The organism is Halomonas sp. MMSF_3323 (assembly GCF_030733595.1).
Lineage (GTDB): Bacteria > Pseudomonadota > Gammaproteobacteria > Pseudomonadales > Halomonadaceae > Halomonas > Halomonas litopenaei.
This window is the reverse complement of record NZ_JASHIT010000001.1, coordinates 1-57,671: the sequence shown is the minus strand read 5'-3', so window position 1 is coordinate 57,671 and position 57,671 is coordinate 1. Positions and strand designations below refer to the sequence as shown.

At 64.8% G+C, this 57,671-nt stretch carries 46 protein-coding genes; 15 read left to right on the top strand and 31 right to left on the bottom strand.

Annotated elements, in window-relative coordinates; all coding sequences use genetic code 11:
- Positions 1 to 233: 233 nt before the first annotated feature.
- A complete protein-coding gene (locus tag RBB39_RS00230; protein ID WP_045994068.1) occupies positions 234 to 1,133 on the top strand; it encodes an AraC family transcriptional regulator in 900 nt (299 codons plus the stop codon).
- A gap of 27 nt (positions 1,134 to 1,160) precedes the next feature.
- On the opposite strand, the gene RBB39_RS00225 is transcribed toward RBB39_RS00230, so the two are convergent.
- On the bottom strand, positions 1,161 to 1,757 hold the full coding sequence (locus RBB39_RS00225; protein ID WP_045994069.1) for a LysE family translocator: 597 nt from the start codon (positions 1,755 to 1,757) through the stop codon (positions 1,161 to 1,163).
- 279 nt (positions 1,758 to 2,036) lie between these two features.
- Here RBB39_RS00225 and RBB39_RS00220 point away from each other — a divergent pair, with 279 nt between their 5' ends.
- The 3 genes from RBB39_RS00220 to RBB39_RS00210 all read left to right on the top strand — a co-directional run bounded on the left by RBB39_RS00220 (position 2,037) and on the right by RBB39_RS00210 (position 5,649).
- Positions 2,037 to 2,663, top strand: coding sequence for a hypothetical protein (locus tag RBB39_RS00220; RefSeq protein WP_045994070.1), 627 nt, complete (start codon positions 2,037 to 2,039; stop codon positions 2,661 to 2,663).
- Between the two features lie 416 nt (positions 2,664 to 3,079).
- The gene (betT, locus tag RBB39_RS00215; RefSeq protein ID WP_045994071.1) at positions 3,080 to 5,125 is read left to right on the top strand and encodes a choline BCCT transporter BetT; all 2,046 of its coding nucleotides are present in this window, start codon (positions 3,080 to 3,082) and stop codon (positions 5,123 to 5,125) included.
- Positions 5,126 to 5,301: 176 nt separating this feature from the next.
- Complete coding sequence (locus RBB39_RS00210; protein ID WP_045994072.1) at positions 5,302 to 5,649, top strand: DOPA 4,5-dioxygenase family protein; 348 nt, start codon at positions 5,302 to 5,304, stop codon at positions 5,647 to 5,649.
- Between the two features lie 3 nt (positions 5,650 to 5,652).
- Here RBB39_RS00210 and phnX read toward each other — a convergent pair whose 3' ends face one another.
- The 3 genes from phnX to RBB39_RS00195 form a co-directional block, all read right to left on the bottom strand.
- A complete protein-coding gene (phnX, locus tag RBB39_RS00205) occupies positions 5,653 to 6,486 on the bottom strand; it encodes a phosphonoacetaldehyde hydrolase (protein ID WP_045994073.1) in 834 nt (277 codons plus the stop codon).
- Between the two features lie 148 nt (positions 6,487 to 6,634).
- Positions 6,635 to 7,663, bottom strand: coding sequence for an alcohol dehydrogenase AdhP (adhP, locus tag RBB39_RS00200; RefSeq protein WP_045994074.1), 1,029 nt, complete (start codon positions 7,661 to 7,663; stop codon positions 6,635 to 6,637).
- A gap of 189 nt (positions 7,664 to 7,852) precedes the next feature.
- Complete coding sequence (locus tag RBB39_RS00195) at positions 7,853 to 9,373, bottom strand: aldehyde dehydrogenase family protein (protein ID WP_045994075.1); 1,521 nt, start codon at positions 9,371 to 9,373, stop codon at positions 7,853 to 7,855.
- A gap of 147 nt (positions 9,374 to 9,520) precedes the next feature.
- Between RBB39_RS00195 and RBB39_RS00190 the strand changes: the two genes are divergently transcribed.
- Complete coding sequence (locus RBB39_RS00190) at positions 9,521 to 10,219, top strand: response regulator transcription factor (RefSeq protein ID WP_045994076.1); 699 nt, start codon at positions 9,521 to 9,523, stop codon at positions 10,217 to 10,219.
- Between the two features lie 35 nt (positions 10,220 to 10,254).
- On the opposite strand, the gene RBB39_RS00185 is transcribed toward RBB39_RS00190, so the two are convergent.
- The 6 genes from RBB39_RS00185 to ptsP all read right to left on the bottom strand — a co-directional run bounded on the left by RBB39_RS00185 (position 10,255) and on the right by ptsP (position 19,582).
- A complete protein-coding gene (locus RBB39_RS00185; protein ID WP_239452588.1) occupies positions 10,255 to 11,667 on the bottom strand; it encodes a hybrid sensor histidine kinase/response regulator in 1,413 nt (470 codons plus the stop codon).
- Positions 11,651 to 12,856 (bottom strand): nitric oxide-sensing protein NosP, encoded by a 1,206-nt coding sequence (nosP, locus tag RBB39_RS00180; RefSeq protein ID WP_083970549.1) that lies wholly within the window; start codon positions 12,854 to 12,856, stop codon positions 11,651 to 11,653. The genes RBB39_RS00185 and nosP overlap by 17 nt, the downstream gene beginning before the upstream one ends.
- A 97-nt stretch (positions 12,857 to 12,953) precedes the next feature.
- Positions 12,954 to 13,526 (bottom strand): antibiotic biosynthesis monooxygenase, encoded by a 573-nt coding sequence (locus tag RBB39_RS00175; RefSeq protein ID WP_204248979.1) that lies wholly within the window; start codon positions 13,524 to 13,526, stop codon positions 12,954 to 12,956.
- 409 nt (positions 13,527 to 13,935) lie between these two features.
- Entirely contained in the window at positions 13,936 to 15,699 is a 1,764-nt protein-coding gene (locus RBB39_RS00170) for a PTS fructose-like transporter subunit IIB (RefSeq protein WP_045994077.1), read from the bottom strand.
- A complete protein-coding gene (locus RBB39_RS00165) occupies positions 15,696 to 16,697 on the bottom strand; it encodes a 1-phosphofructokinase family hexose kinase (protein ID WP_045994078.1) in 1,002 nt (333 codons plus the stop codon). Before RBB39_RS00165 ends, RBB39_RS00170 begins: the two co-directional genes overlap by 4 nt.
- A complete protein-coding gene (gene ptsP / locus RBB39_RS00160) occupies positions 16,694 to 19,582 on the bottom strand; it encodes a phosphoenolpyruvate--protein phosphotransferase (RefSeq protein ID WP_108448259.1) in 2,889 nt (962 codons plus the stop codon). Before ptsP ends, RBB39_RS00165 begins: the two co-directional genes overlap by 4 nt.
- A gap of 331 nt (positions 19,583 to 19,913) precedes the next feature.
- Here ptsP and cra point away from each other — a divergent pair, with 331 nt between their 5' ends.
- Positions 19,914 to 20,912, top strand: a complete 999-nt coding sequence (cra, locus tag RBB39_RS00155) for a catabolite repressor/activator (protein WP_108448258.1) — start codon at positions 19,914 to 19,916, stop codon at positions 20,910 to 20,912.
- Between the two features lie 66 nt (positions 20,913 to 20,978).
- On the opposite strand, the gene RBB39_RS00150 is transcribed toward cra, so the two are convergent.
- From RBB39_RS00150 to RBB39_RS00125, 6 genes are all read right to left on the bottom strand, one after another.
- Positions 20,979 to 23,153, bottom strand: a complete 2,175-nt coding sequence (locus RBB39_RS00150; RefSeq protein ID WP_108448257.1) for an ATP-binding protein — start codon at positions 23,151 to 23,153, stop codon at positions 20,979 to 20,981.
- 166 nt (positions 23,154 to 23,319) lie between these two features.
- Positions 23,320 to 23,733 carry a molybdopterin-dependent oxidoreductase gene (locus RBB39_RS00145; RefSeq protein WP_240184182.1) on the bottom strand — a complete coding sequence of 138 codons (414 nt, stop codon included), beginning with the start codon at positions 23,731 to 23,733 and terminating at the stop codon, positions 23,320 to 23,322.
- 242 nt (positions 23,734 to 23,975) lie between these two features.
- Entirely contained in the window at positions 23,976 to 24,794 is an 819-nt protein-coding gene (locus RBB39_RS00140) for a DUF2189 domain-containing protein (protein ID WP_045994083.1), read from the bottom strand.
- A gap of 221 nt (positions 24,795 to 25,015) precedes the next feature.
- The gene (locus RBB39_RS00135; RefSeq protein ID WP_045994084.1) at positions 25,016 to 25,444 is read right to left on the bottom strand and encodes a universal stress protein; all 429 of its coding nucleotides are present in this window, start codon (positions 25,442 to 25,444) and stop codon (positions 25,016 to 25,018) included.
- Between the two features lie 11 nt (positions 25,445 to 25,455).
- Positions 25,456 to 28,050 carry a TRAP transporter permease gene (locus tag RBB39_RS00130; RefSeq protein WP_287164204.1) on the bottom strand — a complete coding sequence of 865 codons (2,595 nt, stop codon included), beginning with the start codon at positions 28,048 to 28,050 and terminating at the stop codon, positions 25,456 to 25,458.
- Positions 28,051 to 28,263: 213 nt separating this feature from the next.
- On the bottom strand, positions 28,264 to 29,247 hold the full coding sequence (locus tag RBB39_RS00125) for a TAXI family TRAP transporter solute-binding subunit (RefSeq protein ID WP_045994086.1): 984 nt from the start codon (positions 29,245 to 29,247) through the stop codon (positions 28,264 to 28,266).
- Positions 29,248 to 29,666: 419 nt separating this feature from the next.
- Here RBB39_RS00125 and RBB39_RS00120 point away from each other — a divergent pair, with 419 nt between their 5' ends.
- Positions 29,667 to 30,533 carry a carbon-nitrogen hydrolase family protein gene (locus RBB39_RS00120; protein WP_052704464.1) on the top strand — a complete coding sequence of 289 codons (867 nt, stop codon included), beginning with the start codon at positions 29,667 to 29,669 and terminating at the stop codon, positions 30,531 to 30,533.
- 11 nt (positions 30,534 to 30,544) lie between these two features.
- Positions 30,545 to 31,072: a macro domain-containing protein gene (locus RBB39_RS00115; RefSeq protein ID WP_204248980.1), complete on the top strand. Its 528-nt coding sequence runs from the start codon at positions 30,545 to 30,547 to the stop codon at positions 31,070 to 31,072.
- 76 nt (positions 31,073 to 31,148) lie between these two features.
- Here RBB39_RS00115 and RBB39_RS00110 read toward each other — a convergent pair whose 3' ends face one another.
- From RBB39_RS00110 to RBB39_RS00100, 3 genes are all read right to left on the bottom strand, one after another.
- A complete protein-coding gene (locus RBB39_RS00110; RefSeq protein ID WP_045994088.1) occupies positions 31,149 to 32,444 on the bottom strand; it encodes a TRAP transporter large permease in 1,296 nt (431 codons plus the stop codon).
- Positions 32,434 to 32,910, bottom strand: coding sequence for a TRAP transporter small permease (locus tag RBB39_RS00105; RefSeq protein ID WP_045994089.1), 477 nt, complete (start codon positions 32,908 to 32,910; stop codon positions 32,434 to 32,436). Before RBB39_RS00105 ends, RBB39_RS00110 begins: the two co-directional genes overlap by 11 nt.
- Before the next feature lie 89 nt (positions 32,911 to 32,999).
- Positions 33,000 to 34,031: a DctP family TRAP transporter solute-binding subunit gene (locus RBB39_RS00100; RefSeq protein WP_371931844.1), complete on the bottom strand. Its 1,032-nt coding sequence runs from the start codon at positions 34,029 to 34,031 to the stop codon at positions 33,000 to 33,002.
- Between the two features lie 416 nt (positions 34,032 to 34,447).
- Between RBB39_RS00100 and RBB39_RS00095 the strand changes: the two genes are divergently transcribed.
- Positions 34,448 to 35,344, top strand: coding sequence for a DMT family transporter (locus RBB39_RS00095; RefSeq protein WP_306168556.1), 897 nt, complete (start codon positions 34,448 to 34,450; stop codon positions 35,342 to 35,344).
- Here RBB39_RS00095 and RBB39_RS00090 read toward each other — a convergent pair.
- From RBB39_RS00090 to gcl, 9 genes are all read right to left on the bottom strand, one after another.
- On the bottom strand, positions 35,341 to 35,850 hold the full coding sequence (locus RBB39_RS00090) for a DUF192 domain-containing protein (RefSeq protein WP_045994092.1): 510 nt from the start codon (positions 35,848 to 35,850) through the stop codon (positions 35,341 to 35,343). The genes RBB39_RS00095 and RBB39_RS00090 overlap by 4 nt on opposite strands.
- Before the next feature lie 9 nt (positions 35,851 to 35,859).
- Positions 35,860 to 37,008 (bottom strand): ABC transporter ATP-binding protein, encoded by a 1,149-nt coding sequence (locus RBB39_RS00085; RefSeq protein ID WP_306168555.1) that lies wholly within the window; start codon positions 37,006 to 37,008, stop codon positions 35,860 to 35,862.
- 2 nt (positions 37,009 to 37,010) lie between these two features.
- Positions 37,011 to 37,679, bottom strand: a complete 669-nt coding sequence (gene modB / locus RBB39_RS00080) for a molybdate ABC transporter permease subunit (RefSeq protein WP_045994094.1) — start codon at positions 37,677 to 37,679, stop codon at positions 37,011 to 37,013.
- A gap of 7 nt (positions 37,680 to 37,686) precedes the next feature.
- Positions 37,687 to 38,502 (bottom strand): molybdate ABC transporter substrate-binding protein, encoded by an 816-nt coding sequence (modA, locus tag RBB39_RS00075; RefSeq protein ID WP_306168554.1) that lies wholly within the window; start codon positions 38,500 to 38,502, stop codon positions 37,687 to 37,689.
- A gap of 46 nt (positions 38,503 to 38,548) precedes the next feature.
- Positions 38,549 to 39,271: a GntR family transcriptional regulator gene (locus tag RBB39_RS00070; RefSeq protein WP_306168553.1), complete on the bottom strand. Its 723-nt coding sequence runs from the start codon at positions 39,269 to 39,271 to the stop codon at positions 38,549 to 38,551.
- 162 nt (positions 39,272 to 39,433) lie between these two features.
- Complete coding sequence (pyk, locus tag RBB39_RS00065) at positions 39,434 to 40,909, bottom strand: pyruvate kinase (protein ID WP_045994096.1); 1,476 nt, start codon at positions 40,907 to 40,909, stop codon at positions 39,434 to 39,436.
- A gap of 581 nt (positions 40,910 to 41,490) precedes the next feature.
- Complete coding sequence (locus RBB39_RS00060; protein WP_306168552.1) at positions 41,491 to 42,375, bottom strand: 2-hydroxy-3-oxopropionate reductase; 885 nt, start codon at positions 42,373 to 42,375, stop codon at positions 41,491 to 41,493.
- Between the two features lie 46 nt (positions 42,376 to 42,421).
- Positions 42,422 to 43,201 (bottom strand): hydroxypyruvate isomerase, encoded by a 780-nt coding sequence (gene hyi / locus RBB39_RS00055; protein WP_306168551.1) that lies wholly within the window; start codon positions 43,199 to 43,201, stop codon positions 42,422 to 42,424.
- Between the two features lie 83 nt (positions 43,202 to 43,284).
- Complete coding sequence (gene gcl / locus RBB39_RS00050) at positions 43,285 to 45,060, bottom strand: glyoxylate carboligase (protein WP_306168550.1); 1,776 nt, start codon at positions 45,058 to 45,060, stop codon at positions 43,285 to 43,287.
- A 566-nt stretch (positions 45,061 to 45,626) separates the two neighbouring features.
- Between gcl and RBB39_RS00045 the strand changes: the two genes are divergently transcribed.
- Positions 45,627 to 47,681, top strand: a complete 2,055-nt coding sequence (locus RBB39_RS00045; RefSeq protein WP_306168549.1) for an EAL domain-containing protein — start codon at positions 45,627 to 45,629, stop codon at positions 47,679 to 47,681.
- Positions 47,682 to 47,747: 66 nt separating this feature from the next.
- Here the strand turns inward: RBB39_RS00045 and RBB39_RS00040 are convergent, their stop codons facing one another.
- From RBB39_RS00040 to puuE, 3 genes are all read right to left on the bottom strand, one after another.
- A complete protein-coding gene (locus tag RBB39_RS00040) occupies positions 47,748 to 48,590 on the bottom strand; it encodes a bifunctional allantoicase/(S)-ureidoglycine aminohydrolase (protein ID WP_213229131.1) in 843 nt (280 codons plus the stop codon).
- A gap of 78 nt (positions 48,591 to 48,668) precedes the next feature.
- On the bottom strand, positions 48,669 to 49,160 hold the full coding sequence (locus RBB39_RS00035; RefSeq protein ID WP_253553124.1) for an ureidoglycolate lyase: 492 nt from the start codon (positions 49,158 to 49,160) through the stop codon (positions 48,669 to 48,671).
- A gap of 77 nt (positions 49,161 to 49,237) precedes the next feature.
- On the bottom strand, positions 49,238 to 50,179 hold the full coding sequence (puuE, locus tag RBB39_RS00030) for an allantoinase PuuE (RefSeq protein ID WP_045995184.1): 942 nt from the start codon (positions 50,177 to 50,179) through the stop codon (positions 49,238 to 49,240).
- A gap of 915 nt (positions 50,180 to 51,094) precedes the next feature.
- Between puuE and RBB39_RS00025 the strand changes: the two genes are divergently transcribed.
- The 5 genes from RBB39_RS00025 (at position 51,095) to RBB39_RS00005 (ending at position 57,594) form a co-directional block, all read left to right on the top strand.
- The gene (locus RBB39_RS00025) at positions 51,095 to 51,853 is read left to right on the top strand and encodes an aspartate/glutamate racemase family protein (protein ID WP_108132434.1); all 759 of its coding nucleotides are present in this window, start codon (positions 51,095 to 51,097) and stop codon (positions 51,851 to 51,853) included.
- A 71-nt stretch (positions 51,854 to 51,924) separates the two neighbouring features.
- Positions 51,925 to 53,286, top strand: a complete 1,362-nt coding sequence (locus RBB39_RS00020) for an NCS1 family transporter (RefSeq protein ID WP_108132433.1) — start codon at positions 51,925 to 51,927, stop codon at positions 53,284 to 53,286.
- Between the two features lie 66 nt (positions 53,287 to 53,352).
- Positions 53,353 to 54,126, top strand: a complete 774-nt coding sequence (locus tag RBB39_RS00015) for an aspartate/glutamate racemase family protein (RefSeq protein ID WP_221621150.1) — start codon at positions 53,353 to 53,355, stop codon at positions 54,124 to 54,126.
- Positions 54,127 to 54,192: 66 nt separating this feature from the next.
- The gene (locus tag RBB39_RS00010; protein WP_045995181.1) at positions 54,193 to 55,644 is read left to right on the top strand and encodes an NCS1 family nucleobase:cation symporter-1; all 1,452 of its coding nucleotides are present in this window, start codon (positions 54,193 to 54,195) and stop codon (positions 55,642 to 55,644) included.
- A gap of 351 nt (positions 55,645 to 55,995) precedes the next feature.
- A complete protein-coding gene (locus RBB39_RS00005) occupies positions 55,996 to 57,594 on the top strand; it encodes an inorganic phosphate transporter (RefSeq protein WP_045995036.1) in 1,599 nt (532 codons plus the stop codon).
- The last annotated feature ends 77 nt before the right edge of the window (positions 57,595 to 57,671 follow it).

Genomic DNA, 57,671 nt, shown 5'->3' with positions numbered 1-57,671 from the left:
CGTTCGTCGAATTGACAGCGCGCCTTGAAAAAAGATGACAGACCTTAACAATGCCCCCCGCGGGCCTCGTTGACGGCTATCAGGCTTTGGCCTCGCCAAGGGTTGTGACGCCAAAAATGCCTGACAAACTCCCCTCTCCCTTGATCCAGCGCAGGCGTCTCTTGCCTGGCATCCCAGGATCGACGAGAGTGAAGACCTCGACGCAGCCACGGCGTCTTGCCAGGAAGACCGTCATGCCCCCCAGGATCGCTGCCACCTTTTCCCGCTACCTGCGCGACCCGCGGATGCCCCAGGTCGAGGCGCGCCGAGTCAGGGGCGGGCACCGGCTCAGCCACGCACCCCACAGCCACGACACCCACTCGCTGGGCGCGATCGTCCAGGGCCACTCGAGCTTCCTCAACCGCCACCGTACCCTAGAGGTGCGCCAGGGAGACGTGGTGCTGATCAACCCCGGCGACGTCCACGCCTGCAACGCCTTGAGCGAGCGAGACTGGGGCTACGACATGCTCTACCTGGACAGCGCCTGGCTGACCGAGCGCTGCGGCCTCGACGGCGATGACGGTGCGGTGTTCTCGGCACTGACGACGCAAGACGCCGCCCTTCACCAAGTCATTCGCGTCGCCACCGACGCCCTTGCCGATGGGGATGCCAGCCTGCTTGAGCGCGAGACCGTGCTTGAGCGGCTCGCCGAGCGCCTGACAGGCCTGCTCGACCTGCCGGCGCAAGGCGAGGCAGAACACGGCGCGCCTCCCGAGCGACTGGTGCGCGCCTGGGAGCGTCTTCACGACGACTGGCAGCAAGAGCTGCGCCTGGACGACCTCTGCGCCGCCGCCGAGTGCCGCGCCACCAGCCTGATTTCGGGCTTTCGACGTCACTATGCCACCACGCCCCATGCGGCGCTGATCGACCTGCGCGTGCGTCACGCCAGGCAACGACTGCGACGGGGCGATCCCATCGCTGCGGTCGCCAACGACTGCGGCTTCGCCGACCAGGCGCACCTGCAACGCACCTTCAAGAAGCTGCTGGCCACCACTCCGGGGCACTATATCCAGAGTCATATGCAGGATCAGATGCAGGGTCAGATGCCAGGCCCGTTGAAGGGTCAGATTCAGCACCTTAAGCAGCGCGCCTGACCGTCGGACCGGTGCCCGCAAGCTGCCTCACAGCAGCATCAGCGCGCCACTAAAAATCAGCAAGGCCGCCAGCAGGCGCTGGAGGACCCGCCGTCTTGCCTCGCACGACAGCCAGCCCCGGGCGTGTCCACCAAGCCACGCCCAGCCGATGGCGCTCGCCAGACAGACGCTGCCCCAGACCAGGGTGAAAAGCGCGATATCGACGCTTTCCCGTCCCGCCGTGAACAGTCCCAGCCCTGCCAACGAGGCGATCCAGGCCTTGGGGTTGAGCCACTGCATCAGCGCGCCGGTGGCGGGCCCCGGCGGTTCGCGCCGCTGGTCCGTGCCCCAGTCGCCTGCGTCCGTCAACAGGCGCCAGGCCAGCCAGGCCACAAAGCTCAGGCCCGCCAGCCGCACCAGCCACTGAAGCCCGGGCAGCGCCAGCCAGACACTCCCGAGCCCCGCGGCGAGCAGGCCCAGCAGCAGGGTAAAACCGCCGCTGGCACCCACCACCAGGGGCATCGCTCGGCGCCAGCCGTGACCCACGCCGGTGGACAGGATCAGCAGGTTGACCGGGCCCGGCGATATCGAGGCCACCAGCGAGAAGGCAAAGATCGCCAGCAGTTCTTCCAGAGAAAACGTCATCACACATGCCTCACAGGATGGCGTTTCAGGCTGACGCGATGACGCCCTTCGGTATTGAAGAAAATTTCACCGGCGCCGACTCCTCGGCCTCGGCTCCACTGCCCCGCCGAAAATTCGAACCCTGCGTTGCACAAACTCGTCTGCGCTTGCCGCTTCTCTGCACATTGGCTGCATCAGCCTTGCACGAGCCAGGGTCAAGATGGATCACGTCAACAAGGGCATCGCCCGCCATAACGCCACGTCCTGTGACGAGGCATCAACGCTGAAGGAAGTCGACCCATGAAAATGACATTTGCCCGCAAGGCCCTGCTGTCCGCCGCTGTCTCTGCCGCCCTGCTGCCGGTCGCCATGACCGCGACGGCCTCGCCCGACCGCCCCGAAGGCCCGCGCCACGAAGGGGGCGAGATGCGCGCCGAGCTGTTTGACCGCGCCGGCATCGACGCCGAGACCCGCGAAGCCCTGAAGCAGGCCGCCATGGAGCACCGTCAGGAGATCAAGGAACTCAACGACGATTTCCGCGAGCAGCGCATGGAAATCCTCGGTGAAGACGGTGTCGCCGCCCTCGAACGTGCCCGCCACGAGCTGCGCGAGGAGCGCATCAACGCCCTGGTCGACAAGTGGGAGCTGTCCGACGACGAGCGCGAAGCGTTCAACGCCGCTCGCGAATCTTTCAAGGAAGGCGCCGAAGCGCTGAAGGCCCAGGAGTTCGAGAACCCCGAAGCCCGTCATGACGCCTGGCGCGAACTGATGTCCTCCACCCGTGACCAGCTGGCCGAGATCCTCGACGAGCGCCAGCTGCGTGAACTGAAGCACACCATGATGCCGGGCCACGGCGACCACCCGCGCGGTGGTCCGGGTGAGCACCGCGCTCATGGTCCCGACAAGCATCACGCCCCCGAGGCCTGATATTGACGCCCTCGGTTCGGCCATAGGCGCCGACCCGGGAGACCAGAAAGCCCCGTACCAACGCGCCATGTCCGAGCCTCGGGCATGGCGTTTTCGTGCGCCCCCTGCCCGCCGTTTCTCCCCCTCGGGTTGAAAGATGCTCCCCATCTCTGTATTTTATTGAACGTTCAATCAATAAAATAACCGCGCGCCCCTGGCCGCGGTGGGTCGCCCAGACCCTTCGCAAGAGCCGCCAACAGGTACCGAGCCACGACTCGGCCACTCCGCCATCATCATTTTGTTAATTGGTCGGTCAATTAACAAAATGGCGTAACGCTCACGGAAGCAGCATCAGGATGCCAGGATGGCATCGTGGAGAACGGCGATAGCCTCGCCGGGCAGGCTCTGTCTCACTTCATCCTCGAGGGAGCACGTGCATGTCACATCACGAGAGCGCCTCCCGCGATCGCCTCAACCCCGTCGTCTTTCACGGCGCGGTAGCCGGCATCGTGGTCTTTCTGTTCTTCACCATGACCTTCACCGAACGGGCCGGTGCCCTGTTCGACAGCGGTCTTGCCTGGGTCAACGACACCTTCGGCTGGTACTACATGCTGGCCGCCGTGGCCTATCTGGTGTTCGTGCTGGTCATCAGCCTGTCCCGGGTCGGCAACATTCGCCTCGGCCCGGACCACTCGCGCCCGGAGTTCTCGCTGCTGTCATGGGCCTCGATGCTGTTCGCCGCAGGCATCGGCATCGACCTTCTGTTCTTCTGCGTGGCCGAGCCGCTGTCGCACTATCTGACGCCCCCGGACATGGCCCCGGAAAGCGCCGCCGCCCTTAGGCAGGCGGTGCCCCAGACCTTCCTCCACTGGGGCCTGACCGGCTGGGGCATGTACGTGCTGATGGGCATGGCCCTGGCCTACTTCAGCTATCGCCATCGCCTGCCGCTGGCCATCCGCAGCGCCCTCTATCCGCTGTTGGGCAAGCGCATCTACGGCCCCATCGGCAATGCCGTCGATATCACCGCGGTGATCTCCACCGTGTTCGGCATCGCCACCAGCCTCGGTATCGGCGTCATCCAGCTCAACTACGGCCTGAGCTTCATGTTCGGCGTACCCGAAAGCCTGTCGACCCAGGTGGTGTTGATCGTGCTGGTGGTGATCCTGGCGACCATCTCGGTGGTCACCGGCGTCGAGAAGGGCATTCGCCGGCTGTCCGAGTTCAATATGCTGCTGGCCGCCGCCCTGCTGCTGTTCGTGCTGTTCCAGGGTGACACCCTGGCGCTGCTCAACGCCCTGGTGCTCAACGTCGGCGACTACTTCAGTGGCTTCGTCGGCAAGAGCTTCGACACCTACGCCTTCGCCGGCAGCGACGCCCAGCAGTGGAAAGGCTGGTGGACCATCTTCTTCTGGGGCTGGTGGATCGCCTGGACACCCTTCGTCGGGCTGTTTCTGGCGCGCATCTCGCGCGGGCGCACCATTCGTCAGTTCGCCCTTGGCGCCCTGCTGATTCCGCTGGGCTTCATGATGGCGTGGATGTCGATCTTCGGTAACGCCGGTATCGACATGGTCGCCAATGACGGCCTGGCGGTGCTCGGCGAGCAGGCGCTGGCCACTCCCCAGACCACCATCTACACCTTCCTCGAGCAGTACCCCTACATCGGCGTCACCGCCTCGGTGGTCACCCTGCTCGGAGTGGTATTCTTCGTCACCTCGGCGGACTCCGGCGCCCTGGTGCTGGCCAACTTCACCTCGATTCTGCGTGACGTCAACCACGACGCGCCGATCCGCCTGCGCATCTTCTGGGCGGCGGTGATCGGCCTGATTACCATCGCCCTGCTGATGGCCGGCGGCCTCGACGCCCTGCAAAGCGCGGTGGTGATCACCGCCCTGCCGTTCTCGCTGGTGATGTTCGCCATCATGGTGGGACTGGCCCGGGCCCTGCGCACCGAGAAGGAAAAGGCCGACGCGCGCAAGCTGGTCGCGGCCAGCGGCGAAGGCGGCAACTGGAAGGAACGCCTGGATCGGGCGCTGGACACCTCCAACCGCGCCGGTGCCGAGTCGACCATGGAGCACGCCCTGCGTCCGGGCCTGAAACAGTTCGTCGAGGAGCTCGAGCGTCGCGGCCAGTCGGCCACCCTGAGCGAAGAGCAGATCGAGGGCGAACCGCTGCCGCGGCTGACCCTGCAGGTAGACTTCGAGGAGATGCAGAGCTTCGTCTACCAGGTCCGCCCCCATCGCATGCGCACGCCGAGCTTCCTGCCGGCGGACGATGACTACTACCTGCGCCTGGACGTGCATCTGGCCGAAGGCGGCGTGGGTCAGAACCTCAATGGCTACACCCGGGGTCAGGTCATCGATGACGTGCTCGGCGAGTACGAACGCCACCTGCAGTTCCTGGCGATCGCCCGCCAGGGCACGCCGACGCCGGCCATGCCGGGCTTTATCGGCGAGCCACCCCAGGGCACGACCCAGGAACCCTGAGCGTGACCCGGCAAGGTCGTCACCGACGACGCCGGAGCAAGTGACAGCGGCGGCCCCAGGGCCGCCGCTTTGGTATGTAACGCTGGTGGGCAGGCGGGCGTGACACCGCGATTGCCATGCATCGCCAGGGACGCGATCCTTGTCGACGTCATCAGCAGAGCGCCCAGGAGAGTCCCATGCCCGACGTCGAGCAGATTCGCTACTACCACGCCCACCTCTACTACGACGATGCCGAAGGGCTTGCCCAGGCCAGGACCCTGGCCGAGCAATGCCAGTCGCGCTTTGCCGTTCAGGTGGGGCGTTTTCATCAACAACCGGTGGGGCCGCATCCGCGCTGGAGCTGCCAGCTATCCTTCGCGGCCGAGGCCTTCGGCGAAATCGTGCCCTGGCTCGCCATCCATCGGGGCGAGCTGGACATCTTCGTGCATCTGGGCACCGACGACGACCTCTTCGACCATACCCAGGGCGTCATCTGGCTGGGACGCAGCCACGCACTCGACCTGTCCGTTTTTTCCCCGAGCTGACCTTCACGAGGCCTGGGGTCGCTCGCCCCGGGCGAGCCGAGCCGCGATCTGATCCAGCACACCGTCAAGCTCGGCGACGCTTGCGATCAGGTAGTGGGGGCGACAGGCGCTCAGTCGCTCGGCTACGTGGCGCCGGCGCCGCTCGAGCGCGTCCGGCGGGGTCGCTTGGTAACCCTCGAGATCCAGCCCCATGGCGTTGCCGGTATCGGTCACCGCCACCGTCCACATGCCGGCGGCGCGCCCCTCCTCGATGCCGGGAGCGGTATCATCGACCTTGACGCAAGCCGCCACATCGCCGATACCGAGCGCCACCACATTGGCCAGCGCCTGAGCCGGCCCGGGTCGCCCGCGCACCACCTCGTCACCGGCGACGGCGTGGTCCACCTCGAGCTCCGCCTGGCGCGCCGCACGGCGCACCGGCGCCAGCACCTCGGCGGGATAGCCGGAGCAGGAACCGATCTTGAGTCCTCTGCCCCGCAGCCCCGCGAGACATTCCCGGGCGCCAGGAATCGGCGCGGAATGCTCGGCCACCTTGGCCACCTGCAACGGCATGAACCGCCGATAGAGCACGTCGACGTCCTCGTCGCTCGGCGAGTGGCCACAGGCCTGGCGAAAACGCTCGGCGATGTCGGGCAGATCGCACAGGGCGCGGATATGATCCCACTTGCTCATGCCCATGGGGCCACGGGCTTCGTCGAGGCTGACGGCCACACCGATCTCGGCGAACACCTCGACAAACACCTGGGTCGGGGCGAAGGAGCCAAAGTCGACCAGGGTCCCGGCCCAGTCGAAGATGACGGCCTCCAGGGCCAGGGGGGCGTGACGTTCGGTACTCATGCGGTCGGCTCCTTGCGGGTTCGAGATGCCATGGATGGTGCCGCGACACCAGCGTAGGCAAGGATGACAAGGACATCACATGCATATGACAGGGCGGCGACACCTGGTGTCGCCGCCCTGCTGTATCGACCGCTGCTGCTCAGTCAACCTAGCCCTGCATATCGAGCACGACTCGGCCCTCGATCTTGCCATCGATCATGCGGCCGAAGATGTCGTTGATATTGGCCAGACGGTCGGTGGACACGGTGGCCTTGACCTTACCTTCACCAGCAAAGTCCAGCGCCTCCTGAAGGTCCTGACGGGTACCGACGATGGAGCCACGCACGGTGATGCCGTTGAGCACGGTATCGAAGATCGGCAACGGGAAGTCTCCCGGCGGCAGGCCGTTCAAGGCGATGGTGCCACCACGCCGGACCATGCCCTGGGCCTGCTCGAAGGCCTTCGGCGAGACCGCCGTGACCAGGGCCCCGTGGGCGCCGCCGATGTCCCGCTTGATCGCCGCCACCGGGTCCTCCTTCAAGGCGTTGACGGTGACCGTGGCGCCGAGCCGTCGTGCCAGCTCCAGCTTGTCGTCGGCCACGTCCACCGCCGCCACGTTCAGGCCCATGGCCACGGCGTACTGCACCGCCATATGGCCAAGACCACCGATGCCAGAGATCACCACCCACTGCCCCGGGCGGGTATCGGTCATCTTCAGGCCCTTGTAGACGGTGACACCGGCGCAAAGTACCGGGGCGATCTCGACGAAGCCGACGTTGCTCGGCAGATGGCCGACGAAGCCGGCGTCGGCGATGGCGTACTCGGCGAAGCCGCCGTTGACCGAGTAGCCGGTGTTCTGCTGGGACTCGCACAGGGTCTCCCAGCCACCCAGGCAGTGCTCGCAGTGGCCGCAGGCGCTGTACAGCCAGGGAATCCCCACCCGATCGCCTTCCTTGACGTGGTTTACACCCTCGCCCACCGCGGCGACCTCGCCGACGCCTTCGTGTCCGGGAATAAATGGCGGGTTGGGCTTGACCGGCCAGTCGCCGTGGGCGGCGTGCAGGTCGGTATGGCAGACCCCGGAGGCGGCGATCTTGACCAGTACCTCGCCCCTGGCGGGGCGCGGTACCTCGACCTCCTCGATGGTCAAGGGCTGACCGAACTGACGAACGACGGCGGCTTCCATGGTGCTTTGCATTGTTGTGCTCCTTGCCCTGATCCGGGCAAAAAGGGTCTCTATCCGCCCGCTATCAAGGAAGGACGGTACAGAGGAGAAAGGTGTCCGGGGACACCCGGTGAAGGGGCGTGGCGCTGAGAGCCAAACGGCGTCAGGCCACTGGGGTGAAGCTTCCCGGGCCCGGTGGTACCGGGCCCGGATCGACTCCCTTTAGAAAAAACCGAGGGGGTTGGTGTCGTAGCTCACCAGCAGGTTCTTGGTCTGCTGGTAGTGCTCGAGCGCCATCTTGTGGGTCTCGCGACCGACGCCGGATTTCTTGTAGCCGCCGAAGGCGGCGTGGGCGGGATACTGGTGGTAGCAGTTGGTCCATACGCGACCGGCCTGGATGCCACGCCCCATGCGGAAGGCCACGTTGATGTCACGACTCCAGACGCCGGCGCCAAGACCGAATTCGGTGTCGTTGGCAATCGCCAGGGCTTCTTCCTCATCCTTGAAGGTGGTCACCGCCACCACCGGGCCGAAGATCTCTTCCTGGAAGACGCGCATCTTGTTGTTGCCCTTGAGCAGCGTCGGCTCGATGTAGTAGCCGGTGTCCAGATCGGCATTGAGCTTGGCCTGGTTGCCACCGGTCAGGAACTCGGCGCCTTCCTCCCGGGCCACGTCCATGTAGGACATGATCTTGTCGAACTGCTCCTTGGAGGCCTGGGCGCCGACCTGAACCTCGGTGTCCAGCGGGTTGCCACGCTTGATGGTGGTGACCCGCTCCATCACCTTGGCCATGAACGGCTCGTAGATGCTCTCCTGGATCAGCGCCCGCGACGGGCAGGTGCACACCTCACCCTGGTTGAAGAAGGCCAGCACCAGCCCCTCGGCGGCCTTGTCGATGAACTCCGGCTCGGCGTTCATGATGTCGGCGAAGTAGATGTTGGGCGACTTGCCGCCAAGCTCCACGGTAGAAGGAATGATGTTGTCGGCAGCGCACTTGAGGATGTGCGAGCCCACCGGGGTGGAACCGGTAAAGGCGATCTTGGCGATGCGCTTGCTGGTGGCCAGGGCCTCCCCCGCCTCAGCGCCGAAGCCGTTGACCACGTTGACCACGCCGGGAGGCAGCAGGTCACCGATCACCTCCATCAGCTTGAGGATCGAGGCCGGGGTCTGCTCGGCGGGCTTGAGCACCACGCAGTTGCCGGCGGCCAGCGCAGGCGCGAGCTTCCAGGTGGCCATCAGCAGCGGAAAGTTCCAGGGGATGATCTGGCCGACCACGCCCAGCGGCTCGTGGAAGTGATAGGCCACGGTGTTGGCGTCGATATCGGCGGCGGTGCCTTCCTGGGCACGAATGCAGCCGGCGAAGTAGCGGAAGTGGTCCACCGCCAGCGGAATATCGGCGTTCAGGGTCTCGCGCACCGCCTTGCCGTTGTCCCAGCACTCGGCCACCGCCAACGCCTCCAGGTTGGCCTCGATGCGCTCGGCAATCTTCAACAGGATGTTGCTGCGCTCGCCGGCGGAGGTGCGCCCCCAGGCCGGCGCTGCCCCATGGGCGGCGTCCAGCGCCTTGTCGATATCCTCGGCACCGGAGCGGGGGATCTGGCAGAACACCTGGCCGTTGACCGGGCTTACGTTGTCGAAGTACTGACCCTTGACCGGGGCGACGAACTCGCCGCCGATATAGTTGCCGTAGCGCTCGTCGAAGCTGACCACGGCGTCGGGTTGTCCGGGGTTGGCGTAGATCATGGCGTGTCTCCTTGGAAAGGATGTTGTAGTTGTCTGCCACTCCAGTCTTGGTCAGGAACCTGGCTTGCGACATACTGCCCTGGCAGGAGAGCGCCTCCTCCTTCGGTAGGAGACCGACCAAGGACACAGACAACCGGGACGCCAGACATGCACAGCCTGATGGTGGCTGACGATCACCCGCTCTTTCGCGACGCCATTGCCGCGGTCATTCAATCGGGCCTGCCCGGCACCGAGCTGCGCGAGGCGGACTGTTTCGCCGCGCTGGCAAGCGCCCTCGACGCCGACGACGACGTCGACCTGGTGCTGCTGGACTTGAATCTGCCTGACGCCTCGGCCCTGGACGGGCTGCGCGAATTGCGCCGGGCATTTCCGGCGGTGCCGGTGGCGGTGCTGTCGGCCGAAAGCGAGCGCGCCACGGTGCTCGGCGCCCTGGATCTGGGCGCCATCGGGTACCTGCCGAAGTCCACGCCACGCCCGGACCTGCTGGCGGCGATCAAGCAGATCCTGGACGGCCAGATCTATCTGCCCGCCGAGATCATGCGCCGCCCGGCCGAGGCCTCGAGTGCCCCGCCTGCGACGCAGGGGGCGACACAGGGGGTGACGGGTCCAGCCGATGCAGGCGCGCTCGAGCAGTTGACGGTCAAGCAGCTCGAGGTGCTGTCCCTGCTGATTCGCGGCGCCTCCAACAAGGTCATCGCCCGCGAGCTCGATATCGCCGAGACCACGGTCAAGACCCACGTCTCGGCGATCCTCAAGAAGCTTGGCGTCGGCAGCCGTGTTCAGGCGATCCTGGCAGCCGACGAGTCCACCCTGCTGGCCTGCCTGGCCAGGCGACGGGCGCGCTAGAAGGCAGAACGTCTCGCTGACCAAGGCAAGACGGCTCAACCGGCGTCGAGCAGGTGTATCAGTGCCTGACGCAGGCGCAGGGGCTTCAGCGGCTTCAGTAGACAGGGGAAGCCAAGCTCACGACAACGCCGCTTGATCTCGGCGTCGTGGTTGGCAGTGATCAGTATCGGGGCCAGGTCTACATGAGAGCCGGCCAGGCGCTGCGCCAGCGCCAGGCCATCTTCTTCGTCGCTGGACAGGTGGTAGTCGATCATCACCACCGTTGGCGACGGCCTATCCATGCCCTGTGTCTCGTGGCGCTCGGCCAGGCTCTGTTCCAGTTCAACCACTCGCGACGCGAGGCGCGCCCGACATCCCCAGCCACCCAGCAGCGCGCTCATGCCCTCGAGGATGGCGGGATCGTTGTCCAGCACCCATACCTCGGTACTCTGCAGCTGCCGCGTGCCGGCCTGCTGCAGGGTCGAGGCCGACGGGGCCACCGCACGCGCCGGGCGAGCGCAGGGCACGCTTACCGAGAACTGGGCGCCCTGGCCGGATCGGCTATTGAGGGTAATGGGATGATCGAGCAGCCGGGCGATGCGATCGACGATGGCAAGCCCCAGTCCCAGCCCGCGCTCCTGCCCCGGGGCTGCGGCGTTGCCCCGGCGAAACTCCAGAAAGATCTCGTCGCGCCGAGCCTCGTCGATGCCCGGGCCGGTATCCCCCACCAGGATCTCGAGCCAGTACTGCTGGCCTACCCGACGTCTGCGACAGCCGAGCAGCACCCGCCCCGACTCGGTGTAGCGCACGGCGTTGGACATCAGGTTGCGAATCACTCGGGCCAGCAGCGCCAGGTCGGACTCGACCCAGGCGGAACTCGGCACATAGCGAAACGCCAGCCCGCGGGCGCCGGCCATCTGACGAAATTCCTCGGCGAGCGCATCCAGCAACTGCGAGACGGCGAAGGGGGCCACGTCCGGGGTCAACACCCCGGCATCCAGTCGCGAGATGTCGACCAGGGTCCCCAGCAGCAATTCCACGTCGCTGAGCGAGCGATCGATACGCTGCACCAGGCGACCGGATTCTTCAGGCAACTTTCGCTCTTCCAGGGCGCTGGCAAACAGCCGCGCGGCGTTGAGCGGCTGCAGCAGGTCGTGGCTGACCGCCGCCAGGAAGCGGGTCTTGGAGGCATTGGCGGCCTCGGCGTCGCGCCGGGCCTCCTCCAGACGGGCATTGGTTTCGGCCAGTTCATCCAGGGTACGGTGCAGGGTCTCGGTGCGCTCGCGCACCTGCTCGGCGAGCAGCACCGCGTGCTCGAAGGCACCATAGGGTGCCCCGCCCGCCCCGGCGGACTCGACCCGCTCGATCAGCGCCTGGCAGATCCGGCGTAACCGATGGTTTTCCTCCAGCAGTTCCTGTTCCAGTGCACTGCTGGCGCGATCCTGCCTTGGCTCACCGACCAGATCCAATCGCCACCCCCGTGAAAGTCTGGTTGATATGCATGCCGTGGTGCTGCTCACCGTAGGTGTTGAAGCCCACCACCGAGGCCCTGGAAAGTCGCTCAGAGGCGTCGCCGATCTGCGCGAGCGCCTCGAACTCCAGACGCCTGAGAAAGCAGTCACAGCCGATGATCAACTGCGGTTTCCCCAGCCGGCGCTGAAGGCCCCCCAGGGTATCGTCGAGGGCCTCGAGAATCGGCGTGCCGGCCATGGCGGTCAGCACGATGCCGGTCTCCACCGCGCAGTAGAAGCTGAGGCTACCGTCGGCGTTGGCACGCTGGATCGAGCGGACGTAGTAGGCATCGCCCAGCTTGACCGCCAACGGGTGGCGGGCAAACACGCCCTCATCGAGTTCGCTTGGCAAGACACCGACCAGCCGGGCGTACTCGTCCACCGCGGGCAGGGCATTGAGCTCCAGCACACGCCGGCCCGCAGGATCGGCGCGGGTGACCACCAGCTTGTCACGGCGTGCCGCCAGGTGATGGGTCGAGAACACCTCGAAGGGATGGTGGGTGGTGATCAGCACCACCACCGCCGCCGCGCTGTGAAAGCGCCCACCGGCAAACACATGGGTATGCGCCAGTCGGTTGTCGTCCCCAGCCGAGCCACCGAAGCTCGGGATACCACCCAGGGCGGCGTCCAGAGTGGTCAGCACCTGCTCTTCGCTGGCCGACAGCCCATCGAGCAGGGTCAGCGCGAAGGCCTCGCCATCCAGATGCCCCCTAGCGGTGGCAAGAAGCGACTCCACCCGACGCTGGGCGTCGATCAGGGAGACGCTCTCGAGGTCCTCGAGCAGGGTGGTGGCCACGCCAAAATGACGGCGATCGAACCCGATGGCGACGATGGTCCCGCGCTCGTACCCCAGCGGGGTGATCTCACCCGCCGTGGTGCAACCCGCCAGCGGCAGCCCACCGAAGGTCGACTCCAGGGCCTGGGCCAGGGGGTCCAGCGCGTATTCGGCGCTGACGAAGAACAGCACGAAACCCAGGTCGGGATGATAGAGCTCGTGATGCAGCTCACACGCCGCCTGTTCAGCCTTGGGGTGGCGGCTGGCCGCCACCTTGAGTCCCAGCGACGCAAGCTCTTGTTGTTCTGGTGTAGGGCGCTCCCGCGCGGTGATGTCGCCTTCCACGCGGGGCGCCGTGCTCGCACTGCCCATGGGCTGTCCTCAAGATCCGCGGCAACGCCGCATGACCTGAGTGTAGGCGCGAGCAGTGGCCAGACTCAATGCGAGCCGGGAGGGCCGCCTGTCAGCCTCAGCTGCGGCGCAGACGCAGGCTCAGGCGAGCGCCACGTCCGGGCGGCGCCTGAAGCCAGGGCGCCAGCAGGCGGGTAGACAGGGGGATGAAAAGGAACACCATCACCGGGGTCAGCATCAGGGTGCTGGCGAGTACCCGAGGAACCAGCGGCAAGGTCGCCAGGGTATCGCCCAGCAGCCACTGGAACATCAGCGACACCGGGAAGAACGCCAGCCAGATGGCGATCGCCTGCTTCCAGCGCGGCGGCACCCTGGGGCCGGGGCTGGTGAACCAGCTGTCGAGTCCCAGGGCACGCCGCTCCTGGGGGGCCTCGAACAGGCCGGCACCACGCTCGAGCCAGGCACGGCGCGAGGCGGAATGCTCCCAGCGTGCGAGGGTATCGGTGTCCTGAAAGCGAAAGATGATCTGATACTCGTCGTCGCCGGGGGGCGGCGCCAGGATGCCGGAGCCGAGATAGCCGGGAAAGTCCGCCGCCAGCTCGCGGCCTTCATCGAGCCACAGGGTGAAGTCGCGGTAGCGTCCACGCGCCACGCGGCGGGCCACCATGAGAGTCACGGGTTCGCTTGACATGGGATCTCCTCATCAATCGGACGTACCGCCTCGTGCCTGCTCGCGCCGACTTTCGCCGGCCTTCACAAGAAAACGGTCGTCCTTGTCAGGCCCCGGGTGGGGGCCGCCTGGGCCCGGTAAGGCCCTGTCCCGGCTGAGGTGGGGTCGCCACCTGCTCCGGGTCCTGCCTAGCATGAGGCAAGAAGCGCGCCATTATGCCATGCGCTCGGAATTTTTCCGTCTTTTTACTGAGAATCCAGCAAAATACCAGTCGATCATTTCGTTAAAGGGTCAGGAACAAAAAAAATGGCCCGACCTGTCAGGCCGGGCCATTGAGCAATACCCTTCATCGTGCACCAGTGAGAGGCGCCCAGGACGCCATCTGCACCTTGCTGGCCGTCAACCGCCGGTGAGTGCCGAGCCCCCCTTATCAGGCCCCCTCGCCCACCGGCATGGAGGCCGTCTCGCCGCGCTTGATGGCGGCGTAACCGAGCCCGGTCACCAGCGAGCCCGCGACGATCGCCAGCAGGTACCACAACACTGGAGTAATCGCATTTGGAATCAACAGCACGAATACGCCGCCGTGGGGGGCCATCAGCTTGGCGCCCACCAGCATCGAGATGGCTCCGGTGATGGCGCCGCCCAGCATGCTGATGGGAATCACCCGCAGCGGGTCCTTGGCGGCGAAGGGAATCGCGCCCTCGCTGATGAAGCACAGCCCCAGCACGAAGGAGGCCTTGCCGGCCTCGCGCTCGGGGTCGGCAAACTTGCGCCCGGCGACGAAGGTGGCGATGCCCATGCCGATCGCCGGCACCATGCCGGCGGCCATGATCGCCGCCATGGGGGCGTAGGTCTCGGAGGCGAGCAGGCCCACCCCAAAAGTGTAGGCCGCCTTGTTGACCGGCCCCCCCAGGTCGAAGCACATCATCGCGCCGAGCAGAATCCCCAGCAACACCGCATTGGTGGAGCCCATGCTCTCGAGGAAGGCGGTCAGTGCCTCGAGCACCCCGGCCACCGGCTCACCGACCACATAGATCATCACCAGACCGGTGACCAGACTCGCGACCAGCGGGATGATCAGGATCGGCTTGAGTGACTCGACGCTGGAAGGCAGCTTGACGTAGCGGGTCACCGCCTTGGCCACGTAGCCGGCCAGAAAGCCCGCCAGGATACCGCCGATGAAGCCGGCACCGATGTTCGACGCCAGCATGCCGCCGATCATGCCCGGGGCGATGCCGGGCCGATCGGCGATGGAATAGGCGATGTAGCCAGCCAGCACCGGCACCATCAGGGCGAAGGCGGTGCCCCCACCGATCTCCATCAAGGCGGCAGGCAGGGTGCCCTCCTCCTTGAAGGCCTCGATGCCGAAGACGAAGGACAGCGCGATCAAGAGGCCCCCGGCTACCACCATGGGCAGCATGAAGGACACCCCGGTCAGCAGGTGCTTGTAGACGCCCTTCTCCTTGAAGCTCTTGGCAGACTCGGCCCTGGCGCCACCATCCGCGCTTTCCACCTGGGCCTCGATCAGCGCCGCCTCGATGGTCTGGCGCGACTTCTTCAGGGCGTTGCCGGTGGACGTGCGGTAGATCCGCTTGCCGGCAAATCGGGTGGGATCGACCTCGATATCGCAGGCCAGGATGACCAGGTCCGCCTGGGCGATCTCGTCGTCGGTCAACTGATCCTGAGCGCCCACCGAGCCCTGGGTCTCGACGCGTACCTGATGGCCGAGCCCACGCCCTGCCTCGGCCAGTGCCTCGGCGGCCATGAAGGTGTGGGCGACCCCGGTGGGACAGGCGGTCACCGCGACGATGCGCGCCTCGTCGCTGACGTCTGCAGCCACGGGGCCATTCCCTGAAGCGCTGGCCGCCTCATCATTGAGGGGGGTAAACACCTGGGCGTCACGGGCCGCCCGCTCGAGAAAGTCCGACGGGTCGCTCAGGGCATCTTCCAGGCTGCCACGATACAGGCGCTTGCCGCTGAAGCGGTGGGCCCCGGCGATGGGTTCGCCCACCGCGATCACCAGCTCGGCCGCGGCCAGGGTCTGGTGGGACAGGGTCTCGACCGGCGCCAGGCTCGAGTGCACCTCGGTGGAGAGCTGCCAGTCCTTGGCCTCGGCGGCAGGGGTCAGGCGCTGGGCGGCCAGGTAGCTCGTGACGCTGCCGCCGGGGCAGGTCGTCAACAGGATCACGTTCATGCAAGTACTCCCCGGGCTTCGACGTCATTGAGGCGCCGCACCCTGGTGTCGGAAAGAAGGTCGGTGAAATCGGAGGCGTCGGCCCGGCCCACGCCGGTGTGGCGCACCGCCTCGGCGGACAGCGCCGTGGCAAACCTCAGCGCCTGTTCCACAGGCGCCTCGCACAGCACGCCGTGCAGCATGGCGGCAAACAGGGTATCGCCGGCACATACGGTATTGGCCACCCTGACCGCAGGAGGCAGCGACTGCCACAGGCCATGCGGACCCAGCCAGGTCACACCGTCGGCACCGGCGGAAATCAGCACGTCGCCGACGCCGGCGGCGTAAAGCTCAAGGGCTGCACGCTGAACGTCGACGTCTGTTGCAATGTCACGATCCGCCCAGTCGGCCAGCTCCTCCAGGTTGGGCTTCACCGCGTCGGCCCCCGCCTTGACCGCTGCCTTGAGCGCCTCGCCGCTGGTGTCCACCCACACGGGTACGCCGGTGGCCTTGATCCGAGTGATCAGTTCGGCCAGCGCCGAAGCGCCGACTCCCGGTGGCTGGCTGCCGCCGATCATTACCGCGGCGGGGCGCAGCGCAGGCGTCGTCAGGCGCGCCTCGATGGTGGCGATCAGGCGCTGCCAGGCGTCGGCATCGACGCTGAGTCCCGGCGCATTGATATCGCTGACGCGACCGTCGGCCTCGCTCAGCTTGGTGTTGATGCGGGTGGCGCCGGGCAATCGCACAAAGGCGTCCTCGACCCCCATCTCGGCGAAGGCATCGATGAAGGGCGAGTCGTTGTCACTGCCCAGAAAGCCGGTGACACAGACCGGGTGGCCCAGGGCGGCGAGCACCCGCGCCATGTTGACGCCCTTGCCGGCGGCGGTCAGCTCGACTGACTCGGCGCGGTGCAGCGCACCTGGCGTCAGCCGGTCCACAGCGACAGACAGGTCCAGCGCCGGGTTGGCCGAAATGGTCAGCACCGGTGGCTTGACGGCATTGCCGGATATCTCGCTCATTGGTTCGCCTCCAGCTCTCTGCGCACGTCCCGGGCGGTGGGAGCGGCCAATGCCAGGGCGGCGAGTTCCCGGGCCCGGGTGGTGGAGACCGACGCCAGGCGTGCCTTGACCATGGGTACCTGGCGGGCGCTCACCGACAGCTCGTCGATGCCGAGGCCAACCAGCACCGGAATCGCCTGGCGGTCGCTGGCCAGCTCACCGCACACGCCGACCCACTTGCCATGGGCATGAGCCGCCTGGACGGTCATCTGGATCAGCCGCAGCACGGCCGGGTGCAGGCCGTCGGACTCCCCGGAAAGCTCAGGATGACCACGGTCGATGGCCAGGGTGTACTGGGTCAGGTCGTTGGTGCCGATGGAGAAGAAGTCGACCTCGGGCGCCAGGCTCGGCGCCAGCAGCGCGCAGGACGGCACCTCGATCATCACGCCCAGCTGCAGGCGGTCGCCGTCTCGGCTGACGCCGAGTTCGCGCAGCACCTCATCGAAGATCGCACGGGCGGCGCGGAACTCATCCAGGTCCTTGACCATGGGCAGCATGATGCGCAGCGGCCGGCCGTCGGCGGCCTTCACCAGGGCGCTGAACTGATCGCGCAGCACCTGGGGACGCCTGAGGGCCAGACGAATGCCACGCAGGCCGAGGAAGGGGTTGTCCTCCTGGGGCAGTGGCCAGTAAGCCAGCGGCTTGTCGCCACCCACGTCCAGGGTCCGCGCCACCAGCGGGCGGCCGTCCAGAGCGTCCAGGGCTTCGCGATATTCGCGCTCCTGGGTCTCCACGTCCGGCAGCGAGGCGTGGGCCATGAACAAAAACTCGGTACGCAGCAGCCCCACCCCCTCGGCGCCGCGCGATACGGCGTCGCGGGCGTGGGCGGTATTGCCCAGGTTGGCGACCACCTCCACGCGGGTACCATCCTCGGTCCGGGCGTCCTCGAAGCGAGCGTCCCAGGCACGTGCCTTGAGCGCCTCCAGCGCTTCCATGCGCGCCTCGAAGCGCTCGCGACGCGCTTGCGAGGGTGCCGGCACGACCCAGCCTTCATCGCCGTCGAGCAGCATCTCAGTGCCATTTTCGAGCGCCAGCACGCCGGCACCGGCACCGACTACCGCCGGTATCCCTAGTGCCCGGGCGAGTATCGCGCTGTGGGCGGTGGCGCCGCCCCGGGCGGTGAGGATGCCGCGAACCCGCTCGGTGTCCAGGCGGGCGACATCGGACGGACCGATATCGTCGGTCACCAGCAGGTAAGGCACGGCCGGCGGCTCGGGCAGCTCGACGTCGCACAGGATACCCAGCACACGACGGCCGACGTCACGCAGATCCGCGGCTCGTTCGGCCAGCAGGCGATCGGCCAGCTGTTCCTGGGCGCGGGCGGCGACGTCGATGGCCTGCCACCAGGCGGCCTCGGCGGAAAGCCCCTCGTCGATGCCCTCGCGCGCGGCCTGGGCCAGTTCCGGGTCTTCGAGCATTTCCTCATGCATCGACAGAATGGCGGCGACCTCGCCTCCGGCGGTCCGGGCGATCAGGGCCTTGAGCTGCTCGCCGCCCTGGGCGATGGCCCGCTCGAGGCGCTGTCGCTCTAACGCGGAGTCCGCCGCCTCGCGGGGATAGTCGAAGTCCGGGGTCTTGATCACGAAAAGCGGCGCCACCGCGAGTCCCGGCGATGCGGCCACCGCTTCCAGCGGCTGGTCGGCGGGCGGCATGCTTGCCGCCACCGGCTCCGCGACCGCCTGCTCGGCTTCGCCTTGCGACACAGCCGAAGACGCCAGTGGCGTCACCTGCTCCCCCAGACCATCGTTGATCGCCTCGACCAGCGATGTCAGCGCCTGTTCGGCACCCTCGCCTCGCGCCGACAGGATCAGCTCCTGTCCTCGTCTGGCACCAAGACCGATCACCTTGGTCAGCGACGCCGCCGACACCGGGCGTCCGCTGCCCTCGGCCAGGCGCACCTGCACGGCGACCCCGCTTTCGCGTGCCTTCTGGACCAGCACCTTGGCCGGACGCGCGTGAAGCCCATGGGCGTTGAGCAGGCGTACGCGACGACTCTGGGCCGAGCCACCTTCGCCAGCCAGCAGCGCCAGCCAGTCGTCGGCGTCCCGCTCGCGCAGATGGGCGGCGTCGGACTCATCCAGTGACGCCACCAGCGACACGATGGCGTCGGCCAGCGGGCGTCCAGCCTCGCCATGGGAGGCCAGGCACAACACCGCCTCGACGTCGCTGCCCTGATGCTGGACGGGCTTGGCCGGCGTCACCGCAGCGAGTGCCGGCGTGGACACGCCGGCTTCGCTGGACGCAAGCCACAGCCCCCGTCCCAGGTGCGTCGGCATGGAGGTGACCATCTCGGCAAGATAGGCGGTATCGACCAATGCCAGCTGGCGCAGCCGCTGAGCCCCGGCCAGCGCCAGATCGAGCAGGTCGTCGGCGCGATGGCCCAGCACCAGGGTGTCCTGGTCCAGTCGCGGGCGAACCACCGGCCGAGCCAGCAGCTCGGTGATCTCCTCGGCGCTGCTCGCCTGGGCCAGGCGTTCGGAGACACCGTCCCGGTCGAGCACGTGGGTCAGGCTTCTGAGGATATCCAGGTGCTCATCACTCTGGGCGGCGATGGTCACCAATACATGAACGAGGTTGCCGTCGTGCCAGCGCACGCCCTCGGGGAACTGCAGCACCCGCACCCCGGTGCGACGCACCGCGCCTCGACTCTCGGGGGTGCCGTGGGGGATGGCGATGCCATTGCCAAGCCAGGTGGAAGACTGGGACTCCCGATCGACCAGGCCCTGGCGGTAGCCGTCATCGACCAGGCTGGCCGCCTTCAGGGCGTCAAAGGCGGCGTCGAGGGCGTGGCGCCAGCTCTCGGCACGACAATCCAGCAGGATGTCGTCGGCGTTCAGCGTCAGCATGAAGGGCTCTCCTGGGTGAGGTGCAGCGTTTCCTCACCGGTATCGGTTGAACGGTGTCGGCGAGGAGGTCCAGCGCCCCGGCACTGCCGGGATGCAACAGATACAGCGCACGCCGGATGCTGGGATCACCTGGCTTCGGCAAATGCAAATTGCTCGAAAGCTGAATCGTGTCACCTCACCATGCCACAATGCTGGTACGATTCAGCGCACATGGCAAGTCGCAAAAGCTACGACTTTGGCAGGGGGACACTGCTGCCATGCCAGGTAGACTAGAGGGAATTGACACCTTGTCGCCGTGACCACGCCCGACGCCTTCAATGGAGACACCCGCATGACCTTGGCCGAAATTGCCCGCCTGGCCGGCGTTTCCCGCACCACCGCCAGCTACATCGTCAATGGCAAGGCCAGGGAGCGCCGTATTCGTCAGGACACCGTGGACCGAGTGATGGCGGTGGTGGCGGAGCATGGCTACCGTGTCGATGCCCAGGCGGCGGCCCTGCGGCGCGGCAGCAGCCGCATCCTGGGGCTGATCGTGCCGGACCTGGAAAACTCCAGCTACGCCCGCCTGGCCAAGCACCTGGAACGCGGAGCGCGGGCCCAGGGCTACCAGCTGCTGATCGTCGGCTCCGACGACCAGCCCGACAGCGAGCGGGACCTGGCCCTGTCACTGCGCGCCCAACGCTGCGAGGCGCTGATCGTGGCAAGCTGTCTGGCGCAGCCGGCGTCCTTCTATACCGAATTGATGAATGAGGGTCTGCCGATCATCGCCATCGACCGGGGCCTGCCCGAAGCGAGCTTCGCCAGCGTCGTCAGCAACGACCGCGAGGCCGCCGAACAGCTCACACGCTCGCTGATGACGCCGGCAGTCAAGAGCGTGCTATGGCTCGATGCGGTGCCGCACCTTTCGATCACCGAAGAGCGCCGCGCCGGCTTCCGCGCAGGCGTAAGGGGACGCGAGCTCGAGTGCACCCTGGAAAGCGGCGACCACTATGCCCGCGAGGAAGGCGCCAGGCTGCTGGCTGACTACATCGACAAGAAGGGACTGCCCGACGCCCTGGTAACCGCGTCCTACATTCTGCTGGAAGGCGCCCTGGACGAATTGATTGCACGCGGCGGCCTGCCCCCGCGTCTGGCCATGGCGAGTTTCGGCGACAACCGCCTGCTGGACTTCCTGCCGCTGGCGGTCAACTCCGCCGTCCAGGATCATCGGGGCATCGCCGAGCAGGCCCTGGCGCTGGCGATGGATGCGGTGCGGGGTGAGTACCGGGCCCAACGGGTGGTGGTGCCACGACATCCGCGCTGGCGGCGTCCCCGTCCCCAAGGCAACTGAAACGGCACTTTCCCACGACCACTGAACAGTAGAGCTCAGCAACACAGCGGGACGCCGAAGCCGACCTCAGGTCTGGGAGGCGCGCCTCTCGCTGCGGGCAAAGGCCGCCAGGGTGCGTTCAAGCAGCTCAGGCAGCGCATCGATGACGCCTCTGGCATCCTCGATGCAGCCATCCAGGGCACAACGCTCCAGCGCTCGCGCCGCCTCGGCCAGAGCCATGGCGCCGACGCCGGCGGCCTCGCCCCTGAGCTGATGGGCCAGTTGGGCCAGCGGCTCCTCCTCGCCTCGCCGGTAGGCGCTCTGGATCTCCGGCAAGCGTTCGCGCGCCTGTCGCCCGAACAGGTCCACCAGAGCATCCCGGCGCTCGCCCCCAAGCCCTTCGTCCAGGGCATCGAGCGTATCGGCATTGATCAGTGAGGTGATACCCCTCGGAGTCGTCGAGGTCTCGGACTCTCCCAGCAGGTGGCGCTTGAGCACCATCAGCAGCGTGCCCATCAACAGCGGCTTGGTCAGATAGTCGTTCATGCCGGCGGCCATGCAGTCCGACTCATCGTGACTGGCGCCACCAGCGGTCATCGCCACCACGGGAACCTCACTACGCCAGTCGGAAAAGCTGCGAAGGCGTCGGGTGACCTCGCGACCATCGAGGTCAGGCATCTGGACATCCATCAATATCAGGTCAAAACGGCGCTGTGAGCAGAGAGCCAGCGCTTCCTTGCCGCAGGAAGCCAGGGTAGCCGAACAGCCGAGGCGTTCCAGCATCGCGATCGCCACTTCCTGGTTGACCAGATTGTCTTCCACCACCAGCAGATCCGCCTCGGCGAGCTGTTTGGGATGCGCGCGCGCCCTGGCCACCGTCAGCGGTTGACGGCGGGGTTCGTCACAGGGCACCAGCGGCAATCGGAACCAGAAGCGACTGCCCTTGCCTCGACGGCTGTCGACCCCTATCTCGCCCCCCATGGCCACTACCAGGCGCTTGGAAATCGCGAGGCCCAGACCGGTGCCGCCATAGCGCCGGGCGACGGAGGCATCGCCCTGGCGGAAGGGCTCGAACAACTGAGGCAGCAGGGACGCCTCGACACCCTGACCGGTATCCACCACGTCGAACTGCACCCAGCCCTCGTCCACAGGCGCTACCGACAGCCTCACCATGCCGCGGTCGGTAAACTTGATGGCGTTGGCCAGCAGGTTGAGCAGCACCTGCCGAAGCCGGCCTGGGTCCCCCTGGAGTCGTGCCGGCAGCGTCTCGTCCACGTGGCCAAGCAAGCGCAACCGCTTGTCGAGTGCGCGCGGACGAAACAGCTCCAGCGCATCTTCGATCAAGGCATCGAGTGCCACCGGCTGAACATCCAGCTCCATGCGTCCTGCCTCGATCTTGGAGAAGTCGAGGATGTCATCGATCATGCCCATCAGTTGGCGGGCGCTGTCATGAATGGTGTGCGAGTAGCGGCTGGCGGGCTCCGACAGTTCGAGATCACGCAACAGTTCGCTCATGCCGATGACGCCGTTGAGCGGCGTGCGGATCTCGTGGCTCACCGTGGCCAGAAAGTCGGACTTGGCCTGACTGGCGGACTGGGCGCGCCGGGCACTGATTTCCAGTTCGCCGCTCAGCGTCTCCAGTGCCTTGCGCGAGGCCTCGTTGTCACGGGCTTCCTTGAAAAGTACGGCAAGCATGACCCCTCCGGCCAGGCTCATACCGAGGATCATCACCAGCAGCAACAGGTACAGTCGCTGCAGACGAACACGCTCTGCGGTATTGATCTCGGCCAGATGGCCGTTGACGGCCATGATCAACCTTTCGGTCTCGGTGGATAGCGCGGCAAGATGCTGGTCAAGAACGGCCTCTGCCTCGCTATCGAGGGACGCCAGGGCACTGACCTCGGCATCCAGGTCCTGCATCAGGCTGATGATGATCGACAGTTGGCGACGCGCGGCCGGAGCCTCCTCGACCAGATCGTGAATGTCGCTGTGGCGAAACAGGTTCAGTCGACTGAACAACAGGTCGAACTCGAGCCTGAAGCCGGCCAGTTGTTCGGGTCCATGCTCCCCGAACAACAGGTGATTGCGCAGCAACACCACGTCTCGGTCCAGCTTGTAGGAATGCCAGGTGATGTCCTCCACCACCTGGTGGGAAAGATTGTCATGGCGCCAGGCGACCAGACCGATCACCACCATGGCAGCAGCAAAGAAGGTCAGTGCCGCCACGGCGCTGAATACCAGTCTCAGAGGATAGCGTCGCATACGGAACGGATGCGCCGAGCACCCTCCTCCTTGGGTCGGGAATCTGCTGGCAGAATGTTCGGGTCGACACCAGCCGATACACCGGGATCACTCACTATGGTATTGGGGCGCTGCACTCCCTGCCTTGCCTCCTGATGGCCTTCGACCGATCTCCCGGTGACATTGATCACGGGACCTCGATGGCATCTACCTGCCACACCGAGCGAAACTGGACCGACTCGTTTCGCAGTTCTGGATGATCATCGAAAGGGTACAACACGAACAGCGGGCCGAAGTTTCGCACCGACATCGCTTCGCCGTCCTGCTTCATGGCCAGGATGACGTCATAGCGATAGGCATCGGAGACCGGGATATCGGCCACGAAGCCGTTCAAGGCGTGCACGCGAATGCTGTCGGCGGTGACACCGGCGGATTCCAGCACGCTGCGGAGCAGCGGCCCCTCGAAACGGCTGGCCTGGCTATGCCACGGGGTATCGGTCACCAGCGCACGACTCTCCAGATCGTCGAGCATGGCACGATCCAGCAGAAGCTGTGCATCCACATTGGTGTTCTGGATATTGCCCGATACTTTAAGCAGCACAGGCCCCACCGGAGCTGGCAAAGGCTGGGAATGGGCCTGGCCGATTCCCCCTGCTACCAACAGCCCCAGGAGGACACCCACCTGGCAAAGGAAAGCTGGCACCCGCATGACGTCTCCTGACTCTTTCTGCAGGAGTAGATTACGTGATCGAGCGCCAAAGGTCAGTCTGCGGGCCCCTCGAGCTTTGCTGGTTCAGGAAAACGCCCCCTGTCGGGGCGTCTTCGCGGACCAGGTTGCCGCCCTCAGGCGCCGGGGTCGTCCAGCCGTTCGCACACCACCAGGTCTTCGTAGGCGTGCCAGCTCGCGTGCCCCAGTACCGGCAGAATCAAGGCAAGCCCGATATAGAAGGTGGCCATCCCCACCAGTACGCAGCCGGTGAGAATCGCTGCCCACAGCAGCATCGGTCGGAAATTGCGTGCCACCGAACGAATACTGGCCTCGATGCCCTCCATGAACGTCAGGTCCTGATCCATCAGGGTTGGAATCGCGACCACGCTAATGGAAAAGGCGCCAAACGCCAGCACACAGCCAAAGGCCAGCCCCACCACCAGCATGCCGAGGCCTTCCGGCGTGGTCAGAAGTGACGCATAGACCGTGGACGGATCCGGCGACTGGAGACCGAAGAACAGGGCAAACAGCAAGGTGGCCAGGCGAATCCAGGCGAGAAAGAAGATCATCATCATCACGCCCATCATGGCCAGTTGCCCGGTGTGGCCGCGCCAGGCGCCAAAGGCATCCCCCAGGGTCGGGGAGCGGCCTTCTTCCAGCGCCCTGCTGATCCCGTAGGAGCCCACCGCCACCAACGGCCCGATGAACATGAAGCCGGCCACCAGCGGCAACAGCCAATGCCACAGTCCCAGCGTCAGCGCCCCTGCCGTGACGGCGATGCTGAGCCCGACCCAGAACATGCCATAGGAAAGGCTGACCGCAGTGGCGGCCCGAAAGTCCTCGAATCCCGAAGATAACCACACCCTGGGCCGCCCCATACCGACGTTCTTGATGGAGATCTTTACCCTGGCCCCGCTCGACTCCTTGTCGTGTCGTGATGCTGCTGCACTCATCATCTACTCCCCCCTGTACCCACGGATGACGGTTGCCACCGCCCACCTGTCACGGGAGTCAAGGGGCAAGATGCGAGGTTCCTTCACGCCATCGCCGGCGCCCATCGACTCTAATTTGACTGTAGTTGATGGGCCCTGGATTCGCCTTCAACCTACGCAAGCTTACGAAAACGCCCCCTCATGTGAGGGGGCGTCGATGGCGCTAGCGCTTGTCGTCTGGGTCAACGCACGATCATCACCGAACACTTGCTGTGATGGACGACGTGCTCGGCGTTGGGGCCGATCACGTAGTCGGCGAACTTGCGCTTGGTATGCGAGGCCATGACGATCAGGTCGGCATCGATCTTCTTGCCGACCTTGATGATGGCTTCCCAGGGGGAGCCATCGGCGATGATCGCCTGAGCCGTCAGGTCCTCCGGCACGTGCTCGACGATGAAGTCATGCTGCGCCTTCTGTACCGCTTCATGGGCCTTCTTGGCGAAGTCCTTGGGGAAGTAGGACCCCACCAGCGGCATGCGGTAGTCCGGCAACACCGTCACCAGGTGCAGGCTGGCACCAAAGTTGCGGCACAGCGAGAGCGCCACCGGCAGTGCCCTCTCCCACGACGATGGCTCATTGAGATCGACCGGTAACAGGATCTTCTGGTACATGACGGACCTCCTCAGGCCGTGGCCTCAGTGGTTTCAGGGGGCCGGCGACGGCGTTGTGCCAACACGATCAGGGCGAACAGCAGAAGCGCCGGAATCCACATCAGCTCTTTCGGCCAGCGATCCACCGGTGCCTGAATCTCGACGATCTCCTGATCGAAGTCGAAGCCGAGATCCGCAGCCTGACTGCCATAGGTCACCATGTCGACGATGGCGCGACCGTCCTCGACGATCAGCTCCAGACCGAGATTGAGCAGGCGATCCTCACCGGTCTCGCCCTCTGCCACCGGCAGCGTCATGTAGGTCGTCAGCGGATCGCCGAAGGCGTCCTCGCCCTTGACCTGCAGACGCAGGGTGCTGTCCTCGTCCACGTTGCCGTAGGCCTCGACGAACTCGGACGGCGGCACACTGCGATAAGGATCATGGATGATGTCCATCCAGAAGCCCGGGCGGAACAGGGTGAAGGCCACCAGCAGCAGCAGGATGCTCTCGTACCAGCGATTGCGGGTGATCATGTAGCCCTGGGTCGCCGCGGCGAAGATCAGCATGGCGATGGTCGCCACCACGAAGATCAATACGCCCTGCAAGGGCGCCACATCGATCAGCAGCAGGTCGGTGTTGAAGATGAACAGGAACGGCAACGCGGCGGTACGCAGGCTGTAGTAGAACGCCTGGAAGCCGGTGCGGATCGGATCCCCTCCAGAAACCGCCGCGGCGGCAAAGGAGGCAAGGCCCACCGGCGGCGTGACGTCGGCCATGATGCCAAAGTAGAACACGAACAGGTGCACCGCGATCAGCGGTACCAGCAGACCATTCTGCTCACCCAGTTGCACGATCACCGGAGCCAGCAGCGCCGACACCACGATGTAGTTGGCGGTGGTCGGCAGCCCCATGCCCAGGATCAGGCTGAGAATGGCGGTGAAGAACAGAATCAGCATCAGGTTGCCCATGGACAGGATCTCGACCACGTCCGCGAGCACCAGGCCGACACCGGTCTGGGAGACCGCACCCACGATGATGCCGGCGGTGGCGGTGGCGATACCGATACCGATCATGTTGCGCGCGCCGGTCACCAGCCCCGTCCACAGGTCCAGACAGCCTTCGCGCAGATCCTTGCCAAGATCACCCCGCCCACGGAAGGCGTGCATGATCGGGCGCTGGGTCAGCATGATGAAGATCATGAACACCGTCGCCCAGAAGGCGGACAGTCCCGGTGACAGGCGCTCCACCATCAGACACCAGATCAGCACGATCACCGGCAGGATGTACTGCAGGCCTACCAGCACCGTGGGTCGGGTCTGGGGCAGCTTGTAGATAGGCTCGTTGGGATCATCGAGCTCGAGCTCGGGATAGTTTGCACCCAGCTTCAACAGCGCCACGTAGACCACCGAGAGCGCCACGGCCACCACCCAGGGAGTCGCATCACCCAGTACCGGCTTGAGCCAGCCCAGGCCGTAGTAGACACCCAGCGCCACCACCATCATCAGCAGCAGACCACCGAGGAAGCCGATCACCTTGCGTACCAGCGGCTTGGGCGGGTTGGAGCTTTCCAGCCCCTCCATGTTGGCCTTGAGCGCCTCGAGGTGAACGATGTAGATCAACGCGATATAGGAAATCAGCGCCGGCAGGAAGGCGTGCTTGATCACCTCCACGTAGGAAATGCCGACGTACTCCACCATCAGGAAGGCGGCGGCGCCCATCACCGGCGGCATGATCTGGCCATTGACCGAGGAGGACACCTCCACCGCACCGGCCTTCTCCGAGGAGAAGCCGACACGCTTCATCATCGGAATGGTGAAGGTACCGGTAGTCACGGTATTGGCGATGGACGAGCCGGAGATCAGGCCGGTCATGCCGGAGGCCACCACGGCGGCCTTGGCGGGCCCGCCCTTGTAGTGGCCCAGCAACGAGAAGGCGACCTTGATGAAGTAGTTGCCGGCACCTGCCTTGTCGAGCAGCGCGCCGAACAGCACAAACAGGAAGACGAAACTGGTCGAAACGCCCAAGGCGATACCAAACACACCCTGGGTGGTCAGCCACTGGTGATTGACCAGGCCGTAAAGGCTAACGCCACGGTGAGCGAGGATACCCGGCATCCAGGGCCCCGCCAGCGAATAGAAGATAAAGATCGAGGCGATGATCATCAGCGGCGGCCCGAGCGCCCGCCGTGTTGCCTCGAGCAGCAGAATCAGGCCGGTCACACCGACGATGACGTCCTGCAGGATGGGTGCGCCAGGACGGTCAGCCAGCTGTTCGTAGAACACGAACATGTAAGCCCCGGCGGAAGCGGCCAGAATCGCCAGCACCCAATCCTGAAGAGGAATGCGGTCCCGCGGCGAGCGCTTGGTCGCGGGGTAGGCCATGAAGGCCAGAAACAATGCAAAGGCCAGGTGAATAGAGCGCGCTTCGGTGGCGTTGAAGACGCCGACGCCGGCCATGAACGGCAACGGCGAAGCAATCCATAGCTGGAACAGCGACCATGCCGCCGCAACGCCTACCAGCAGCTTGCCGGGCGCACCCAAGGGGTTGCGCGAACCGGAGTCGCTGGAGGCGACCATGTCCTCGAGATCCACTTCGGACTGCGTGGATCTCTTGTTGTCCTCAGTCATAAGCGTGCCCTGCCTGGAAGAGGAATCGTCATGATGGAGGGCTTCGCCTCCATCCCCGAATGCCCGCTTTCGCGGGCCAGTCGTGCTGGCGCTGTCTGGTCTCTACCGAACGTCCGGTGTCGATCCATCGACGGGCCACAACGCACTGCGCGGCCGCCCAACGGCCGACCGCGCAGAGATTAGCTGGCTATTCCCCCGAGAGGGGAAGAACCCTTACTCGATCCAGCCCTGCTCGCGATAGTAACGAGCGGCACCTTCATGCAGCGGTGCGGACAGACCGTTGGATACCATGTCCTGCGGATCCAGGTTTTCGAAGGCCGGGTGCAGACGCTTGAAGCGATCGAAGTTGTCGAACACTGCCTTGACGGTCTGGTAGACCAGCTCGTCGTCGGCCTCGGCGCTGGTCACGAAGGTCGCGGCGACACCGAAGGTCTCGACGTCATCCGGGTTGCCCTTGTACAGACCGCCTGGAATGGTGGACATGGAGTAGTACGGATACTCCTCGACCAGGCCCTTGATGGCGTCGTCGTTGAGCGGCACCAGCTTGGCGTCGACGGTGGTGGTGGCTTCCTGGATGGAACCATTGGGGTGGCCGACGACGTAGGCCATGGCGTCGATGTTGTTGTCCGACAGGGCAGATGCCATCTCGGCTGCGTCGAGCTGCGAGGCCAGCGAGAAGGTGTCTTCGGTCCAGCCCTTGGCGTCCATCACCACTTCCATGGTGTTGCGCTGGCCGGAACCCGGGTTACCGATGTTGACGCGCTTGCCGGCCAGGTCATCGAGGCTCTCGATGTCGGCGTCGGCACGGGCCAGGATGGTCAGCGGCTCGCCATGCACCTTGAACACGGCACGCAGGTCTTCGTAGGCTTCGCCCTCGAAGTTGCCGGTACCGTTATAGGCCTGATACTGCACATCAGACTGGGCGACACCCATGGTCAGCTCGCCACTGCGAATACCATTGACGTTGGCCACGGAGCCACCGGTGGACGGCGCGTTACAGCGGATGCCGGTCTCTTCGCTGTTGCGATTCACAAAGCGGCAGACAGACTGGCCAACGACGTAATACACGCCGGTCTGACCCCCGGTGCCGATGGTGATGAACTGTTCTTCGTCCTGGGCCATGGCCGGGGACGTGAACATGGCGGCTCCGAGAATGGCGCTGGACAGTGCAGCGGCGGAGAAAGCATGGCGCTTCATGGTCACACCTCTTTTGGTATTGTCGACGTTGACGGCATGGACTCGTGCCTTGCCCCTCCTGGGCCGGCAAAAGATCCACCAGTCATTCCTTTTGCGATAAATTCACCTGGAGAGACCAGGCCGAATCATTGTAAAACGAGAGTTTAGCTACCGCTAACGTTTAGTGGGCGTTAATTTTTTCTGCACGCCCCTCAGGGCGTGGAGAAATATCCCTTCCCTCCCCGTCGGCCTGCAACGATGGCCAGGTACACAACGAGGACTTAAGGCGCTCGACCACTGACACTCGCGGAGCGGAAATCGAGCGTCGACGGTCTACCGTGAGCATAGCCCTTGGCACCGCTGACGCAATCGACTGCCGCCCATGTCGTCGCGCTGTCGATTCGGGTTACCCTGCCTCTTTCGCCAACTGCGAGGAATCCATGCGCCTGCTGGCTTGCCAGACCACAATCCCGGCGACCCGCAATCGGCTCGACCAGCGCGACCACCTGGACGCCCTGGCCGGGCGCCTGCGCACTGCCGCGTCGCAGCAACGCCCACAGCTGATCGTGCTGCCGGAGCTGTCGTCCCAGGAGTACGGCGAGCAGGCCTTCGAGGCGATGGATGAACTCGATGACGACCTGCAAGGGCCTGTGACAGCACACTATTGCGCGCTGGCCCGGGAACTCAGGTGCCCGATCGCCTTCGGCGTGGCGCGCAGATCACGCCGGGCCGACGGCTCCCTCTGGCGCCATATCAGCCAGGTGGTCGTCGACGCCGAGGGGCAACTGGCGGGAGCCTACGACAAGCTGCACTGCGCCCAGTTCGGCGCCAGCGCCGAGGCGGCCCACTTCAGCCCGGGCGAGCGCCTGGTGACGCTGGATATCGCCGGCTGGCGCGTCGGCTTCATGATCTGCTACGACCTCAGGTTCGGTGAGCTGGCCGCCCGCTACCGCCGGTTGGGCGTCGACCTCATGATCCACCCGGTGGCCTTCACTCGGGACTTCTCCTTCACCAGCTGGCACAGCTTCGTCATCACCCGGGCGATGGAAAACCAATGCTACTGGCTAAGCCTCAACCGGGCCGGTAACGGCTGGGGGCACTCGCTGTTGTGTCCGCCACTGGTCACCCCCGAGGCGTCGCCAGAGGTTCTGGGCGAAGAGGAAGCGTTGGTCAGCTGGCAGCTCGAGCGCGACACCCTGGAGCGTGCCAGGAAGCGGCTTCCACTGGCGGGCGACCGCCGTCAGGACATCGACCGGCTGGCCACAGGGCCGCTACCGTCACCGACGGTTACCACCGCAAGCCAATGACAGGAGTCTCCATGGACTATCCCTTGATCGAATGCATTACCGGTGACATCGCCCGCCAGGCCGACGTCGAGGCGGTGGTCAACGCAGCCAACGCCCAGCTGGAAAGCGGCGGCGGTGTGGCCGGCGCCCTTCACCGTGCCGCCGGCCCGGAGCTGGCCCAGGCCGGGCGGCCGCTGGCACCGATTCGCCCCGGCCAGGCGGTCATCACCGAAGGCTTTGCGCTGCCCAACGCCTGGGTGATCCACTGCCTCGGCCCGGTCTACGGCGTCGACGAACCGAGCGCCGAACTGCTCGCCGGCTGCTACCGAGAGGCGCTGGGCCTGGCCCAGCAGCAAGGCATCCGTCGAGTGGCGTTCCCGGCACTGTCCACCGGCGTATTCGGCTACCCGCTGAACGAGGCGGCGGAAATTGCCGTGTCCACGGTCCTGACCACCCTGCCCGCCTGCCCCGATATCGAACTGGTACGCTTCGTGCTGTTCGACGAGGCCAGCCGAGACGTCCATCAACGCTGGCTCGAGACGCTGACCGACAACGACTGAAGACCATGAACACAACAAGGCGCGAGCCATGCTCGCGCCTTGTGCCCCCACTGCCCAGGGTACTGCCCCAGGCGGCCTAGACGTTGTAACCCAGCACCCGAGGCAGCCACAGCGCGATCTCCGGGAAGATCACCACCAATGCCAGCGCCGAGGCCATCGCCGCCACGAACACCATGGCCCAGCCCAGGGTCTGCTCCAGCCTGACCTTGGCGACCTCGGTGGTCACCATCAGGTTGACCGCCACCGGCGGAGTAAACTGGCCGATGGCGATGTTCATGGCCAGCAGGATGCCGAACCACACCGGATTCCAGCCGAAGTGCTGCATCACCGGGATCAGGATCGGCATCATGATCAGGTAGATCGAGATGGCGTCCAGCAGCATGCCCGCGGCCAGCACCGCCAGCATGATCAACAGCAGCAGCAAGGTGCCGTTGTCGGATAGCCCGATGACCCACTCTGCCAGGTGACGGAAGGTGCCGAGCATGGTCCCGGACCAGGCGAAGATGCCCGCCAGGGCGATGATCAGCATGACCACCCCGGACACCACCGCCGCCTCGCCCATCAGCCCCCACAGGTCCTTGAGCGACAGCTCACGGGTCAGCACCAGGCCGACCAGGATGCCGTAGGCCACGGCGACCACCGCCGCCTCGGTGGGCGTGAACAGGCCACTGCGCAGACCGCCGAGTATGATCACCGGCGCGAACAGCGCCGGCAGCGCCTCGCGGAAGCTCTTGCCGATGGGTGGGCGCTCCATCTCGGCAGGGTCTTCCCAACCATAGCGCCGGGACAGCCACAACGCCGGAATCAGCAGCGAAGCGCCGGCCAGCACCCCGGGAAAGAGTCCGGCGGCGAACAGCGCCCGCAGATCCACTCCCGGCACCACGATGGAGTACAGGATCAAGGCCACCGAAGGCGGGATCAGGATGGCGGTAGACGCCGAGGAAGCGATCAGGGTCGCCGAGAAGGGCCGCGGATAGCCCGCGCGGGTCATGCTCGGCAGCATCACCATCGCCACCGCGGCGGCGTCGGCGGGGCCGGAGCCGCTCATGCCCCCCATGATCATGCACACCACCACCGCGACCACCGCGAGGCCACCATGGCGAGGCCCGATCAGCGCCTGGGCGAAGCGCACCAGGCGTGCCGCGACCCCCGCCCGCTCGAAGATCAGCCCGGTCAGGATAAATAGCGGAATGGCGATCAGCGGATACTTGGCCACGCTGTTGTAGGTATTGGTGCCAAGGGTCGCCAGCATCGCCGGCGACAGCCCGGTGACGATGCCCACGGCGCCGGACAGGCCCAGCGAAAAGGCCACCGGCACGCCGGCGATCAGCAGCACCAGAAAGGCGATCAGCATCCATACATCAGGCGTCATCGTGAGCACCTCCGCGCAGTCGCTCCAGGCTCGCCTGGCACTGGCGGAGGAACATCAGCCCCGACAATAGCGGCAGCCAGATCAGGTACCACCACTGGGGCAGCCCAAGTCCGGGCGACAACGACTGCCACTGGTACTCCTGCCAGGTCATGAGCGCACCGAACCAGGTGATCAGGCCCAGCACCAGCAGCCCGCACAAGCCCTGGAAGATCACCAGCAGGCGATAGCCAAGCGGCGGCAGCGCCCGCTCCAGCAGGCCGATACGGATATGGCGATGGCTTCGCAGAGCCACCGAGGCACCGGCGAAGGTCAACATGACCAGCAGAAAGACAGAAAACTCTTCGGTGAACGCAAAGGAACCACCGGTGATGTAGCGCACCACCACATTGACCAGGCTGATCGCACCGATGATCAGGATCGCCAGGGTGGCCAGGGTGCGCTCGATTCGTGCATCAGGACGTTTCATCGAGAAAGGGCGTCGGTCGGGAGTCAATCAACGCCGACCCTCGATCATGAGGGTCGGCACAAGGTTTACCGCCGCGTCAGAGCGGTTGCTCAGCGCGCGTCGATGGCGCTTCGGGCGGCCTCGACCAGGTCCTCGCCGATGCGCGGCACCCACTTCTCGTAAACGCCTTCGGTCGCCGCGACGAACGCCTCGTGCTGCTCCTCGCTCAAGTCGGTGACGGTCACACCACGCTCCTGAATGGCCGCCAGGCGCTCGCTCTCCTGCTCGCGGGTCATGGCGATCTCCCAGGCGCCGGCTTCGACCGCGGTCTCACGCAGCAACGCCTTCTCGTCATCGGACAGGGTGCTCCAGACCTGCTGGTTGGCGGCGAAGATCAGCGGATCGTTCATGTAGTTCCACAGCGTGACGTGCTCCTGGCCGACCTGGTCGATACGCGCCACGTCGAACACCGACAGCGGGTTCTCCTGGCCATCCACCGCGCCGGTGGTCAGCGCCGGCTTGGCGTCGGCCCAGCTCATCTGGGTCGGGTTGGCGCCCAGTGCACTGAAGGTGTCCTGGAACAGCGGCGACCCCACCACCCGGATCTTCAGGCCTTCCAGGTCCGCCGGCTCGTCGATCACGCCCTGGGAATTGGACAGCTGGCGGAAGCCGTTCTCGCCCCAGGCCAGCGGCACCACGCCCCGCGACTCGATCGCCTGGAACACCAGCTCGCCGGCCTCACCTTCGGTGATCGCGTCCACCGCGCTCTCGTCCGGCATCAGGAAGGGCAAGGAGAACAGATTGAGTTCCGGCACCTGGGGCGACCAGTTGATGGTCGAGCCCACCGCCAGGTCGATCAGCCCCGAGCGCATCGCCGAGAACTCCCGGGTCTGGTCACCGCTGACCAGCTGGGAATTGGGAAAGACCCTGAGCGTCAGCTCGCCGTCGGAACGCTCCTCGACCAGGTCAGCCCACTTCTGAGCGGCCTGGCCCCAGGGGAAGGCATCGGAAAGCACCGTGGAGACCTTGAGTTCCCGCGCTTCGACGTCCGCCGAGGCGGCCAGCGAGCCAAGGGCGATGGCCGCACCGACCAGGGTGAGAGAGAAACGAGACGGCGAGCGCGAGCCGAACAGAGATGTCATGACGTGTCCTTGCATTGATGCCCCCTTGGCCAGGCCAAGGCTGACCGGTACCTGACACAAGCGCTGCATCAGAAGCCGGATCTAGCCTGGCGAAGGCTGGGGGTCGAGTGTGGTGATTAAGGGAGAAACGTATTGATCTTGTCGACTTTTCAATATGCCTGCAAACGGTAATCCGCGACAAGTGCCGCGCGATGCGCGAAAGGCCCGTTGGCCTTAGGACAAGCGCGCTCAGATGTCCTCGCCATGTCGTTCGTGCGAGGGCTGCACGGCTGGAGCTTGTGAGAGCGTGGACATCGAGCGTCTGCGAAAGGGGGAACCGAGCATGACGTGGTGAACAAGGCAGTCGAATGAAGGCGCCCCTCGGACCGGCCCAGGGGCTCTGCTATGCTGCTCGTTTTACCCATCAAGGACGACCGGTGCCCCTACGCGACCTCCTTCTCGGCCTCCTGGTCATCGCCATCTGGGCGTTGAACATCATCGTCATCAAGCTTGGCGTGTCAGACATGCCGCCCTTGCTCCTGACCACCCTGCGCCTGGCATTGGTGGCCGCGCTGCTGGTGCCCTTTCATCCGGTGGCGCGCCATCAGCTGCCCTTCCTGGCACTGCTGTCGGTGACCTTCGGGGTGATGAACTTCGCCCTGCTGATCATCGGGCTCGGCCAGGCCGAGGCGGGTACCGGTGCCTTGCTGGTGCAGATGGGTACGCCCTTCGCCACCCTGCTGGCGGTGATCTTTCTCAGGGAGCGGCTCGGCGCAAAACGCCTGGTGGGACTGTTGCTGTCGTTCGGCGGCATCGGCGTGCTGGCCGGCGGGCCGACCCTGCCGGCGCCGCTGCCTACCGCACTGCTGCTGGCCAGCGCACTGGGCTGGGCGGTATCCCAGCTATTGATCAAGCTAGGACCCAAGGTCTCGCCGATGGCGATGGCCGGCTGGATCGCGCTGTTCGCCACTCCCCAACTGGCGCTGGCCTCCTGGTGGTTCGAGGACAACCACTGGCAGGCGCTGCAGGATGCTGGCCTTGCGGGATGGGGGGCGGTGCTCTACACCGCCCTGATGTCCTCGATCCTGGCCTACGGCATCTGGTTTGGCTTGATCCGGCGCCACGACGTCAACCGGGTGGTACCGCTGACGCTGCTGGTGCCGGTGCTGGCGGTGATCCTCGGCATCGTGCTGCTGGGTGACAGCGTCAACGCCTACAAGCTGGGCGGTGGTGGCATGGTGGTCGCAGGGGTGGCGCTGATCGTCATCCGCTTCGGGCCTCGTCGTGCTCCCGCCACCCCGCCGGTACCCACCGCCGCCAGCAAGGACCCCTAGCCGCTGCAGCTCTCGCTGCTGCCCGGCCAGCTGACACAGTCGCCGGGACCGACGCCCAGCGCCTCGAATGTCCCGGCCTTGACCTCCAGGGCAGCGTGGTAGCGCGACGCCGGACGGGTCGTCGGACATTCCTGGGCCTCGCCCTGGCAGGGCTCCATGCGACGAATCTCCTGGATGCGTCCGTCGGCACCGATAAAGGCGATATCCAGCGCCAGCAGGGTCTGATACATCCAGAAGCCGTTATGCACCCCCTGGGGACTGGCGTAGAGAAACAGCATGCCGGCGTCATCGGCCAGTCGCTCGCGCCCCATCAACCCACGGTTGCGCTCCGCCGCCTCGTCGGCCACCTCGACCGTCAGACGACTCGGCCCCTGGGATCCGTGGACCACCAGGGTCACCTCTTCCCTGTCGGCGGCGGCAAAGGCCGACGTCGCCAGAAAGGGCGTGGAGAACGCCACCGGCGCGAGCGCCAGGGAGCTGAGGAATCGACGGCGAGTCAGGGTCATGGAGGCCTCTCAGTCAGGATGGTCATCGGCAGACAAGGCAGGCAGCTTATCCGCTTGCATCAGGTGGATGCCAGCGGCCAGCAACGAGACATTGACCCAGGCACCCTGCGCGAGCCCATTGCGCCTGGCGGCGTGGGTCGAGATATCAAAGCGCAGGGGCTGGCTTTCGTGGGGCACCCTCAGGGTCACGGAACTCTGTCCGCCCAGCACCAGCAGCTCATCCACCCGCGCGGTGACCAGATTTTCCCGCACCCCGCGGGAGGGCCGGTCGCGGCGCTGCAGCACGATATCGGATTCCGGCAGGTACCAGGTCACCCTGGCTCCCTCGCCGAGCCCCTCGAGGCCTGCGGCCACCTCAAGACACCACTCGCCCCAGCCAAGGCGCAGTCCCTGGGCGGTATCGACCACTCGCCCGCTGAAGATGTTCGGCCGGTCCAGCAGGCGCGCCACCTCGGGACTGTCGGGGCGTCGGAACAGCTCGCTCGGGGTGCCCTGCTGCAGGGTCCGGCCGCCATGCAGCACGCACAGGCGATCGGCCAGGGCGCTGGCCTCGTTGAGGTCGTGGGTGACCAGCACGATGGGGATATTGAGGCGTTCGCGCAACTGCACCAGCTCACGCTGAAGACGCCGGCGCGTCACCTGGTCCACCGCCGAGAAGGGTTCGTCGAGCAGCAGTACCTGTGGCTCCCTGGCCAGCGCCCTGGCCAAGGCCACCCGCTGACGCTGGCCGCCGGACAGCTCTCGCGGCAGGCGCCGCTCCAGCCCTTCGAGGTTGACTCGCTCGAGCCAGTGCGCGGCTCGCAGGCGACGTTCACGCCGCGGCAGGTGGCCCAGGGCGGTGGCGATATTGTCGGCGGCGTCGAGATGAGGAAACAGCGCATAGTCCTGAAACACCAGCCCCACCCTGCGCCGCTGCGGCGACCACACGACCCCCTGTTCGGCGTCAAACCACCGCTCGCCGCCACAGCGCACCGTCCCCGAGGCAGGAGCATAAAGCCCCGCGATGGCGCGCAGCAGGGTCGACTTGCCGCTGCCCGAAGGACCGACCAGCGCCAGCAACTCCCCGGGACGGCAGGCGAACCGTGCCTCGAGCGGAATCGGCCCGGGCTGGGCCAGGTCGACGTCGAGTCCCGCATGGACATCCTGCTGATGGTGCATGCTCAACGCCCCCGCCAGCGGCGGCGTGCCGCCAGCCCGTAGACCACCGCAATGGTCACGAAGGAGACCACCAGCAGCAGCGCCGACATCACCCCGGCGGCCCCCTCGTCGAAGGCCTGGACGTGGTCGTAGATGGAAATCGCCAGGGTGCGAGTCTCGCCATCGATGGCCCCTCCCACCATCAGGATGACGCCGAACTCCCCCAGGGTGTGGGCAAAGGTCAACGCCAGCGCCGAGATGACGCCAGGCATCACCAGCGGCAATTCGATGGTCATGAAAGTGCGCCAGGTCGATAGCCCACTGCACCAGGCGGCCTCACGCAGGTGGTCAGGCAAGGCCTCGAAGGCACGCTGGATCGGCTGTACCGCGAAGGGAATGTTGACCACCAGCGAGGCCAGCAGGATGCCGCTGAAGGAGAAATTCAGGCTGGTGCCGGTCAGCGCCTGCCAGGCGCCGCCCAGCGGGGCGTCGGCACTGAAGGCGAGCATCAGGTAGAAGCCCATGACGGTGGGCGGCATCACCAGCGGCAGTGCCACCAGGGATTCCGCCAGCGGCCGCCAGCGTGACCGGCTGTGGGCCAGGCGCCGCCCCAGCCAGATACCCGGTGCCAGCAACAAGAGACTGGTCAGCAAGGCCAGCTTGAGCGAGACGACCAGCGCCAGAGCGTCCATAAAGCGGCTACTCGCCGGTCACGGGCGCAGTAAAGCCATAATCCCGCAGGATCTCCTGCGCCTCGGGCGTCTGCAAGAAGTCAAAGAAGGCCTCGGCGCCGGCGCCCGCCCCTTCAAGCAGCACCATGCGCTGTACCAGGGGTCGATGCCAGTCTGCGGGGATCAGCCGCCAGCCAGCGCGCTCGGCCAGGCGTGGCGCCTTGACCAGGGAATAGGCGACCAGGCCACCGGAGGCCTCGGCGGACAGCGCGAACTGGGCGGCCTGAGCGACGTTTTCGCCCAGCAGTTGCAGGGGTTCACTTGCCTGCCACAGCCCTTGGCGCTCGAGCACCTCGCGGGCGGCCATGCCATAAGGGGCGTGGCGCGGGTTGGCCAGAGCGATACGCCGCACAGGGCCGCCCTGCTCAAGCCCTACGACCGCCTCGCGCACCGCCTCAAGCGGTGCGTCCTGCGGCGGCAGCGGTCGGTCGTCACGCTGCAGCCAGACCAGCCGGCCCTGGGCATAGTCGACGCCCTCGCCCTGGGTCAGCCCGGCCTGCTCGAGGTCCCGGGCGCGGCGCTCGTCCGCCGACAGAAACAACGCGAAGGGCGCCCCCTGTTCGATCTGGCGCTGAAGATTGCCCGAGGCGCCGAAGGTGACGCTGAGGTCGATGTCGCCATCCTTGCTGGCGTCGCTGTCGCTCGTCTTGAAGCGCTCGATCAAGGAGGGCATCGCGAACTGCAGCGAAGACGCCGCCGCGACGTGAACCCGGTCGGCCACGGCGGACATCGGTGCAAGCCCGAGAGACAGGCCAAGGAGGAGGATCGACAAGGGAAAACGCATGATCAACACGGCTCGCGGCGGCAATCAGGAAGAAAGGAGTCTCGCCTCAACCCTCGCCGCCCAGGATCGACTTGAGGTCGATACGGCTGTCCCGTGGTCCCAGGTCGAGAAGGCCCATCAGGCTGTCGAGGTGATGCTCGATGTCGTTGCGACTGGCTGCGGTGTCGCCACTGCGCAGGTGCTCGAGCAGACGGTGGTGATCGCCCTCGAGATAGCAGCTACCGAGCCCCTGGCGCTTGTACAGCGCGATGACGATCGAGGTGCGCAGGATCAGGTCAGTGAGCATGGTGCCCAGCACCCGGTTGGGAGAATGCTCCGCCAGCAGGTGGTGGATCGCCAGGGAATGTTCGATGCGCGAAGGCTCATCATTGGCGAGAAAGGCCTGACGCTCACGGTCGGCACGATCCTCGATCTGCAGCAGTACCGTCGATGGCAGCGTGCCGGCGGTCAGCGCCGCCAGCTCACCTTCCACCAGACGCCGGGCGGCAAAGGTCTGGCGGGTTTCGTCCACGTCCGGTGAGCGCACCCGCGCCACCTGATTGGGACGCTGGTCGACCACGTACTCGGAGGCCAGACGCGTCAGCGCCTTGCGCACCACCGAACGACTCACGCCGAACACCTCGCCCAGCGTCACCTCGGGCAGTCGAGTGCCCGGCGGCAGCCGCTGGGCCAACACGGCTCGGCGAACCTGGCGTACGATATCCCCATCGCTGATGCGTCCCCCGGCCTTGATCTCGGCCAGCACCTCCTGCTGCCAGGCGTTGCTCATTGCTGCCTACCCATCATCTTGGAAAGCTTGACCTTCTCACGTTTTCTGCCATTGCACCACATTCGGCGCATCATATGTATACACCAGTGGTGGCACCCCACAACGACCGCGCCCGATCCATTGGATCGGGCGCGGAACCTGTGCATCGGGCTGAGTGACGGTTCAGCCAGCGACGTGACCGTCGTTGACGTCCAGGATCTTCAGGGTATTGGTGCCACCGTGGGCGTTCATGTGGTCGCCGCGGGTCAGGATGACGTGGTCCCCCGGCACGGCCACGCCGTGGTTGACCAGACGCTCCAGGGCGCGGTCGTTGAGCTCGGAGGCGGACATTTCGCTGGTGTCGAAGGGCAGCGAGATGACCCCGCGATACAGCGCCATGCGCCGCTGGGCGATGGGGTTGTGGGCCAGCCCGACGATCGGCAGGCCCGAGCGGATGCGCGAGGCGATCAGCGGGGTGTAACCGGTGGAGGTCATGCAGGCGATGGCGGCCACTCCCTCCAGGTGATTGGCGGCGTACATCGCCGACAGCGCGATGGTCTCGTCGATGCGCTCGAAGCCTTCGTGGATGCGGTGTCCGGACTCCTGGGCGATGCGCTCGCGCTCGGCGCCCAGACAGACGCGATCCATGGCTTCGATGGTCTCCACCGGGTAGTCGCCGGCGGCGGTCTCGGCCGACAGCATCACCGCGTCGGTGGCGTCCAGCACCGCGTTGGCCACATCGAACACCTCGGCCCGGGTGGGCAGCGGCGACTCGATCATCGACTCCATCATCTGGGTGGCGGTGATCACCGCACGGTTGTGGCTGCGGGCATGCTTGATGATGCGCTTCTGGGTACCGATCAGCTTCTCGTCACCGATCTCGACGCCCAAGTCACCACGCGCCACCATTACCGCCTCACTGGCCTCGATGATGCCATCCAGGGTCTCATCGGAGGCCACCGCCTCGGCGCGCTCGAGCTTGGCGACCAGGCCGATCTCGGCACCGGCCTCGCCCAGCAGGCGACGCGCCTCCAGCATGTCCTCGGCGGTACGCGGAAAGGACACGGCCAGATAGTCGACGCCGATATCGATGGCGGTCTTGAGGTCTTCCTTGTCCTTGTCGGTCAGTGCCGGCGCCGACAGGCCACCGCCCTGCTTGTTGATGCCCTTGTTGTTGGACAGCTTGCCGCCGACCACCACACGGGTATGGATCTGGCTGCCGTCGACGCGGTCCACGTCCAGCACCACGCGGCCATCGTCCAGCAACAGACGGTCGCCACCGGCCACGTCGTCGGCCAGTTCCTTGTAGTCGCAGCCGACCCGAGTGGCGTCGCCGGCCTGGGAATCCATCGACACATCGATGACGAAGTCAGCGCCTTCTTCCAGATTGACCGCCCCCTCGGCGAAGCGGGCGATGCGGATCTTGGGTCCCTGAAGATCCCCCAGCGCGGCCACACTGCGACCGAGTCGATCGGCGATGGTCCGGACCTCGTTCAGGCGGCGGCGATGGTCGTCGGCGCTGCCATGGGAAAAATTGAGGCGAACCACGTCGACGCCGGCACGCAGCATCTCCTCCAGGACCCCTTCACGATCACTGGCGGGCCCGAGGGTGGCAACGATCTTGGTACGACGTACAGGGGTATGCGGGAGTTGGCTCATGCTGTCCTCGACTGGTTCGAAAATGACGCAAGCAGGATAGGTGGAAGCCACTTCGATGGCATCCAGATCCGAATCCTGTAATTTTACTACAAAATGATCGCTATAGCGACCACCACTAAAGGCCAAGATGCTGGTGCCACCACCTCTACAATGCGCCAATGTTAGGCGTAACCTGATGATAGACAAGGATCATCACGGAATTCGAGCACGCCAATTCCAGCGCAGGAAAATTTGATCGCGGCCTGTAATTAAACTACAAAACTTTCGTGATAGCGGGGCTCGCCAGCAGTGATACCTGTTCAAGGCTGCCTTGCTCAAGAGGCTATCGCAATCCCTCTTTCCGTCGATACGAGAGAGATGCCCGGGAAGAAGGACAACGAGGGCTCTGGTCAGCATCGTCTGGCATCAAGCGTCGCCTGACAGCAAAAAGAGCTCACCGATGGGAAAAATGGGGGGGCCCATCGGCGAGCAAGGATCGCCTGCGCGATCCCGACGAGTGACGACCTCACACCCGCCGTTCAGGGAGCAGTCATCTCCCTGCCCGGCCCCCGGACCTTGCCGGCCCGAGGGCTCGAACCCGTCTACTGACCGATTTCGTGATCGGCCAGGGCCTCGAGGGCACGCACGATACCGGCGTGATCCCAGTCGCTGCCACCCAGGGCGGCACAGGACTGAAACAGTTGCTGAGCGTTGGCGGTACCCGGCAGCGCCAGATTGAGGCCTCGCGCTCCTTCCAGTGCCAGATTGAGATCCTTCTGATGCAGGCGAATACGAAAGCCAGGATCGAAGTTCCGCTGGATCATCCGCTCGCCGTGCACGTCGAGGATCTTCGACTGGGCCAGACCACCCAGCAGCGACTCACGCACCTTGGCCACGTCGGCACCGGCCTTGGAGGCGAACAGCAATCCCTCGGATACCGCCTCGATGGTCAACGCCACCACGATCTGGTTGGCCACCTTGCAGGTCTGCCCGGCCCCGTGACCGCCGATATGCGTGATGGTCTTGCCCATCACCTCCAACAGCGGCAAGGCACGCTTGAAGCCTTCCTCGGTGGCGCCCACCATGATCGTCAGGGCGGCATTGATGGCGCCCCCCTCGCCGCCGGATACCGGCGCGTCGACATACTCGCCCCCGGCCTCGTGAATACGACGGGCAAATTCCTGGGTCGCCAGGGGGGCGATCGAGCTCATGTCGATCACCAGGGTGCCGGGCTTGAGCCCTTCGATCACGCCGTCTTCGCCGAACAGGACGTCTTCGACATCCGGGGTGTCGGGGACCATGGTGATGATCACCTCGCTGGCCTCGGCCACGGCCCTGGGGCTTGCGACCTCACTGAGTCCCTTTTCCGCCAGGGTCGCGTCGAGCTTGCCGCGCTTGACGCTGACCAGCTCATGCCCGGCATCCAGCAGATGTCCTGCCATGGGACGCCCCATGATGCCCAGTCCGATAAAACCGATCTTGCTCATTGTGATTCTCCTTGCCTGATCTTTCAGGGGGTTACGAATATCGGGATCACGCCCTGGCCTGGTCGAACCAGCCCAGGCCTTCCTGGGTGGTCGTGGCCGGCTTGTACTCGCAGCCGATCCAGCCCTGATAGCCGATCCGGTCGAGGTGGGCGAACAGGAAGGGATAGTGGATTTCGCCACTGCCCGGCTCGTGACGGCCGGGGTTGTCCGCCAGCTGCACGTGGGCGATGCGTGCGAGATGACGCTCCATCGTCGGCGCCAGATCCCCTTCCATGATCTGCATGTGATAGATGTCGTACTGCAGCTTCAGATTGTCGCTGCCCACCTCATCGAATAGCGCCAGCGCCTGTTCGGTGCGATGGAGAAAGAAGCCCGGGATGTCACGGGTATTGATCGGCTCGGCCAGCAGCACGATACCGGCGTCGGCCAGGCGTTCGGCGGCGTAGCGCAGGTTGTCGACCAAGGTACGGCGAGCCTCGTCCTGACTGACGCCCTGGGGCACGATGCCGGCCAGACAGTTGACCTGACCACAGCCCAGGGTGGTGGCGTAAGCGATCGCGGTGTCGACGCCGGCACGAAACTCTTCGACGCGATCCGGGTGGCAGGCGATACCGCGCTCTCCGGCGGCCCAGTCGCCGGCCGGCAGGTTGTGCAGCACCTGGGTCAGGCCATGGGCGTCGAGCCGCGCCTTGATATCCTCGGCGGGGTGGTCATAGGGAAAGAGGTACTCGACACCCTGGAAGCCGGCCTTGGCGGCGGCCTCGAAGCGATCGAGAAAGTCCACTTCGGTGAACAGCATGCTCAGGTTGGCGGCAAACTTGGCCATGAAAATCTCCTGTTGCGCGTAGGACACTTCGTCGATCGACGACCGCCAGACCACGGCGGCCGTCGCTCTCAGTTAGAGCTGAATCAGGTCAAGGCAGCGATGGAACTCGGTGCGTCCTCGAGGTTCTCGGCCAGGGCCTCGAACTCGTTGATACCGGTCAGGTCGGTGCCCATGGCGATATTGGTGACCCGCTCGAGGATGACCTCGACCACCACCGGCACCCGGTGCTGGCGGGCCATCTCGCGGGCCTGCTCCAGCGCCGGCGCAATGTCATCGGGCCGGCTGACCCTGAGCGCCTTGCAGCCCAGGCCCTCCACCACCGACACATGGTCGACGCCGTAGCCGTCGATCTCCTCGCAGTTGATGTTCTCGAAGGCGAGCTGCACGCAGTAGTCCATGTCGAAGCCGCGCTGGGCCTGGCGAATCAGGCCGAGATAGGCGTTGTTCACCAGCACGTGGACGTAGGGCAGCTTGAACTGCGCCCCAACCGCCAGCTCCTCGATCATGAACTGGAAGTCATAGTCCCCCGACAGCGCCACTACCTCGGCCTCGGGATCCGCCCGGCAGACACCGAGGGCGGCAGGAATGGTCCAGCCCAGGGGGCCAGCCTGACCGCAGTTGATCCAGTGGCGCGGTCGATAGACGTGCAGGAACTGGGCCCCGGCGATCTGTGAAAGGCCAATGGTGCTGATGTAGCGGGCGTTGCGACCGAAGACCTTGTTCATCTCCTCGTAGACCCGCTGGGGCTTCACCGGCACATCGTCGAAGTGGGTCTTGCGCAGCATGGTGCGCTTGCGCTCCTGGCAGGACGCCACCCAGCTGCTGCGATCCTTGAGCCGCCCCTGTTCACGCCACTCGCGGGCCACCTCGACCATCATCTCGAGCGCCGCCTTGGCGTCGGAAACGATGCCGTAGTCGGGGCCGAAGATGCGCCCGATCTGGGTCGGCTCGATATCGACGTGCACGAAGGTGCGGCCTTCGGTGTAGGTCTCGAGATTGCCGGTGTGACGGTTGGCCCAGCGGTTGCCGATCCCCATCACGAAGTCCGACTCGAGCAGGGTCGCGTTGCCGTAGCGGTGGGAGGTCTGCAGCCCCACCATGCCCGCCATCAGCGGGTGATCGTCCGGCACCGCGCCCCAGCCCATCAGGGTCGGAATCACCGGCACTCCGAGCAGCTCGGCCAGGGTCTGAAGCTCGCCGGCGGCGTCGGCGTTGATGATGCCTCCTCCCGCCACCAGCAAGGGGCGCTCGGCCTCGTTGAGCATACCCAGGGCCTTTTCGCACTGGGCACGGCTGGCCCGCGGCTTGTAGGCCGCCAGGGGCTCATAGGCGTCTACATCGAACTCGATCTCGGTCAACTGGACGTCGATGGGCAGATCGATCAGCACCGGCCCCGGACGCGAGGAACGCATGATCTGGAAGGCCTGCTGGAAGGCGTGCGGCACCTGGGCCGCCTCCCGCACGGTGATCGCCCACTTGGTCACGGGCCCGGCGATGGCCTGGATATCCACCGCCTGGAAGTCTTCCTTGTGCAGCTTGCTGACCGGAGCCTGGCCGGTGATGCAGAGGATCGGTATGGAGTCGGCGCTGGCGGAGTAGAGCCCGGTGATCATGTCGGTTCCGGCAGGCCCGGAGGTGCCGATGCAGACCCCGATATTGCCGGCCTTCGTGCGGGTATAGCCTTCAGCCATGTGGGAGGCGCCCTCGACATGGCGCGCCAGCACATGGTCGATCCCGCCGACGCGTCGCATCGACGAATAGAAGGGGTTGATCGCGGCCCCGGGCACGCCGAAGGCCACCTCGATACCTTCCTTGATGAGTACGTGAACAGCGGCGTCGGCAGCAGTCATGCGAGTCATGATGCATCTCCTGAATCGTCTATTATTGTATACATTTTTGCAGCGCAACATCATACGAAACTGTTTTTTTGGAATCTCTTTCCATTATTTCTAGCAGCCAGACAAGCGCCCCGCAAACATTTTTGGAAATTTTTTCCATTAGCCCATTGGCGTCAGCCAACTTGCGTAGGCAAGTCCCTGATACAACGAGTGATCGGCGAGATGTGCCGTAACGGGCGTCACCCATCAGGGCGAATCGCGCGACAACAGGCGGTCGCGCGGACAAGGAAAGATTCGAAAGCACGGCGCCGTGCTTTCGAACCAGAGAAAACGTCAAGACAAGAGTGAGCGGAACAGGAACAACCCGCACAGCGAAGGGCTATACTCGATAAACTGTGCGGTCTAAAGCACGACAGGCCGCCGGATTGGCGGGCACCCGCCCTATTCGCCTCTGATGACCAGACGGGAAGGCAACCTTGACCTGCGGTTCACGGTGCGCCAGCCAATGACGCTCTTGCCCCTGCCCCGCTCTCCTGCGCGCAAGCGTCACCGGGCGCTCGAGATCGACTGCCACGGTGATCGACACGATGGCCAACTTTCGCGATATCGATGAGCGCTTGTCCAGCCTGTCGGCGCATCGTACCCTGCTGGCCATTCGCAACGCCTATCTGTCGATCCTGCCCTACGTCATCGTGATGGCAGCGGTGACCGTGGCCGCCAATCTGTTTCACTTCGCTGGCATCGACACCGGCATCGCCGTCTATGTCAGCCACCTGGCGCGCTATCTCGGAGAGCTGTTTCCCGAAGTGATCCTGCTGTCGTTGAGCTGGTCACTGAACAGCCACAACCGTATCCGTGCACCGGCCGTCATGCTGGTGTCACTGCCGGTGTTCTGGATCCTGTGCGGCTGGGACCAGCTCTACGCCGAAGTGGGCCAGCAGACCCGCAGTCTGGGGTCGACCATCGCCATCTACCCCGCCATCCTGCTGACCCACACCACCTTCAAGCTGTTCGCTCGGGAAAGTACCCGGAGCCATCCCCAGCGAGTGGTCATGAGCCAGATGATCACCTTCAACCTGCGCTACGTGCTGCCTGGCGTCATGGCAGTCATGCTGGCCATTGTGCTGCGCTTTGCCTTCGTCGCCCTCGCCGATCGCTACGCCCAGGACATCTATGCACTGCTGGTCGACCGTATTCCCTATCACCTGGAGGTCATCCTGTTCGTGATGTTTCTGCAGGTGCTGTCGCTGTTCGCCATCCACGGCTACGCCACCATGCTGGGGGTGTTCGAATACCTGCAGAACAAGAGTGACGTGCTGGGACTGCCTTCGCCGGAGTTCTTCACCCTCTACGCCACCCCGGGCGGGGCGGGCTCGGTGTTGTGCCTGATGCTGGTGATGCTGGTGGTGAGTTCACGCCGGGAGTACAAGTCGCTGGCGCGCATCTCCGCCCCGCTGACCTTGTTCAACATCAGCGAGACCCTGGTCTTTGGCATACCGCTAGTGTTCAACCTGCGCATGGCCTGGGCCTTTATCTCGGTGCCGACGATCAATGCCAGCCTGGCCTACGCCGCCATGTCCATGGGCTGGGTGGCGCCGCCACCCAACAGCGTCCACTGGGCGGTGCCTTATCTGATCTCGAGCTACCTGGCCTTCGACGGCGTCTACCTGCCATCGATGCTGCTGCAACTGACCTGTATCGGCTGCGGGGTGCTGATATACAGCGTGGCGTGGCGCCGCTATGTTCACCGCGAGCGCTCCAGCAAGGACGAATACCCGGTCTTTCCCTCGCGCAATGCAAGCGACTCGGCGTTTGGCGATGACGCCCTGGATATTGTGCTGATGGAAGAGAACATCAGCCGCTGGAGTCGTATCAAGCAGGCAGACCGAACCCTGAAATGGCTGAACGAAGGCCAGCTCGAACTGGTCTTCCAGCCCATCGTCGACGTCAGCACTCACCGCATCAAGCACATCGAGGCCCTGCTGCGCTATCGCGATGCCCAGGGCCTGCTGCATCCCCCGCAGTTTCTGGACGTGCTGCGCCACCACCCCGGCGTCATGGAAGGCATCGAATGCTGGGTGATAAGGACTGCCGCTCACCATGTGCGGCAGTGGAATGAGGCGGGGTTTTCCAAGCGTCTGTTCATCAACGTGACGCCGCTGTTCTTTTCCAGCGGCAACGTCCGGCGATGCTTCTTCAATGCGCTCAACGATTGCCCGGTCAACTCGCTGGGCATCGAGATCACCGAACAGGCCCTGCTCGAGGACCTTCCCCGGACGCTTTCCGATATCAAGCTGTTTCAATCGATGGACGTCCAGTTCGCACTGGATGACTTCGGCAGCGGTTACTCCTCCTTCAACTACCTGAGCCAGCTTGGCGTGGACTTCATCAAGCTGGACAAGACGCTGATCGACGATATCCACCTGCCCCGCCAGGCCAGTGTCGTCGAATCGGTGTACCAGTTGTGCCGGCACTTGAGCCTGCAGGTCATCTGTGAGGGCGTGGACAAGGACGCCAAGGAGGCTCGCCTCGAGCGAATCGGCGTCACCCTGATGCAGGGCTTCCTGCTCTACCGTCCGATGGAGGCGCCCGCGCTGGAAACCCTGCTGCGTCAGGAGCAGCACGCAGCAGGTTCCGAGTAAAGGGCGTGAGGGGGCGGGGTCGGGGGCCTCGATCGAGCTCGCTTTCCGGGTCGAGGCCCTGGTCGGTCAGTCCAGCGTCGGCAGCTTCATATGCCGATTGACGTCCTTGTACAGCAGATAGCGGAACGGACCGGGACCACCGGCGTAGCATGCCTGCGGGCAGAAGGCGCGCAGCCACATGTAGTCACCCGCCTCGACCTCGACCCATTGCTGGTTGAGGTGGTACACCGCCTTGCCCTCGAGCACGTAGAGGCCGTGCTCCATGACATGGGTCTCGTCGAAGGGAATCACTCCGCCGGGCTGGAAGGTCACCACCGTCACATGCATGTCGTGACGCATGTCGTCGGGATCGACGAAGCGGGTGGTCGCCCACACCTCGTTGCAATCCGGCATCACCGTCGGCGCGATATCGTTCTCGTTGGTGACGATGGGCTCGGGCAGATCGATACCGTCGACGCGTTCGTAGGCCTTGCGTATCCAGTGGAAACGCACGGCTTCCTTGCTGCGATTGTGCACTTGCCAGTCGCTGCCAGGGGGGATAAAGGCGTAGCCGCCGGGCACCATCACGTGCACCTGGCCCGCCAGGGTCAGCTCAAGCTCCCCCTCGACGACAAACAGCACGCCTTCCGCCTGAGGGTTGGGCTCCGGACGTTCACTGCCGCCCTCCGGGCCGACTTCCATGATGTACTGGGAGAAGGTTTCGGCGAACCCCGACAGCGGCCGTGACAGCACCCACAGCCGGGTGTTGTGCCAATGGGGCAGCTTGCTGGTGACGATGTCCCGATAGACGCCCTTGGGGATCACCGCGAAGGCCTCGGTGAACATCGCCCTGTCGGTGGTCATCACCTTCTGGTCCGGATGCCCACCGCGGGGCGCATAGTAGTGTCGTGTCGGTTGAGAAGTGCTCATTGAAAACCCTTGTTGTTGGCCCGTATGCCATGCAGCTGTATCGCTAAGCCGTGTCTTTCGCCCGGTCGACGAGGCTCGTCACTCACCCAGGGTGACGCGAACCTCGAGGGGGTATTCGTCGCAATTGTTGCCGTCACCGCCGCGATCGACGACGAGAAACTCGCCTTCACGCTCCAGCACGGACTGGATGGCGTGCCAGGTACCGGCGCGGTAGTTGACGCCCTGACGGCCGTCGGTGACGAAGGCACGCACCTCGGCAGGGTCGATGCTATCGCCGGCCGGAGCCACCACGATGATGAAGCGTTCCTCGTGCAACGGCATGAAGGCCTGGCTGCCGAGAGGATGGCGCTCCAGAAAGGACAGCGTCAGCGGCAACTCGATGGGCTGGCTGACGAACAGGCTGATCATCGGCCGCGCGTTGTCGCCCAGGGTCTCGATCGGCACCAGATCATGGTGGCGCTGGGTGCGACCAGCATTGATCGGAAAGGAGGCGGAGTTGCGCGCGTCGATGACCTCGCCAAAGGGAGCGAAGGCCTCCGCCGTCAGGGGATGTGCGGTCAATTCGAGCATGGTATTTCCTGAAGTACGGGCGAGAAAGGGCTCCCCGAGGCGGTCGACACTCAGGGAGATCAGGGCGATGGCTTGCGTCAGCCGATCGGCGCCGGCGTCGGCGCGGGAAACTGCTCCGCCCAGTGGCGTGCAATATCGATCCGCCGGGTGACCCAGACCCGATCGTGGGCCTCGATATGGTCGAGAAAGCGCTGCAAGGCGCGAAAACGTCCCGGACGGCCAATCAAGCGGCAGTGCAGGCCCACCGACAGCATCTTGGGGGAGTCCTCGCCCTCGGCGTAGAGCACATCGAAGGCATCACGCAGATAGGTGAAGAAGTGATCGGCGGTGTTGAAGCCCTGGGGCGCGGCGAAGCGCATGTCATTGCTGTCCAGGGTATAGGGCACCACCAGATGCGGATGGTGCTGGCCCTGGCTGTCGGCCTCGCAGGTCCAGAACGGCAGGTCGTCGCCGTAGTAGTCGCTGTCGTAGAGGAAACCGCCTTCGTCGAGTATCAGCCGCCGCGTGTTGGGGCTGTCGCGGCCGGTGTACCAACCCTGAGGACGCTCGCCGTAGAGCCGCTCGAAGATCTCGATGGCCTTGCGCATGTGCTCCCGCTCGACCTTCTCCGAGACCTGCTGGTAGTGGATCCAGCGATAGCCATGACAGGCGATCTCGTGCCCCAGCTCCTTGAAGGCGTGGGCCAGTTCAGGGTGGCGTTCCAGCGCCATGGCGACTCCGAATACCGTCAACGGCAGCCCCCGCCGCTCGAATTCCCGCAGCACTCGCCAGACCCCGGCACGGGAGCCGTACTCGTAGATCGACTCCATGCTCAGATGGCGATCGGGATAGCTGTCGGCACCGATGATCTCGGACAGAAACTGCTCGGAGCCCGCGTCACCATGGAGCACACAGTTCTCGCCGCCCTCTTCGTAGTTGAGCACGAACTGCACGGCGATCCTGGCCTTGCCTGGCCAGTTGGCATGGGGAGGCGTGCGACCATAGCCGATCAGATCACGCGGATAGGATGTTGTTGTCATGGGTAGCTTCTCCTGAAAGTCGGGCGATGGCCGGAGCCACCACTGCCGTGCGAGCGTGCAAGTACATAGGCGACAGAGCAAGGTGGCGTGCCTGCGGCCCCGGACGCCTGCGGTTGAATGGGCACCTGAAACACGGTTTCTGGAACCTGGGGCCCGAGTCGTGGTGGCAGGCACATGGGACCAGGCGCTTTTAAGGCTTGTCTGAAAAGTGCCTGCGCTCGGCAATACGGCGTTAAAAATCGGATCAAAATGCTCATTTACACCCTGTAAACTGCGCTTTCTCACCAATTTTTGCCTTGTCTAACCTTCGCTCGTCGACTTTTCGGACAGAGCCTAGCCAGACACATGAGCAACGACGCCTGGGGCTCCCTGAACAGCGCGCTTCAGCCGATCGTTTCAACGAGACACTTCAGCTGAACGCTACCCTCTGGGCGCAGCGTTTGCGCCTGCCTTCGCGCGCCGTGCGTGACGTCACCGCACGCCATTATGTATACAAACTAAAAATAGACTGTACTCACTTTCTTGGCAACACCTTCATCGATCCCCTACCAGGGGAAAAAGGCACATCGTACTTCACCGCAGAACTCGCCGCAGAACTCGCCGCGAGGCCACGCCCACGCCCTCCCCTCACTGCCCATACCGTTCATGACGACAGGCCGCATGAAGTCCATACACGAGAAACTGTATACAACAATTACCATTATATTGTACTGACTATATCGATAACCCAGTATTCACTTACAGTTCACACTCCTCATGATGGTGACCCTCGCACCATAAAAACATTCAACACGCTGTTTTTTAAGATGTTTTCCCGCCAAGCGCGCTCGACCAATTCAGCCCTTGATGCGTATCCGATATCGATCTATTTTGTGTACAAAGATATTAATTCCTCGTCCATGAAGGAAGACAGGCATGCACCTCCACCTGATCAACCCCAACACCACCGCCGGCATGACCGAGACGATTCGCCTCGCCGGCAGTGCCATCGCCGCGCCAGGCACGCGCATCACCGCCTCCCAGCCGGTCAGTGGCCCGGTTTCCATCGAGGGCCATTTCGACGAGGCGATCAGCGCCGTGGGCGTGGTCGAGGAGGTCCTGCGCATGGACAGGGAAGCCCAGGTCGATGCCTACGTGGTGGCCTGCTTCGGCGACCCGGGCCTGTTGGCGGCGCGAGAAGCCACCCGTGCACCGGTGATCGGCATCGCCGAAGCGGCCTTCCATATGGCCAGCCTGATCAGCACGCGCTTCTCGGTGGTGACCACCCTGGGACGCACCGTGATCATCGCCGAGCACCTGCTCGACCAGTACGGTTTCCGTCACCAGTGTCGCCGAGTGCGTGCCGCCGAGATCCCGGTGCTGGACCTGGAAGACGATAGCGACTGCGCGCTCGACAAGATCATCGAGGAGAGCCGTCGTGCCAGGGACGAGGACGGCATCGGCGCCATCGTGCTGGGCTGCGGCGGCATGGCCGACCTGACCGAGACCATCAGCCGCGAGGTGGGCCTGCCGGTGGTGGAAGGGGTGACGGCGGCGGTGAAGCTGAGCGAGGCACTGGTAGGGCTGGGCCTTGGCACCTGCAAGACCGGTGACCTGGCCTTTCCCCGTCCCAAGGCCTTCAGCGGCACCTTCCAGCATCTGTCCCATCTGGATCTGGAGACCACCGGCCGCTGAGCCCTTCCCTCTGCCCCCCGACAGCATGACAAGGCTTGACCCATAACAATCCACAACGAGCGAGGTCCAAGATGACCACTTCCACTTCCCGGCCAGGCGAGCCCCAGGGCGTCGCCGAGGCCACCACCAAGAGCGTCGGCGACGAATCGCTGGCCCCCCAGAAGACCCGTATCATGGGGCGCACCTCCTACCTGCTGGCCTGGTTCGGCGGCTGTGTCTCGATCGGCACCTTCACCATGGGCTCCAGCGTGGTCGGCACCCTCAACCTGATCCAGGCCACGGTGGCCATCGCCATCGGCTGTTTCGTCATCGGCATCGCCCTGGCCATCAATGGCGCCGCGGGCTACAAGTACGGCATTCCCTTCATGGTCCAGGCGCGCAGCGCCTTCGGTTTCCAGGGCACTCGTCTGCCAGGACTGGTCAGGGCGGTGCCGGCCATCGTCTGGTACGGCTTTCAGAGCTGGATCGGAGCGGGCGCCCTGAACCTGGTGTCGGCCACCCTGTTCGGCTACGACAACCTGATCGTGTTCTTCATCGGCTTTCAGTTTCTGCAGATCGGCCTGTCGGTGCTCGGCTTCCAGGGCATCAAGTGGCTGGAGAACGTGGGTAGCGCCTTCATCCTGGCCTCGCTGGTCTACATGTTCTACAGCACCGTGGTCCGCTACGGCGATGCCCTCTCGGCCAACCTGTTGACCATGGAAGGCTCCTGGGGGCTGCCTTTCTGGGGTGCCACCATGCTGTTTCTGGGCATCTACTCGACCATGATGCTCAATGTCAGCGACTACTCCCGCGAGCACGTCAAGGGCACCGGGCCGGGTCTGTTGACCACCATCTACGCCATGTCGATCCTGCCGTGCACGCTGTTCATGGGGTTGATCGGCTACATGGTGTCCGAGGCCACCGGCGTGGCCGACCCGATCAAGGTCTTCGCCAACGCCGTCGACAACACTCCGCTGCTGATGACGACCCTGCTGTTCATCGCCTTCGCCCAGGTCACCACCAACGTGCTCAACAACGTGGTGCCGCCCACCTACGTGCTGATGGACACCTTCAAGATGAGCTTCCGCAAGGCGACGGTGGTCGTCGGCCTGCTGGCCTTCGCGACCTTTCCCTGGGAGCTGGTCAAGGACGAGTCTGCCGCCGGCCTGCAGGTGTTCGTGCAGACCTACTCCTCCTTCCTCGGCCCGATCTTCGCGGTGCTGGTGGTGGACTACTACCTGATTCGCCGCCGCACCCTGGATCTGGACAAGCTGTACGACGAGAACGGCCCTTACCGTGGCGTCAATCTGGCCGCCTTCATTGCCACCGCGGTGGGCGTCGTCGCCGCCTTCAGCATGCCCACAGTGTCCTGGTACGCAAGCCTGATCCCTGCGGGCCTCACCTACCTGCTGCTGATGCGCTACTGGAAGGGCTGCCAGCGCTTTACTCAGTGAACAAGGCGAGGCCCCGCCCCCAGTTGGTCGGGCGCCTCGCACTCGTCGAATTCCGAGGACAACAAGATGACACTCTCTCTTCCTTCCCTGCTCCAGGCTGTCGCCATTCCCGGGCTCGCCCTGATGATGGCCGTTGCGCCGATGGCCAGCGCCGAAAAACCAGCATCGGCACCCCTGAGCACCATCGTGCTCATCAACCCCAACTCCAGCGATACCGCCACCCAAGCCATGGCAGCGTTGGCCGAGCGGGAAGCCCAGGGAAAGGCGAGGGTCGTCGGGGTCAGCAATACCTCGGCGCCTCGCCTCTTGACCACCCCCGAGGATATGGTCGCGGCGAGCCAAGGCGTAGTCGAACTGGGCCGCCAGGCCGCCGAGGACCCATCCACCGGCGCCATTATCGTTTCGGCCTTCAGCGATCCCGGACTTGATCAACTGCGCGAAGCCGTCGACATTCCAGTATTCGGCATCGGCGAAGAGGTCTTCCACGAGGCAGCGCGCGATGGCCGCCCCTTCGGTATCGCCACCATCACCCCTGACCCGGCACTGATCGAGTCCTTTGCCGCCAAGGCCGAGGCTCTGGGCTATCAGGATCAGTACAGAGGCACCCGCGTCACCCCCGGCGATCCGGTTGCTTTGCTCGACTCGCCGCAGGCACTCGATACCGCCCTGGCTGACGCCATCGAGGCCTCGGTCGACGAAGACGGCGCCGAAGCCGTGATCATGGGCGGGGGGCCCTTGTCAGATGCCGCCATTCGCCTTCAGGACAGTACCGAAGTGCCCTTGGTGATAGCCGTCAGTGCGGCGGCCAGGGCGGCGGTCGCGGCCCTGGGCCGCGACTGAGCGAGTCCTTTGCATCAATAGTCACGACGGCTGAAACAACAACAGAAACAAGAAAGAGACACCTTTATGTCCCATGACGATCTAAGCCTCGATACCTCCCGGGTCGATCCGGACCTGTACAACGAGGACCTGGCCCCGCTGCCCCACGCTCGGCGCAACTGGGGCGCCTTCGAGATCTTCAACGTCTGGTCCAATGACATCCAGAGCCTGTTCGGCTACACCCTGGCCGCGTCGCTGTTTCTGTCCTACAACCTGAGCGGCTGGGCGGTGATGGCGGCGATCATCCTGGCCGGGGTGATCGTGATGTTTCTGGTCAATCTGACCGGTGCCCCCAGCGTGCGCTACGGCATCCCCTTCCCGGTCATGGTGCGGGCGAGCCTGGGCGTGCGCGGCTCCAACCTGCCGGCGCTGTTGCGCGCCCTGGTCGGGATCTTCTGGTACGGCGTGCAGACCTACTTCGCCTCCACCGCCGTCACCCTGATGATCACCGCCCTGATCGGTACCGACGGCGGGGCCGGCATGCTCGGTCTGTCACCGGTCGCCTGGCTGTCCTTCGTGCTGGTGTGGCTGTTTCAGATCGCGATCTTCTGGTCGGGGATCGAGCGTATCAAGCACTTCCTCAACTGGGCGGGGCCGCTGGTCTACGTGGTCATGGTAGCGCTGATGGTGGTGGTCTGGTGGCAGGCCGGCAGCGAGCTGCTGCCGGCGGTGGGCACCATCTTCTCGGCCAGCGGGGAAGGCGGTGGTGGCATCGGCGCCTTCGCTGCCGTGGTCGGTACCATGGTGGCCTACTTCGCCGCCGTGGTGATCAACTTCGGCGACTTCACCCGCTTCGTCAGAACCGAACGTCAGATGAAGCTTGGCAACCTGCTGGGGCTTCCCCTCAACGTCGCCTTCTTCTCCTTTATCGCGCTGATCATCACCGCCGGTACCCTGGTGCTGTTCGGCGAGGCCCTGACCAACCCCACCGATATCGTCGAACGGGTCGACGCCTTGCCGTTGACGCTGCTGGCGGCGGTCACCTTCTTCGCCGCCACCGTCGGCATCAACCTGGTGGCCAACTTCATTCCCCCGGCCTACGACCTGGCCAACCTCTTTCCCCGGGTGATCAGCTTCAAGGTCGGCGGCCTGATCACCGCCTGCGTGGCCTTTTTCGTCGGCGCGCTGTGGGTCTCGGTGATCAGCCAGATCGGCGTGCCCGGCTTCGTCAACGCCGTGGGTGCCATCGTCGCTCCGTTCTACGGCATCATCGTGGTCGACTTCTACCTGATCAAGGGCCGCCGACTCGACGTCCAGGCGCTGTTCTCGTCCCGTGAAGGCGACGCCTACACCTACACCAACGGCTGGAACCTGCGCGCCGTGGTGGCCTTTGCGCTGGCCGCGATCTTTTCGCTGGCGACGGTAGTGGTGCCGGCCCTGCAAGGACTGGCCGGCTTCGGCTGGATGATGGGGGCAGCACTCGGTGGCGCCATCTACTACGCGCTGATGCGCCAGCACAAGCAGGTGGTGACGGCCTGATGGGAGCCAAGACGGCAGACCATCACTGGCCCTGCTGAGCCGCCGTCGTACTGCCAGTCCGTACGACTAAGCCACAGCACTACAGGGCCGCACTACAGGGCCGCACTACAGGGCCGCAGCTAGCCTACCGTCGTCAGGCGGTAGGCTAGCTGCGAAAGGTGGGTACGAAAAGTCTTTCAAGTCTCGCGCCATCACCTACACCTTCACCCTATTTGCGCGCAAAACAGCGCAAAAAACGCGATAGAGTATAGTGCTCCATCACATTGCAACAAATCCGTAAAGCGCCCCCTCCATCGTCGTCCTCTTCCCGCCGTCCATCTTCTTCAGGCCGGCCCAACATGAGGACATCCAATGACAACACCCAGTCATTCCGTATCGACATCGTCGGGATTCAGGCCTTCCGGCCTCAGCCTGGCCTTCGCCGTGCTGCTGTTTGCCACCGTCGGCTACTTTCTGTTCTGGGGGTCTGGCTACACTCAGGGCCATTTTCCCCTGGTCTTTGGACTGGCCACCCTGTTCGGGGTGTTCATGGCCTTCAATATTGGTGGCAATGATGTCGCCAACTCCTTCGGCACCAGCGTCGGCGCCGGCACCCTTACCATCAAGCAGGCACTGCTGGTGGCAGCAGTGTTCGAGGTCAGCGGTGCGGTGATCGCCGGCGGCCAGGTCACCGACACCATTCGCAAGGGTATCGTCGACCTGTCCGGCTTTACTGTCGCGCCGATGGACTTCGTCTACATCATGATGTCGGCCTTGATCGCCGCCGCCCTGTGGCTGCTGTTCGCCAGCAAGAAAGGCTATCCGGTCTCCACCACCCACTCGATCATCGGCGCCATCGTCGGCTCCTCGCTGGTACTCGGCGCCTTGACTCCGGGCGTCCACAGCATGGAACTGGTGCAGTGGGACCAGATCTGGCAGATCGCGGTGTCCTGGGTGCTGTCGCCGGTACTGGGCGGTCTGGTCTCCTACGCCCTGTTCGGGCTGATCAAGAAGCACATCCTCAGCTACAACGACGAAGCCGAGAATCGCCTCAAGGAGATAAAGCGCCAGAAGTACGAGAACGACCGCCGCCACAAGGAGGCCTTCGAGCGACTCTCGGAAATCCAGAAGATCTCCTATACCCACGCCATGACACGTGATGTCCAGGCTTACCACGACCAGGACTACGAAAGCGCCGAGTTCGAGTCGGACTACTTCAAGGAGCTTTCGCGCATCGAGAAGCAGCGCGAAGATGTCGACGCCCACCGAGCCCTGCAGAACTGGGTACCGATGGTGGCCGCCGGTGGTGCCATGATCATTTCCGCCATGCTTCTGTTCAAGGGCTTCAAGCACCTGGAACTGGGTCTGACCACCCTCAACAACTACATGATCATGGGCATGATCGGGGCCGTCGTGTGGATGGCAACCTTCATCTTTGCCAAGACCCTCAAGGGCAACTCGCTGTCACGTTCCACCTTCCTGATGTTCAGCTGGATGCAGGTTTTCACCGCCGCCGGCTTCGCCTTCAGTCATGGTTCCAACGACATCGCCAACGCCATCGGTCCCTTCGCGGCCATCCTCGACGTACTGCGTAATGGTGCCATCGGCAGCGAGGCGGCGATTCCTCCGGTAGCCATGATCACCTTCGGGGTAGCGCTGATCGTCGGGCTCTGGTTTATCGGCAAGGAGGTGATCCAGACGGTGGGCCACAACCTGACGGCCATGCATCCGGCCTCGGGATTCGCCGCCGAACTGGCGGCTGCCGGAGTCGTCATGCTTGCCACGATCATGGGTCTTCCGGTCTCCAGTACGCACATTCTGATCGGCGCGGTGCTGGGGATTGGTCTGGTCAACCACCAGACCAACTGGACCCTGATGAAGCCGATCGGCCTTGCCTGGATCATTACGCTGCCGGCAGCAGGGGCCATCAGTGCGGTGTCCTTCGTGACGTTGCGCACAATCTTTGGCTAGGACTAGGGCTTGTCTGAAAAGTGCCTGCGCTCGGTAATACGGCGTTAAAAATCGGATCAACATGCTCATTTACACCC

Coding starts and splice junctions, on each gene's coding strand:
- hyi (WP_306168551.1), bottom strand. CDS start 43,201: ATGGCCAAGTTTGCCGCCAACCTGAGCATGCTGTTCACCGAAGTGGAC.
- RBB39_RS00070 (WP_306168553.1), bottom strand. CDS start 39,271: ATGAGCAACGCCTGGCAGCAGGAGGTGCTGGCCGAGATCAAGGCCGGG.
- RBB39_RS00015 (WP_221621150.1), top strand. CDS start 53,353: ATGACACTCTCTCTTCCTTCCCTGCTCCAGGCTGTCGCCATTCCCGGG.
- RBB39_RS00040 (WP_213229131.1), bottom strand. CDS start 48,590: ATGAGCACTTCTCAACCGACACGACACTACTATGCGCCCCGCGGTGGG.
- betT (WP_045994071.1), top strand. CDS start 3,080: ATGTCACATCACGAGAGCGCCTCCCGCGATCGCCTCAACCCCGTCGTC.
- RBB39_RS00115 (WP_204248980.1), top strand. CDS start 30,545: ATGGACTATCCCTTGATCGAATGCATTACCGGTGACATCGCCCGCCAG.
- gcl (WP_306168550.1), bottom strand. CDS start 45,060: ATGACTCGCATGACTGCTGCCGACGCCGCTGTTCACGTACTCATCAAG.
- modA (WP_306168554.1), bottom strand. CDS start 38,502: ATGCGTTTTCCCTTGTCGATCCTCCTCCTTGGCCTGTCTCTCGGGCTT.
- RBB39_RS00010 (WP_045995181.1), top strand. CDS start 54,193: ATGTCCCATGACGATCTAAGCCTCGATACCTCCCGGGTCGATCCGGAC.
- RBB39_RS00220 (WP_045994070.1), top strand. CDS start 2,037: ATGAAAATGACATTTGCCCGCAAGGCCCTGCTGTCCGCCGCTGTCTCT.
- RBB39_RS00225 (WP_045994069.1), bottom strand. CDS start 1,757: ATGACGTTTTCTCTGGAAGAACTGCTGGCGATCTTTGCCTTCTCGCTG.
- RBB39_RS00060 (WP_306168552.1), bottom strand. CDS start 42,375: ATGAGCAAGATCGGTTTTATCGGACTGGGCATCATGGGGCGTCCCATG.
- phnX (WP_045994073.1), bottom strand. CDS start 6,486: ATGAGTACCGAACGTCACGCCCCCCTGGCCCTGGAGGCCGTCATCTTC.
- RBB39_RS00170 (WP_045994077.1), bottom strand. CDS start 15,699: ATGAACGTGATCCTGTTGACGACCTGCCCCGGCGGCAGCGTCACGAGC.
- nosP (WP_083970549.1), bottom strand. CDS start 12,856: ATGGGCAGTGCGAGCACGGCGCCCCGCGTGGAAGGCGACATCACCGCG.
- puuE (WP_045995184.1), bottom strand. CDS start 50,179: ATGACAACAACATCCTATCCGCGTGATCTGATCGGCTATGGTCGCACG.
- RBB39_RS00125 (WP_045994086.1), bottom strand. CDS start 29,247: ATGAAGCGCCATGCTTTCTCCGCCGCTGCACTGTCCAGCGCCATTCTC.
- RBB39_RS00120 (WP_052704464.1), top strand. CDS start 29,667: ATGCGCCTGCTGGCTTGCCAGACCACAATCCCGGCGACCCGCAATCGG.
- RBB39_RS00005 (WP_045995036.1), top strand. CDS start 55,996: ATGACAACACCCAGTCATTCCGTATCGACATCGTCGGGATTCAGGCCT.
- RBB39_RS00230 (WP_045994068.1), top strand. CDS start 234: ATGCCCCCCAGGATCGCTGCCACCTTTTCCCGCTACCTGCGCGACCCG.
- cra (WP_108448258.1), top strand. CDS start 19,914: ATGACCTTGGCCGAAATTGCCCGCCTGGCCGGCGTTTCCCGCACCACC.
- RBB39_RS00130 (WP_287164204.1), bottom strand. CDS start 28,050: ATGACTGAGGACAACAAGAGATCCACGCAGTCCGAAGTGGATCTCGAG.
- RBB39_RS00165 (WP_045994078.1), bottom strand. CDS start 16,697: ATGAGCGAGATATCCGGCAATGCCGTCAAGCCACCGGTGCTGACCATT.
- RBB39_RS00025 (WP_108132434.1), top strand. CDS start 51,095: ATGCACCTCCACCTGATCAACCCCAACACCACCGCCGGCATGACCGAG.
- RBB39_RS00105 (WP_045994089.1), bottom strand. CDS start 32,910: ATGAAACGTCCTGATGCACGAATCGAGCGCACCCTGGCCACCCTGGCG.
- RBB39_RS00150 (WP_108448257.1), bottom strand. CDS start 23,153: ATGCGACGCTATCCTCTGAGACTGGTATTCAGCGCCGTGGCGGCACTG.
- RBB39_RS00190 (WP_045994076.1), top strand. CDS start 9,521: ATGCACAGCCTGATGGTGGCTGACGATCACCCGCTCTTTCGCGACGCC.
- RBB39_RS00035 (WP_253553124.1), bottom strand. CDS start 49,160: ATGCTCGAATTGACCGCACATCCCCTGACGGCGGAGGCCTTCGCTCCC.
- RBB39_RS00110 (WP_045994088.1), bottom strand. CDS start 32,444: ATGACGCCTGATGTATGGATGCTGATCGCCTTTCTGGTGCTGCTGATC.
- RBB39_RS00045 (WP_306168549.1), top strand. CDS start 45,627: ATGGCCAACTTTCGCGATATCGATGAGCGCTTGTCCAGCCTGTCGGCG.
- RBB39_RS00085 (WP_306168555.1), bottom strand. CDS start 37,008: ATGCACCATCAGCAGGATGTCCATGCGGGACTCGACGTCGACCTGGCC.
- modB (WP_045994094.1), bottom strand. CDS start 37,679: ATGGACGCTCTGGCGCTGGTCGTCTCGCTCAAGCTGGCCTTGCTGACC.
- RBB39_RS00195 (WP_045994075.1), bottom strand. CDS start 9,373: ATGATCTACGCCAACCCCGGACAACCCGACGCCGTGGTCAGCTTCGAC.
- RBB39_RS00090 (WP_045994092.1), bottom strand. CDS start 35,850: ATGACCCTGACTCGCCGTCGATTCCTCAGCTCCCTGGCGCTCGCGCCG.
- pyk (WP_045994096.1), bottom strand. CDS start 40,909: ATGAGCCAACTCCCGCATACCCCTGTACGTCGTACCAAGATCGTTGCC.
- RBB39_RS00140 (WP_045994083.1), bottom strand. CDS start 24,794: ATGAGTGCAGCAGCATCACGACACGACAAGGAGTCGAGCGGGGCCAGG.
- RBB39_RS00210 (WP_045994072.1), top strand. CDS start 5,302: ATGCCCGACGTCGAGCAGATTCGCTACTACCACGCCCACCTCTACTAC.
- adhP (WP_045994074.1), bottom strand. CDS start 7,663: ATGCAAAGCACCATGGAAGCCGCCGTCGTTCGTCAGTTCGGTCAGCCC.
- RBB39_RS00135 (WP_045994084.1), bottom strand. CDS start 25,444: ATGTACCAGAAGATCCTGTTACCGGTCGATCTCAATGAGCCATCGTCG.
- ptsP (WP_108448259.1), bottom strand. CDS start 19,582: ATGCTGACGCTGAACGCCGACGACATCCTGCTGGATTGTCGTGCCGAG.
- RBB39_RS00100 (WP_371931844.1), bottom strand. CDS start 34,031: ATGACATCTCTGTTCGGCTCGCGCTCGCCGTCTCGTTTCTCTCTCACC.
- RBB39_RS00020 (WP_108132433.1), top strand. CDS start 51,925: ATGACCACTTCCACTTCCCGGCCAGGCGAGCCCCAGGGCGTCGCCGAG.
- RBB39_RS00175 (WP_204248979.1), bottom strand. CDS start 13,526: ATGTCAAGCGAACCCGTGACTCTCATGGTGGCCCGCCGCGTGGCGCGT.